This window comes from Embleya sp. NBC_00888 (assembly GCF_045207655.1).
Classification (GTDB): Bacteria; Actinomycetota; Actinomycetes; order Streptomycetales; family Streptomycetaceae; genus Embleya.
Genome location: NZ_CP108784.1, coordinates 6,319,336 through 6,377,006 on the forward strand (window position 1 = coordinate 6,319,336; position 57,671 = coordinate 6,377,006).

At 71.8% G+C, this 57,671-nt stretch carries 50 protein-coding genes and 1 pseudogene (2 of these 51 only partly in view); 19 read left to right on the forward strand and 32 right to left on the reverse strand.

What is annotated here, in order from left to right:
- Positions 1-203, forward strand: the 3' portion of a protein-coding gene (locus OG948_RS26985) for a TIGR02679 family protein (RefSeq protein ID WP_406298917.1). It extends 1,090 nt beyond the left edge of the window; only the last 203 of its 1,293 coding nucleotides appear in the window; its start codon lies off the left edge, out of view; it ends in the stop codon at positions 201-203.
- Between the two features lie 125 nt (positions 204-328).
- On the opposite strand, the gene OG948_RS26990 is transcribed toward OG948_RS26985, so the two are convergent.
- A complete protein-coding gene (locus OG948_RS26990; RefSeq protein WP_406298918.1) occupies positions 329-2,464 on the reverse strand; it encodes a 3-hydroxyacyl-CoA dehydrogenase NAD-binding domain-containing protein in 2,136 nt (711 codons plus the stop codon).
- Entirely contained in the window at positions 2,461-3,687 is a 1,227-nt protein-coding gene (locus OG948_RS26995) for a thiolase family protein (protein WP_406298919.1), read from the reverse strand. The genes OG948_RS26990 and OG948_RS26995 overlap by 4 nt, the downstream gene beginning before the upstream one ends.
- Positions 3,688-4,146: 459 nt before the next feature.
- On the opposite strand from OG948_RS26995, the gene efeO reads away from it, so the two are divergent.
- Positions 4,147-5,283 carry an iron uptake system protein EfeO gene (efeO, locus tag OG948_RS27000; protein WP_406298920.1) on the forward strand — a complete coding sequence of 379 codons (1,137 nt, stop codon included), beginning with the start codon at positions 4,147-4,149 and terminating at the stop codon, positions 5,281-5,283.
- Between the two features lie 113 nt (positions 5,284-5,396).
- Complete coding sequence (gene efeB / locus OG948_RS27005) at positions 5,397-6,674, forward strand: iron uptake transporter deferrochelatase/peroxidase subunit (RefSeq protein WP_406298921.1); 1,278 nt, start codon at positions 5,397-5,399, stop codon at positions 6,672-6,674.
- Positions 6,675-6,783: 109 nt separating this feature from the next.
- Here efeB and OG948_RS27010 read toward each other — a convergent pair whose 3' ends face one another.
- The 5 genes from OG948_RS27010 to OG948_RS27030 form a co-directional block, all read right to left on the reverse strand.
- Complete coding sequence (locus OG948_RS27010; protein ID WP_331773102.1) at positions 6,784-8,454, reverse strand: IS1182 family transposase; 1,671 nt, start codon at positions 8,452-8,454, stop codon at positions 6,784-6,786.
- A gap of 136 nt (positions 8,455-8,590) precedes the next feature.
- Positions 8,591-9,442 carry an iron uptake transporter permease EfeU gene (gene efeU / locus OG948_RS27015; protein ID WP_406300350.1) on the reverse strand — a complete coding sequence of 284 codons (852 nt, stop codon included), beginning with the start codon at positions 9,440-9,442 and terminating at the stop codon, positions 8,591-8,593.
- Between the two features lie 203 nt (positions 9,443-9,645).
- Positions 9,646-10,923: an HRDC domain-containing protein gene (locus tag OG948_RS27020; protein WP_406298922.1), complete on the reverse strand. Its 1,278-nt coding sequence runs from the start codon at positions 10,921-10,923 to the stop codon at positions 9,646-9,648.
- A 269-nt stretch (positions 10,924-11,192) separates the two neighbouring features.
- A complete protein-coding gene (locus OG948_RS27025; RefSeq protein WP_078974877.1) occupies positions 11,193-11,861 on the reverse strand; it encodes a response regulator transcription factor in 669 nt (222 codons plus the stop codon).
- Between the two features lie 179 nt (positions 11,862-12,040).
- Positions 12,041-12,637: a DUF3000 domain-containing protein gene (locus tag OG948_RS27030; RefSeq protein ID WP_395859780.1), complete on the reverse strand. Its 597-nt coding sequence runs from the start codon at positions 12,635-12,637 to the stop codon at positions 12,041-12,043.
- A 93-nt stretch (positions 12,638-12,730) separates the two neighbouring features.
- Between OG948_RS27030 and hemE the strand changes: the two genes are divergently transcribed.
- Positions 12,731-13,795 (forward strand): uroporphyrinogen decarboxylase, encoded by a 1,065-nt coding sequence (gene hemE / locus OG948_RS27035; RefSeq protein ID WP_406298923.1) that lies wholly within the window; start codon positions 12,731-12,733, stop codon positions 13,793-13,795.
- 61 nt (positions 13,796-13,856) lie between these two features.
- On the opposite strand, the gene OG948_RS27040 is transcribed toward hemE, so the two are convergent.
- A complete protein-coding gene (locus OG948_RS27040; protein WP_406298924.1) occupies positions 13,857-14,924 on the reverse strand; it encodes a DUF4349 domain-containing protein in 1,068 nt (355 codons plus the stop codon).
- Positions 14,925-14,990: 66 nt separating this feature from the next.
- Here OG948_RS27040 and hemG point away from each other — a divergent pair, with 66 nt between their 5' ends.
- Together hemG and hemQ are read left to right on the forward strand one after the other, a co-directional pair.
- A complete protein-coding gene (gene hemG, locus OG948_RS27045; RefSeq protein ID WP_406300351.1) occupies positions 14,991-16,463 on the forward strand; it encodes a protoporphyrinogen oxidase in 1,473 nt (490 codons plus the stop codon).
- Between the two features lie 30 nt (positions 16,464-16,493).
- On the forward strand, positions 16,494-17,291 hold the full coding sequence (gene hemQ / locus OG948_RS27050) for a hydrogen peroxide-dependent heme synthase (protein WP_406298925.1): 798 nt from the start codon (positions 16,494-16,496) through the stop codon (positions 17,289-17,291).
- 532 nt (positions 17,292-17,823) lie between these two features.
- Here hemQ and OG948_RS27055 read toward each other — a convergent pair.
- The 6 genes and pseudogenes from OG948_RS27055 to OG948_RS27080 all read right to left on the reverse strand — a co-directional run bounded on the left by OG948_RS27055 (position 17,824) and on the right by OG948_RS27080 (position 23,507).
- Positions 17,824-19,028 (reverse strand): annotated as a pseudogene (locus OG948_RS27055) (DUF692 domain-containing protein).
- Between the two features lie 95 nt (positions 19,029-19,123).
- Positions 19,124-19,999 carry a TIGR04222 domain-containing membrane protein gene (locus tag OG948_RS27060; RefSeq protein ID WP_406298926.1) on the reverse strand — a complete coding sequence of 292 codons (876 nt, stop codon included), beginning with the start codon at positions 19,997-19,999 and terminating at the stop codon, positions 19,124-19,126.
- A 151-nt stretch (positions 20,000-20,150) separates the two neighbouring features.
- On the reverse strand, positions 20,151-20,561 hold the full coding sequence (gene msrB / locus OG948_RS27065; RefSeq protein ID WP_406298927.1) for a peptide-methionine (R)-S-oxide reductase MsrB: 411 nt from the start codon (positions 20,559-20,561) through the stop codon (positions 20,151-20,153).
- 87 nt (positions 20,562-20,648) lie between these two features.
- Complete coding sequence (gene murC / locus OG948_RS27070) at positions 20,649-22,073, reverse strand: UDP-N-acetylmuramate--L-alanine ligase (RefSeq protein WP_406298928.1); 1,425 nt, start codon at positions 22,071-22,073, stop codon at positions 20,649-20,651.
- 61 nt (positions 22,074-22,134) lie between these two features.
- Positions 22,135-22,611 carry an indole-3-glycerol phosphate synthase gene (locus OG948_RS27075; RefSeq protein ID WP_395859771.1) on the reverse strand — a complete coding sequence of 159 codons (477 nt, stop codon included), beginning with the start codon at positions 22,609-22,611 and terminating at the stop codon, positions 22,135-22,137.
- Positions 22,612-22,766: 155 nt separating this feature from the next.
- On the reverse strand, positions 22,767-23,507 hold the full coding sequence (locus tag OG948_RS27080) for a pyrimidine reductase family protein (RefSeq protein WP_406298929.1): 741 nt from the start codon (positions 23,505-23,507) through the stop codon (positions 22,767-22,769).
- A 31-nt stretch (positions 23,508-23,538) separates the two neighbouring features.
- Here OG948_RS27080 and zapE point away from each other — a divergent pair, with 31 nt between their 5' ends.
- Positions 23,539-24,585, forward strand: a complete 1,047-nt coding sequence (gene zapE, locus OG948_RS27085) for a cell division protein ZapE (protein WP_406298930.1) — start codon at positions 23,539-23,541, stop codon at positions 24,583-24,585.
- 739 nt (positions 24,586-25,324) lie between these two features.
- Positions 25,325-26,188, forward strand: a complete 864-nt coding sequence (locus OG948_RS27090; protein WP_406300352.1) for a PPK2 family polyphosphate kinase — start codon at positions 25,325-25,327, stop codon at positions 26,186-26,188.
- A gap of 52 nt (positions 26,189-26,240) precedes the next feature.
- Here OG948_RS27090 and treZ read toward each other — a convergent pair whose 3' ends face one another.
- The 4 genes from treZ to OG948_RS27110 form a co-directional block, all read right to left on the reverse strand.
- Positions 26,241-28,001: a malto-oligosyltrehalose trehalohydrolase gene (gene treZ / locus OG948_RS27095; RefSeq protein WP_406298931.1), complete on the reverse strand. Its 1,761-nt coding sequence runs from the start codon at positions 27,999-28,001 to the stop codon at positions 26,241-26,243.
- Between the two features lie 89 nt (positions 28,002-28,090).
- The gene (gene treY, locus OG948_RS27100) at positions 28,091-30,382 is read right to left on the reverse strand and encodes a malto-oligosyltrehalose synthase (protein ID WP_406298932.1); all 2,292 of its coding nucleotides are present in this window, start codon (positions 30,380-30,382) and stop codon (positions 28,091-28,093) included.
- Positions 30,383-30,545: 163 nt separating this feature from the next.
- Positions 30,546-32,660, reverse strand: coding sequence for a glycogen debranching protein GlgX (gene glgX, locus OG948_RS27105; protein ID WP_406298933.1), 2,115 nt, complete (start codon positions 32,658-32,660; stop codon positions 30,546-30,548).
- Between the two features lie 165 nt (positions 32,661-32,825).
- Entirely contained in the window at positions 32,826-33,029 is a 204-nt protein-coding gene (locus OG948_RS27110) for a hypothetical protein (protein ID WP_406298935.1), read from the reverse strand.
- A gap of 588 nt (positions 33,030-33,617) precedes the next feature.
- On the opposite strand from OG948_RS27110, the gene OG948_RS27115 reads away from it, so the two are divergent.
- Positions 33,618-34,742, forward strand: coding sequence for an SAV2148 family HEPN domain-containing protein (locus tag OG948_RS27115; protein ID WP_406300353.1), 1,125 nt, complete (start codon positions 33,618-33,620; stop codon positions 34,740-34,742).
- A 13-nt stretch (positions 34,743-34,755) separates the two neighbouring features.
- Here the strand turns inward: OG948_RS27115 and OG948_RS27120 are convergent, their stop codons facing one another.
- The 11 genes from OG948_RS27120 to OG948_RS27170 form a co-directional block, all read right to left on the reverse strand.
- Complete coding sequence (locus OG948_RS27120; RefSeq protein ID WP_406298936.1) at positions 34,756-35,643, reverse strand: phosphotransferase enzyme family protein; 888 nt, start codon at positions 35,641-35,643, stop codon at positions 34,756-34,758.
- A gap of 24 nt (positions 35,644-35,667) precedes the next feature.
- Entirely contained in the window at positions 35,668-36,405 is a 738-nt protein-coding gene (locus tag OG948_RS27125; protein WP_406298937.1) for a sirohydrochlorin chelatase, read from the reverse strand.
- 2 nt (positions 36,406-36,407) lie between these two features.
- Complete coding sequence (locus OG948_RS27130; RefSeq protein ID WP_406298938.1) at positions 36,408-37,331, reverse strand: ABC transporter permease; 924 nt, start codon at positions 37,329-37,331, stop codon at positions 36,408-36,410.
- Positions 37,318-38,115, reverse strand: coding sequence for an ABC transporter ATP-binding protein (locus OG948_RS27135; protein ID WP_395859762.1), 798 nt, complete (start codon positions 38,113-38,115; stop codon positions 37,318-37,320). Before OG948_RS27135 ends, OG948_RS27130 begins: the two co-directional genes overlap by 14 nt.
- A gap of 84 nt (positions 38,116-38,199) precedes the next feature.
- The gene (locus OG948_RS27140) at positions 38,200-39,339 is read right to left on the reverse strand and encodes an ABC transporter substrate-binding protein (RefSeq protein WP_406298939.1); all 1,140 of its coding nucleotides are present in this window, start codon (positions 39,337-39,339) and stop codon (positions 38,200-38,202) included.
- Positions 39,340-39,468: 129 nt separating this feature from the next.
- Positions 39,469-40,815 carry a sulfate adenylyltransferase subunit 1 gene (locus OG948_RS27145; RefSeq protein WP_406298940.1) on the reverse strand — a complete coding sequence of 449 codons (1,347 nt, stop codon included), beginning with the start codon at positions 40,813-40,815 and terminating at the stop codon, positions 39,469-39,471.
- A 2-nt stretch (positions 40,816-40,817) separates the two neighbouring features.
- Complete coding sequence (cysD, locus tag OG948_RS27150; protein ID WP_406298941.1) at positions 40,818-41,744, reverse strand: sulfate adenylyltransferase subunit CysD; 927 nt, start codon at positions 41,742-41,744, stop codon at positions 40,818-40,820.
- A 55-nt stretch (positions 41,745-41,799) separates the two neighbouring features.
- Positions 41,800-42,498: a phosphoadenylyl-sulfate reductase gene (locus OG948_RS27155; RefSeq protein ID WP_406298942.1), complete on the reverse strand. Its 699-nt coding sequence runs from the start codon at positions 42,496-42,498 to the stop codon at positions 41,800-41,802.
- A complete protein-coding gene (locus tag OG948_RS27160) occupies positions 42,495-42,716 on the reverse strand; it encodes a hypothetical protein (protein WP_406298943.1) in 222 nt (73 codons plus the stop codon). Before OG948_RS27160 ends, OG948_RS27155 begins: the two co-directional genes overlap by 4 nt.
- Positions 42,713-44,410, reverse strand: coding sequence for a nitrite/sulfite reductase (locus OG948_RS27165; RefSeq protein ID WP_406298944.1), 1,698 nt, complete (start codon positions 44,408-44,410; stop codon positions 42,713-42,715). Before OG948_RS27165 ends, OG948_RS27160 begins: the two co-directional genes overlap by 4 nt.
- A gap of 133 nt (positions 44,411-44,543) precedes the next feature.
- Positions 44,544-44,627 carry a putative leader peptide gene (locus tag OG948_RS27170; protein WP_355541009.1) on the reverse strand — a complete coding sequence of 28 codons (84 nt, stop codon included), beginning with the start codon at positions 44,625-44,627 and terminating at the stop codon, positions 44,544-44,546.
- 225 nt (positions 44,628-44,852) lie between these two features.
- Here OG948_RS27170 and OG948_RS27175 point away from each other — a divergent pair, with 225 nt between their 5' ends.
- The 3 genes from OG948_RS27175 (at position 44,853) to rsgA (ending at position 48,195) form a co-directional block, all read left to right on the forward strand.
- The gene (locus OG948_RS27175; RefSeq protein WP_406298945.1) at positions 44,853-45,389 is read left to right on the forward strand and encodes a hypothetical protein; all 537 of its coding nucleotides are present in this window, start codon (positions 44,853-44,855) and stop codon (positions 45,387-45,389) included.
- A 111-nt stretch (positions 45,390-45,500) separates the two neighbouring features.
- Positions 45,501-46,871, forward strand: a complete 1,371-nt coding sequence (locus OG948_RS27180) for a YihY/virulence factor BrkB family protein (RefSeq protein ID WP_406298946.1) — start codon at positions 45,501-45,503, stop codon at positions 46,869-46,871.
- Positions 46,872-47,106: 235 nt separating this feature from the next.
- Positions 47,107-48,195 carry a ribosome small subunit-dependent GTPase A gene (gene rsgA, locus OG948_RS27185; RefSeq protein ID WP_406298947.1) on the forward strand — a complete coding sequence of 363 codons (1,089 nt, stop codon included), beginning with the start codon at positions 47,107-47,109 and terminating at the stop codon, positions 48,193-48,195.
- Positions 48,196-48,238: 43 nt separating this feature from the next.
- On the opposite strand, the gene yidD is transcribed toward rsgA, so the two are convergent.
- Positions 48,239-48,940, reverse strand: a complete 702-nt coding sequence (yidD, locus tag OG948_RS27190) for a membrane protein insertion efficiency factor YidD (protein WP_406298948.1) — start codon at positions 48,938-48,940, stop codon at positions 48,239-48,241.
- A 101-nt stretch (positions 48,941-49,041) separates the two neighbouring features.
- Here yidD and OG948_RS27195 point away from each other — a divergent pair, with 101 nt between their 5' ends.
- Together OG948_RS27195 and OG948_RS27200 are read left to right on the forward strand one after the other, a co-directional pair.
- The gene (locus tag OG948_RS27195) at positions 49,042-50,223 is read left to right on the forward strand and encodes an acyl-CoA dehydrogenase family protein (protein ID WP_406298949.1); all 1,182 of its coding nucleotides are present in this window, start codon (positions 49,042-49,044) and stop codon (positions 50,221-50,223) included.
- 217 nt (positions 50,224-50,440) lie between these two features.
- A complete protein-coding gene (locus OG948_RS27200; protein ID WP_406298950.1) occupies positions 50,441-51,307 on the forward strand; it encodes a DUF1206 domain-containing protein in 867 nt (288 codons plus the stop codon).
- Between the two features lie 6 nt (positions 51,308-51,313).
- Here OG948_RS27200 and OG948_RS27205 read toward each other — a convergent pair whose 3' ends face one another.
- On the reverse strand, positions 51,314-51,814 hold the full coding sequence (locus OG948_RS27205) for an ATP-binding protein (protein ID WP_406298951.1): 501 nt from the start codon (positions 51,812-51,814) through the stop codon (positions 51,314-51,316).
- 250 nt (positions 51,815-52,064) lie between these two features.
- Positions 52,065-52,487 carry an alternative ribosome rescue aminoacyl-tRNA hydrolase ArfB gene (arfB, locus tag OG948_RS27210; protein ID WP_406298952.1) on the reverse strand — a complete coding sequence of 141 codons (423 nt, stop codon included), beginning with the start codon at positions 52,485-52,487 and terminating at the stop codon, positions 52,065-52,067.
- 95 nt (positions 52,488-52,582) lie between these two features.
- Here arfB and OG948_RS27215 point away from each other — a divergent pair, with 95 nt between their 5' ends.
- The 5 genes from OG948_RS27215 to OG948_RS27235 all read left to right on the forward strand — a co-directional run.
- Complete coding sequence (locus OG948_RS27215) at positions 52,583-54,592, forward strand: prolyl oligopeptidase family serine peptidase (RefSeq protein WP_406298953.1); 2,010 nt, start codon at positions 52,583-52,585, stop codon at positions 54,590-54,592.
- A 259-nt stretch (positions 54,593-54,851) separates the two neighbouring features.
- Complete coding sequence (locus tag OG948_RS27220; protein ID WP_406298954.1) at positions 54,852-56,090, forward strand: acyltransferase family protein; 1,239 nt, start codon at positions 54,852-54,854, stop codon at positions 56,088-56,090.
- 82 nt (positions 56,091-56,172) lie between these two features.
- On the forward strand, positions 56,173-56,475 hold the full coding sequence (locus OG948_RS27225) for an urease subunit gamma (protein WP_395859746.1): 303 nt from the start codon (positions 56,173-56,175) through the stop codon (positions 56,473-56,475).
- A gap of 23 nt (positions 56,476-56,498) precedes the next feature.
- Complete coding sequence (locus tag OG948_RS27230; RefSeq protein WP_406300354.1) at positions 56,499-56,897, forward strand: urease subunit beta; 399 nt, start codon at positions 56,499-56,501, stop codon at positions 56,895-56,897.
- Positions 56,894-57,671 carry the 5' portion of an urease subunit alpha gene (locus OG948_RS27235; protein ID WP_406298955.1) on the forward strand. The gene runs 944 nt beyond the window's last position, so only the first 778 of its 1,722 coding nucleotides appear in the window; the start codon lies at positions 56,894-56,896; its stop codon lies beyond the right edge, outside the window. The genes OG948_RS27230 and OG948_RS27235 overlap by 4 nt, the downstream gene beginning before the upstream one ends.

Sequence of the window (57,671 nt, forward strand, 5' to 3'; positions counted from 1 at the left end):
CGTGGCGGATGGTGACCGCGGACTACGAAGCAGGTGTCGCTCTGGCCCGAAGGCACGCCACCCCGCTGGAGCCCCTCGCCGGCGGCCCCCACGTCGCCACATGGGACCCCGAACTCACCCCGACCATGCTCGCGTCGGGCGTCAAGCTCGAAGAGGAGACGGTTCTCGACTTCCTGGTCGCGGAGCTACTGCGAGCGGCGTGATCGAGCAAGCGCGCATCGCGCGCACCGACACCGCGATGCCGGCGCGTCCGACCGCGTCCGACCGCGTCCGACACGCGTGCGAAGGGCGGCCCGATGGAGCGGGGCCGCCCTTCGCGCGTTGTCGACTAGCGCGGCACCGAGGCCGCGCCCGCCGGGAGGAAGCGCTTGCCGAGGGTCTTCTCGCTGATGCCGGCGCGGTCCAGGTACGGCGTGATGCCGCCCAGGTGGAAGGGCCAGCCGGCGCCGGTGATCATGCACAGGTCGATGTCCTGCGGGGCGGCGACGACGCCCTCTTCGAGCATGCGGTTGATCTCGTCGGCCAGGGCCGCCAACGCGCGGTCGCGGACCTGCTCCTGCGTGGACGGGGAGTCGCCCACCTGCAGCAGCGCGGCGACCTCGGGGTCGACCTCCTGGGCGCCCGAGGCCCAGGTCAGGAAGGAGCGCTTCCCGGCCTTGACCACACGCTCGAGGTTGGGCGAGACGCCGAAGCGGTCCGGGAAGGCCGTGTGCAGGGTCTCGCCGACGTGCGCGGCGATCGCCGGGCCGACGAGTTCGAGCAGGACCATCGGGGACATCGGCAGGCCCAGCGGGGCCAGCGCGTTGTCGGCGACCTCGATCGGGGTGCCCTCGTCCACCGCGGCCAGCACCTCGCCCAGGAAGCGGGTGAGGACGCGGTTGACCACGAACGCCGGGGCGTCCTTGACCAGGACCGAGGTCTTCTTGAGCTGCTTGGAGACCGCGAAGGCGGTGGCGAGCGCACCGTCGTCGGTCTGCTCCGCGCGCACGATCTCCAGAAGCGGCAGGACGGCGACCGGGTTGAAGAAGTGGAAGCCCACGACCCGCTCGGGGTGCGCCAACTTCGCGGCCATCTCGGTGATCGACAAGGACGAGGTGTTGGTGGCCAGGATGCAGGTCGGCGAGACCACGGCCTCGACCTCGGCGAACACCTGCTGCTTGACCGACATCTCCTCGAACACGGCCTCGATCACGAAGTCGGCGTCCGCGAACGCGTCCTTGGTCAGCGAGCCGGTCACCAGCGCCTTGAGCCGGTTCGCGGCGTCCGCCGAGATGCGCTTCCTGAGCAGCAGTTTGTCGACCTCGGCGTGCACGTAGCCGACGCCCTTGTCCACCCGCTCCTGGTCGATGTCGGTCAGCACGACCGGCACCCGCAGGCGACGCGCGAACAGCAGCGCGAGCTGCGAGGCCATCAGCCCGGCGCCGACCACGCCGACCTTGGTGACCGGGCGGGCGAGCTGCCGGTCGGGGGCGCCGGCCGGGCGCTTGGCGCGCTTTTGGATCAGGTTGAACGAATACAGCCCCGCGCGCAGTTCGTCGCCCATGATCAGGTCGGCGAGCGCGTCGTCCTCGGCGTCGAAGCCGGCCTGGAGGGAGGCGACGTCGCCGAACCGGGCCGAGCGCGCGGCGTCGATGATCCCCAGCGCGCGATACGGCGCGGGCGAGGCCCCGTGCACCTTCGAGTCGGCGATCTCGCGACCTCGGGCGATCGCCGCGTCCCAACCGGCGCCGCGGTCGATCTCCGGCCGCTCGACCACGATCTCGCCGGAGACGACCTTGCCCGCCCACACCAGCGACTGGGCCAGGAAGTCGGCCGAGTCCACCAGCGCGTCCGCGATCCCGAGCTTGAAGGCCTTGGGACCGTTGAGCTGCCGGTTCTGGTTCAGCGCGTTCTCGATGATCACGGTGACCGCGTTGTCCGGGCCGATCAGGTTCGGCAGCAGCACGCAGCCGCCCCAGCCGGGGACCAGACCCAGGAAGCACTCGGGCAGCGAGAAGGCCGGCACCGCGGTGGAGATGGTGCGGTACGTGCAGGCCAGACCGATCTCGACGCCGCCGCCCATCGCCGCGCCGTTGTAGAACGCGAACGTGGGCACCGACAGCGTGGTCAGCCGCTTGAACACGTCGTGGCCGGCCTTGCCGATGGCGTGCGCGTGCTCGCGCAGGCCGACCTTCTCGACGCCCTTGAGGTCGGCGCCGACCGCGAAGATGAACGGCTTGCCGGTCACGCCCGCCGCGACGATGTCGCCCGCCGCGGCCAGCGCCTCGACCTTGTCGATCGCAGCGTTCAGCTCGCCCAGACCGGCCGGGCCGAACGTGTTCGGCTTGGTGTGGTCGAAGCCGTTGTCGATCGTGATCAGCGCGAACCTGCCCGCGCCGCCCGGGAGATCGAGCACGCGTACGGGGAAGTGCGAGACCAGCTCGTCCGGGAAGACCTCGGCGGCCAGTCGGGTCAGGTCGCTCACTTGTCGTTCCCCTCGGAGTTCGCGGTGTTCGCGGTCCAGTGCGGGTTCTCCCAGATGACGGTGCCGCCCATGCCGAGCCCGATGCACATCGAGGTCAGGCCGTAGCGGACCTCGGGGTGCTCCTCGAACTGGCGCGCGAGCTGCGTCATCAGGCGCACGCCGGACGAGGCGAGAGGGTGACCGAAGGCGATCGCGCCGCCGTACTTGTTCACGCGCGGGTCGTCGTCGGCGATCTTGTAGTGGTCCAGGAAGGACAACACCTGGACCGCGAACGCCTCGTTCAGCTCGAACAGGCCGATGTCCTCGATGGTGAGGCCGGCCCGCTCCAGCGCCTTCTCGGTGGCCGGGACCGGGCCGATGCCCATCACCTCGGGCTCGACGCCGGCGAAGGCGAACTGCACGAGCCGCATCTTGATCGGCAGGCCCAGCTCGCGCGCGGTCTCCTCGGAGGCGAGCAGACACGCGGTCGCGCCGTCGTTGAGGCCGGCCGCGTTGCCCGCGGTGACCCGGCCGTGCGGACGGAACGGGGTCTTCAGCGCGCCGAGGCCCTCGAGCGTGGTGCCCGGGCGCATCGGCTCGTCCACGCTCGACAGGCCCCAGCCCTGCTCGACCGAGCGGGCCGCGACCGGCACCAGGTCGGGCTGGATCTTGTTGTCGGCGTACGCCTTGGCGGCCTTGTCCTGGCTGCCGACGGCGAACCTGTCCGCGCGCTCCTTGGTGAGCTGCGGGAAGCGGTCGTGGATGTTCTCCGCGGTGTTGCCCATGACCAGCGCGGACGGGTCCACGAGCTGCTCGGAGATGATCCGCGGGTTCGGGTCGGCGCCCTCACCCATGGGGTGGCGGCCCATGTGCTCGACACCGCCCGCGACCACGACGTCGTAGGCGCCGAACGCGATGCCGCCGGCGGCCGTGGTGACCGCGGTCATCGCGCCCGCGCACATGCGGTCGATCGAGTAGCCGGGCACCTCGCGCGGCAGACCCGCGAGCAGCGCCGCGGTGCGGCCGATGGTCAGGCCCTGGTCGCCGATCTGCGTGGTGGCCGCGATGGCGACCTCGTCCACGCGGGCCGGCGGCAGCGACGGGTTGCGGCGCATCAGCTCACGGATACACGCGATGACGAGGTCGTCGGCTCGCGTCTCGTGGTAGATGCCCTTGGGGCCGGCCTTGCCGAAGGGGGTACGGACGCCGTCTACGAAGACGACGTCCCGGACGTTACGAGGCACGAGCGCACACTCCTCCTGCGATGGGTTCGGGCCCCATGCTACTCATGAGTAACCAATGGTCCTAGCCCTCGGCTCCATTCCGGTCACCGACGTGTCACGCCGGCCGTCTCGTCCGGGTCGTCGCGGGCCGTCGCGGGTCGCGCCGCGGCCGGGATCCGGCCCGGCGGCACGCGGGGCCGCGGTCGGGCGGCGGTCGCGGGCGACGTGACGTGATCCACTTTCGCCGGCGCGGGCCTTTACCCCGGCTTGACCGTATGGGGGCATTCGGCTGACAAAATAAGCCAAGCCTAGGCTTGGTTAGCCTTGCCTAATAACTGCCTTTCGTCGCCTTTGAACACCCGTTTTGTATATGCGTGTTCGACCCGGTGTGTCCCGCCGGGTCGGGCGCGATGCGTCCCCCCGCAATCCGTCTGCCGGGCCTCGACCCGTCTTCGCTTTGTCTCGTCCCCGGGAGAGTCCATGTCTGTCGTCCGTCGCCGCCCCGCCGCCCGTGTGCTGGGTACCGGACTGTTGCTCGCGCTCCCGCTCGCCCTCACCGCGTGCGGCGGTGACGACTCCTCCTCCGGCGACGCGGTCAAGGTCACCGCGAAGGACAAGTCGTGCGACGTCGCGAAGAAGGACTGGTCGGCCGGCAAGAACAGCATCAAGGTGACCAACAAGGGCAGCCAGGTCACCGAGCTCTACGTCTACGCGCAGGGCGACCGGATCGTCACCGAGCGGGAGAACATCGGCCCCGGCACGTCGGCGACGCTGACCTTCGAGATCAAGGCCGGCAAGTACGAGGTCGCCTGCAAGCCGGGCATGAAGGGGGACGGCATCCGGCAGACGATCACGGTCGCCGGTACACCCGCCGAGAAGCCGGTCGACCCGCGCCTGGCCACGGCCGTCGCGCACTACCGCGCGTTTACCACCGAGACGGTGGACCGGATGTTGCCGATCGCCACCGAGTTCGTGAACGCGGTCAAGGCCGGCGACGTGGCCAAGGCCAAGGACCTCTACCCGAAGTCGCGCCTGGGCTGGGAGACCATCGAGCCGGTGGCGGAGAGCTTCGGCGACCTCGACCCGCAGATGGACGCCCGCGAGGCGGACCTGGAGCAGGGGCAGGAGTGGTCCGGCTGGCACCGGATCGAGAAGACGCTGTGGACGACCGGGCAGATCACCGACGAGGACAAGCGCTACGCCGACCGGCTGCTGGCCGACCTCAAGACGCTGCAGTCGAAGGTCGGTACGGCCGAGATCACCCCGACCTCGATCGCCAACGGCGCCAAGGAACTGCTCGACGAGGTGGCGACCGGCAAGGTCACCGGTGAGGAAGAGGCGTTCAGCCACACCGACCTGTGGGACTTCGTGGGCAACGTGGACGGCGCGAAGAAGGCGTTCGACCTGCTCAAGCCGTACGTGGCGGAGAAGGACGCGGCGCTGGCCGGCACCCTCGACGGCGAGTTCGCCAAGATCCAGGGCCTGCTGAACAAGTACAGGCAGGGCGAGGGCTACGTCTCCTACGACACCGTCGACGACGCCAAGCGCAAGGAACTGTCGGACGCGGTCAACGCGCTCGGCGAGCCGCTGTCGAAGCTGGCCGGCGTCGTCGCCTAGCCCGAAACAACGGCCGGCCGTACCGAAGCGGCCGGCCGTACCGAAACGTGCGGTCGCCACACGTCCGGTCGCGCCACGACGTCCGTTCGCAACAAACGCCATAGGGAGGGCCCATGACCGAGATCGAGCACGACACCGAGACGGTCGAGCCGTCGGGTGACGGGTTCAGTCGACGGGCCATGCTGGGTTGGACCGGCGGCGCGCTCGTGGTCGGCGCCGCGACGGCCGGCGGGGTGGCCACCGCGGTCACCGGGATCGACGACACGTCGGCCGACAAACCGCTGGGCGCGGTGGACTTCCACGGCGTCAACCAGGCGGGCATCGCCACCCCGGTCCAGGACCGCCTGCACTTCTGCGTGTTCGACGTGATCACCGACGATCGCGCCAAGCTGGTCCGGATGCTCCGGCAGTGGACCGAGGCCGCGGCCGCGATGACCACCGGGAAGGCGATCGGGACCGGTGCGGACAGCGGCGTCCCACAGTCGCCGCCGGACGACACCGGCGAGGCGGTCGGGTTGCCGCCGAACAACCTCACGCTCACCGTCGGGTTCGGGCCCTCGCTGTTCACCAAGGACGGCAAGGACCGGTTCGGGATCGCCGCGAGGAAGCCCGAGGCGCTCGCCGAACTGCCCCTGTTCCCCGGCGACAAGCTCGACCCGCAGCGCTCCGGCGGCGACATCGCCGTGCAGGCCTGCGCGGACGACCCGCAGGTGGCGGTGCACGCGATCCGCAACCTGGCCAGGATCGGCTTCGGCGTGGTGTCGGTGCGCTGGTCCCAGTTGGGCTTCGGCAAGACCTCCTCGACCACGCCCGAGGCGATGACGCCGCGCAATTTGTTCGGCTTCAAGGACGGCACCCGCAACATCGCCGGCACCGAGACCGACCGACTGCGCGAGCACGTGTGGGTGCCGCCCGGCGAGGGTCCGGACTGGATGACCGGCGGGTCCTACCTGGTCGCCCGCCGGATCCGGATGCACATCGAGACCTGGGACCGGACCTCGCTCGCGGAGCAGCAGGACATCATCGGCCGCTCCAAGGGCGTCGGCGCGCCGCACGGCGCGATCGGCGAACACGACGTGGTCCCGCTCAAGGCGCTGCCGGAGAACTCGCACGTGCGGCTGTCGCACCCCGACTCCAACAACGGCGTGACCATCCTGCGCCGCGGCTACTCGTTCGTGGACGGCTCGGACGGGCTCGGCCGGCTGGAGGCGGGTCTGTTCTTCCTGGCCTACCAGCGCGACCCGCGCAAGGGCTTCATCCCGCTCCAGCAGCACCTCGCGGCCAACGACACGATGAACGAGTACATCCAGCACGTGGGTTCGGCCCTGTTCGCGTGTCCCGGCGGGGTGCGCGGCGCGGACGACCACTGGGGGAAGGCGCTGTTCGGCTGACCCGCGGCGGCCGCGCCACGCCACCGCGCGCGGTACGTCTCCCGGCCTGCCCACACCGTCCTGGGGGCGTTGCCGCGAAGGGCCCGATCCGAGGTATGGACGCTGTTGGTTAATTCGCCCCGTCGAGCTTCGGCTCGGCGGGGCGAAGCCGTGCGAAGTGGCTGGTCCGGGTCCGGGCTCGCGGTGTGTGGGTGAGGTGGGCGTCGATGCGGGCGAGGTTGATCGCGGCGCCGGTGAGTTGGTGTTGGAGGCTTGTCTTGGCGAGGCCCCGGTAGCGGGATCTGCGCAGGCCGCAGCGTGCGGCGCCCTGGGAAATGGTGCCCTCGACGCCGGCGCGGATCTTGTAGCGGTCCTTCCACGCGTCGGTCTGCTGTTCGGCGCGGGCGGTGCGCAGAACCTCGTGTTCGTCGCGGTGGCGCAGGGTGAGCTCGCGGCGCTCGGCGCTCGGCGAGTTGACACAGGCGCGCAGATCGGGGCAGTGCCGGCAGACGGCGGTGGGGAACCGGATCCGAACGACCGGCAGTCCGGCCTGCGAACGGCGCTGGTGCCACTCGGTGTTGGTGGCCCCGTTCGGGCAGGTGGCTCGCTGGTCGTCCCAGTCGACGGTGAACGAGTCCTGCCGGAACGGGCCGTCCGCCTGGGCGTTGGTATCGGCTCGGACCGGTCCGAGCAGCGCGACGTCGTGGTCGCGCCGGGCGGCGACGATCTGCGCGGCGGTGGGGTAGCCGGCGTCGACCCAGTGCTCGTCGGGCAGCAGGTCCCGCTCGGCGAGGCCGGCGTGGACCCGGTCGGCCAACACGCTGTCGGGGACGGTGGACTCGGTGGTGGCCACGTTCGTGACCAGGTGCACCGCGTCCGGATCGCAGGTCTCGGTGAGGTGGACCTTGTAGCCGTCCCACATCGTGTCGCGTTTGACGCTGCCACGCGCGTCGGTGTCATAGGGGGTGACCAGGCGCTTCGCGCCCGGCGGCCGGTCTTTTGGGCCGCGGCGCACCACCTGCCCGTCCACCCGGTGGAAGTGCTGCACCCACACCCGCCGCAGCGTCTCCACCTCCTCCAGGGCACGCAGACCGCCCGGCGCGTCCGCGGCGAGCACGAGTGCGAGCAGCCGCGTCCCGTCCCGGCCGATCCGCGCCCCCACCTCGTCCCGCCGGGTGCGGGCCCTGGGGAAGCGGGACTCCTCCGCCCGGGTCGCGTAGTGCCGGAACCAGTCCGGCTCGGCGACCGGGCGCAACCACTCCGGGTCGGCCTCGGCGACCGCGTTCAACGCCGCGCGCAGCGTCTCGGACACCAACTCCAGAAAACCCAACTCGCGTGCGGCGGACAGCACATGCGTGGAATCGGTGCGCGCCTTCCCGCCGCCGGCCAACAGGCCCTTCTCCCGCGCCGCGGCCAGAACACCGTCCAACACCCGCCGTCCCGCGTCCGCCTCCACCAGCCGGTCGCGGAACTCGGACAGCACCGAGAAGTCGAACCCCGGATCGCCCAACTCCAACCCCAGCGCGTACTTGAAGTCGATCCGTGCCCGCACCGCCTCCGCGGCCTGACGATCGGTCAACCCCTCCACGAACTGCAACACCAGCACCAGCGCCAGACGTCCCGGCGACCACGCCGGCCTGCCCCGCCGCCCCGGGAACAGATCGGCGAACCCCTCGTCCCGGAACAACGGCCCCAACTCGTCCCGGACCCGGATCGCCAGACTCCCCTTCGGGAACGCCGCCCGCGCCACCCGTACCGTCTCCGCCGGAATCTCCCCCGGCTCCCGCGGCTGCATCGACATCGACACCCTCCCCCTACGACAACGTCGGCCCCCAAGACCACAACCGGGTCTTGAGGGCCGACGTCACGCGCAGGGCCCAAATTAACCAACAGCGTCCGAGGTATGGATCGGGCCCTTCGCCATGGGTGGCCCTCGCTCAGGCGGTGGCCGGGGTCTCCAGACCGGCCGCCGGTGTCCTGCTCTTGCCGTCGCCCTTGGGCAGGAAGAGGAACAGGGCCATCACGGGGACCAGATACGCGAGCCAGACGGTGACCTGGAGGACGGTGGGGTCGGGCTGGAAGTTGAGGATGCCCTTGAAGAGGGTGCCGTACCAGCTGTCCGGGGGGATGGTGTCGGTGATGTCGAAGGCACGGTTGTTGAGGCCGGGGACGAAGTCGGCCTCCTGGAGGTCGTGGACGCCGTAGGCCAGGACGCCGGCGGCGACGACGACCAGGCCGGCGCCGGTCCACAGGAAGAATTTCGCGAGGTTGATCCGGACGGCGCCGGCGTAGAAGAGGTAGCCCAGGACGACGGCGGTGGCCAGGCCGAGCGCGACGCCGATCATCGGGTCGGTGTTCTCGCCGGTGGAGCGGGCGGTGCCCCACACGATCACCGCGGTCTCCAGGCCCTCGCGGCCCACGGACAGGAACGCGGTGGTCACCAGCGCGCCGGTACCCATCGCGAGCGCGTGGTCGAGCCGACCCTGCAACTGCGCCTTGAGCGCGTGCGAGGTGCGCCGCATCCAGAAGATCATCCAGGTCACCAGCAGCACCGCGAGGATCGACAACGACCCGCCGAACAACTCCTGCTGCTTGAACGTCATCTCGGCCGAGGTCAGTTCGAGGGTCGCCTCGAGCGCGACGCTCAGCGCCACCGCGGCGCCGACCCCGAGCCAGACCGCGGGCAGCGCGTCCCGGCGCTCGCTCTTGACGAGATAGGCGATCAGGATGCTGACCACGAGGGCCGCCTCCAGGCCCTCGCGCAGGCCAATCAGATAGTTGGCGAACACAGGCCACCCCACGACTCGAACAAATGTTGAAATTTAGGCGAGGCTAACCAAACCACCAGGCGGTTCCGGCGTCAATGCGGGCAAAGCAAAGCCCCGGTAAGGGTGTCGAGGCACACACGGCCGGCGGGCCGACGGCGCGTCTGGACACCGGGGGCGTGCACCGGGCGGGGCGCGCCCGGTGCACGGCCGTACAGCCGTGGCCGTCAGGCGCTCGTGCCGTTGGCGGCGTGCGCGGCCAATCGCAGGAACGCGCCGGACAGCGCGTGCGCGGTCAGGCCGATCTGCCAGGACCGGGCACCGAACGCGCGCAGTACGTCACCGACCGCGTCGGCGGTGGGGGCCGCGGGCGGGGCCCAGGCGAGCCGGCGCACGTAGTCCGGCGCGAGCAGGTTCTCGGTGGGCAGCGTGTGCTCGTCCGCGATGGCCGCCACGGCGGTCTTGGCGGCGGTCAGGCGCTCCGCGGCGGCCGGGTCCTTGTCCGTCCATGCCCGGGCCGGCGGCGGGCCCTCGTGCGGCAACGTGGACATCGGCAGTTCGACCTCGGGCAGCGCCCGGGCCTGCTCGATCGCGGCCAGCCACACCCCGGCCTGACGCCGACTGTCGCGACCGGTGAAACCGGGCAGCGCGAGCAGCGCGGCCACCGAGGCGGGTCCGGCGATCGCGGCCTCGACGATCGCGCCGTCCGGGATGACCCGACCCGGCGAGACGTCCTTCTGGCGCGCGATGGCGTCCCGGGCCAGCCACAGCGAGCGCACGATCGCGAGCTGTCGGCGCCGCCGCACGCGGTGCAGCCCGGACGTGCGTCGCCACGGGTCCACCCGAGGCGCCGGCGGCGGCGCGGCGGCGATCGCGGCGAACTCCTGCAGGGCCCAGTCCAGCTTGCCCTGCTCGGTCAGGACGGCCTCGAGCTCGTCGCGCAGCTCGATCAGCACCTCGACGTCCAGTGCCGCGTAGCGCAGCCACGGCTCGGGCAGCGGCCGGGTGGACCAGTCCACCGCCGAGTGCCCCTTCTCCAGCGAGAAGCCGAGCACGGTCTCGACCATCGCGCCCAGTCCCACCCGGGGGAAGGCGGCCAACCGGCCGGCCAGCTCGGTGTCGAAGATCCGTCGCGGCACCATGCCGACCTCGGCCAGGCACGGCAGGTCCTGGGAGGCCGCGTGCAGGACCCATTCGGCGTCGACGATGGCCGCGCCCAATTCGGACAGGTCCGGACACGCGGCGGGGTCGACCAGGGCGCTGCCCGCGCCGGCCCGACGCAGTTGGATCAGATACGCGCGTTGCCCGTAGCGATAGCCCGACGCCCGTTCGGCGTCGACGGCGACCGGTCCCGCTCCGGCGGCGAAGGCGGCGACGGTCTCGGCGAGCGCCCGCGGATCCGCCACGACCGGCGGTACGCCCTCACGAGGTGCCAGTAGAGGGACCGGCGCCGGGGGGACCGGCGCCGGAAGTTCGGATGAGGTTTCGAAGGAGGCGTCGGTCACCCCACCAAAATAACCCGCCCGTCCACCCGATCGGGCAGGTCCCCGCCAAGGTGGGCGCGCCACGGGGGGTGTACGGCGGGTGGAAACCGCACAAAATCAGCCGGCGCGAAACATCCGGGACGTGCCGGGGCGTCGGAATCGGCCCGCCGGCTCGGCGGCGGGACCACCTGCCTCGGGGGCGGCACCACATGCCGAATCCCGGCGGGTGGGTCCACCCGCCGGGATTCGGCTGTACCTGATGAGGTGTCCTGATGCTCGGCCGACCTGCGTCAGCTGATGATGCCCGCCCGCAACGCGAGGGCGACCATGCCGGCACGGTCGCCCGTGCCCATCTTGCGGGCGATGCGGGCGAGATGGCTCTTGACCGTCAGCGCCGACAGGCCCATCGCCTGGCCGATCGCCTTGTTGGACCGGCCCTCCGCGACGAGGCGCAGGACCTCGATCTCGCGCGCCGAAAGCTCCCGGACGCCGGAGCCGGGCTCCGTCCCGCGCTGTTCCGACGGACGCATGCGGTTTGCCTGGGGCATCCCGTGGTGCATTCCCGCTTGCCGTGCGTGTCCAGGGTTCAGTCCCGCTCGCGCGCCGGTCACGACATAGCCCCGAACGCCCGCGGCAAGCGCGGAACGAACGGCACCGATGTCGTCGGCTGCGGAGAGTGCCAAGCCGTTCGGCCAGCCGGACGCGCGCATCTCGGTGAGAAGCGTGAGTCCGGAGCCGTCCGGCAGGTGCACGTCGGCGACACACAGGTCGCGCGGCGTGCCGGCACGGGATCGAGCCTCGGCGATGGTCGACGCCCCGACGACGTCGCGTACACCGAGGGCCCACAGGTGGCGGATGACCGCGTCACGAACCCGAGGGTCCGCGACGACAACCATCGCCGTGGGCTTGGAAGGACGGTAGGCAAGCAGGTTTGCAGGGTGATCGAGAAGTACCGACACCGGGCCTCCTGCGCAGTGATCGCGATTCCCGAAGAAGCGGCCCGACCAGCTACTCCTTCGGGGTGGTCACCCTGTCCTTCGGCACATATGGCGCTCGGCTTTAGAGGAAGATCCAAATCCGTTATGCGACGTTGACCCGGGTGTGTGACCGCGAGGTCTCGTGGTGCGGATCCGGCGTGTCAGGAACCGGGTCGCGAGGGCCGGCGCGGTATGGCCACCACCCCCTCGCCGGAAACCACCGGCGGCAAACCCGCGCACGTGCACATGAGTTCGGTCCATGCCAACAGGTGCGGCAACAACTCGTCGTCGGCCGGCGTCCAGGATGCCCGCACCTCGATCTCGGTGCGGGCGATCTGCCCGGAAAGCCCGCCGAAGCCCTGCGACGTACTGCGACTGACGGTGCCGCTGGGGGCCCGATAGGCGGCGCCGACGGCGTGCAGGGACTCGGTCAGCCAGGTCCAGCCGACCTCGGGCAGCAGCGGGTCCATGGCCAGCTCGGGTTCGAGTTCGGCGCGCGTCATGGTGACCACGCGGAACGTTCCCTCCCAGGCCTCGTGGCCCGCCGGGTCGTGCAGCAGCACGATCCGGCCGCCGGCCAGTTCGTCCTCGTCCTCGCCCAGGGCCACCTCGGCCGCGAACGCCGCGGAGAAGGGGGCCAGGCCGCGCGGCCGGGACATCTCCTCCAGGACGATCTCCGGGCGCAGGATCGCGGTTCGCCATCCGGCCAGCGCCTGCCGGAACTCCTCGGGCTCCTCGGTCTCGCCGACTGCTGCCATGCCTGGCAGCCTAGGCCGCGCCGGGGTCGCCAGGCCCGGGCGACGCGCCGGGCGGGGGTGCTCGGTCTGGGCCGTCCGGGTGCGTCTGGGACGATGGCGGATGTGACCGAAACGAGCCTTCCGCACGCCACCGTCCGAGACTCGGCCTTCCTGCGGGCCTGCCGACGTGAACCCGTCCCGCACACCCCGGTGTGGTTCATGCGCCAGGCGGGTCGTTCGCTGCCCGAGTACCGCAAGCTGCGCGAGGGCACCGCGATGCTCGAATCGTGCATGCTCCCGGACATGGTCACCGAGATCACCCTGCAACCGGTGCGCCGGCACGGCGTGGACGCGGCGATCTTCTTCAGCGACATCGTCGTCCCGCTCAAGGCGATCGGCGTCGACCTCGACATCAAGCCCGGCGTCGGCCCCGTGGTCGCGAACCCGATCCGCTCGCGCGCCGACCTCGCGCAGTTGCGCGACCTGACGCCGGAGGACGTCCCCTACATCACCGAGGCGGTCGGCCAACTCGTCGGCGAGCTCGGCGGCACACCGCTGATCGGCTTCGCCGGTGCGCCGTTCACGCTGGCGAGTTACCTCGTCGAGGGCGGTCCGTCGAAGAACCACGAGCGCACCAAGGCGCTGATGTACGGCGACCCGCAGCTTTGGGCCGACCTGGTGGACCGGCTCGCACGGATCACCTCGGCGTTCCTGAAGGTGCAGATCGAGGCGGGCGCGTCGGCGATCCAACTGTTCGACTCGTGGGCCGGCGCGCTGTCCGCCGCCGACTATCGGGCGTCGGTGCTGCCGGCCAGCACGAAGGTGTTGGCCTCGGTCGAGCACTACGGCGTGCCGCGGATCCACTTCGGCGTCGGTACCGGGGAACTGCTGCGCATGTTCGGCGAGGCCGGGGCCGACGTGGTCGGTGTCGACTGGCGCATTCCGCTGGACGAGGCGGTGACCCGGGTGGGGCCGGGCAAGGCGCTGCAGGGCAACCTGGACTCGGCGGTGGTGTTCGCGCCGTGGGACGCGGTGCGGACCAAGACCGACGAGGTGCTCACCGCCGGCCGCGCGGCCGAGGGGCACATCTTCAACCTCGGGCACGGCGTCCTGCCGAACACCGACCCCGAGGTGCTCACGCGCATCGTGGCGCATGTGCACGAGGTCGGCGCGCGGTAGGGCGCTGTCGGGTCGAGCGCCGGCGGGTCGAGGCGACCTCGGCCGGCGCTCGCGGGCGCGACTACGGTCGCGGCTCGGGCGGCTCCTCCCGGGTGGCGGGGGTCGACGGCTCGGGTCGGGCGGACGCGATCGGCGGAGTCGGCGGAGCCGGTGGCGTCGGCGCGGTCGAGCCGAGCCAGGCCGGTGCCGGGTGTCGGGTGCGGCGCAGGGGGCGCAGCCGGCGCAGTCGTCGGCCCGTGAAGCGGTCGAGCAGCCACACCGCGATCAGGATCAGCGCGAACGGGAAGACCGCCGCCAGCACGATCGCGATCACCCGGCCGGTGCCGGCGAGACCGTGCCAGCCCGCCGACCACGCGTCGCCGACCGCGCCGGTGAAGCCGTCGTCGTCGTCCTTCGGTTCGGCCGCCGCCTGTTTCGGGTCGCTACCGATCGTGACCGTGATCGTCGACAGGTCGGTCTGCGCGGTGAGCGCCTGCTGCCGCTTGAGCAGCGACTCCAGGTCCGCCTCGCGGCGGGTCAACTCGCTCTCCAGGGTGGTGATGTCGGCGATCGTGTCGGCCCGGTCCATCAGTTGTCTGGTGCGCTCCATGCTGCGGCGCTGCGATTCGACCCGGCTGTTCACGTCCACGACCTCGTCGGTGACGTCCTTGGCGGTGCGCTGCCGGTTGACCACCTTGCCGATCCGGCTCAGTTCGTCCAACGCCCGGTCGAACTCGGTCGGCGGGACCTTGAGGGTGAGCGTGGTGGTCGCGGCGTCCGTCCTGCTCGCGTCCGGATCGGTCGAGCGGGTGGTGCGTTCGTCGGTGACCAGGCCGCCGCGTGCCCGGGCGACGGCCTGCGCGTCGGCGGTGGCGCGATCGAGGTCGGGCACCCGTATCCGCAGGTCGCCGGTCAGCACCACCTTGCGCTGCCCGGCGGCCGGGTCGACGGCCGGGTTCGGGGCGGCCTTGCCGCCGGGCGCGCCGGGCACCGCGGGCGCCGCCTCCGCCGCGCCCGCCGCCGGCTTGGATCCGGATCCGGAGCGGTCCTTGTCGCCCGAACCGTCGCCGCTGCACCCGCCCACCAGCAGCACCGCGGCCACGGCGGTCGCGAGCACCGGGGTCGTGCGTCTCGCGTGTCGTGCGCTCATCTCGGTCCCCCCTCGAAGTCGGTGATGGGACGGTGCCGAGCCGTGGCCGGTTCCGTGCCCGGGACGATGCTCGTGAGAAGGTGCGGTGTGGACAGTTCGCCGGTGGAAAACGGTCGTCATATCGTCGTCGTGGGTGGCGGAATCGCCGGTCTCACGGCCGCCTGGGTTCTGCTCCGGGACGGCGATCCGAGGCTGACCGTCACGGTGCTCGAGGGCTCCGCCCGGGTCGGCGGCAAGCTGCACGCCGGCACCATCGCCGGCGTCGCGGTGGACGAGGGCGCCGAGTCGATGTTGGCCCGGCGCACCGAGTCGATCGACCTCGCGCGCGAGGTCGGTCTGGCCGCGGACCTGCGCCCGCCGAGCACCGCGAGCGCGTCGTTGTGGACGCGCGGCGCGTTGCGGCCGATGCCGCGCGGGCACGTGATGGGTGTGCCCGGCGACCTGGAACCACTGGCCGCGAGCGGGGTGTTGTCGCCCGCGGGACTGGCCCGGATCCCGCTGGACCACGCGCTGGCGCCGCACCGCTACGAGGACGACGTCTCGGTGGGCCGCTACGTCGCCGAGCGGGTCGGCCACGAGGTGGTGGACCGGCTGGTCGAGCCGCTGCTGGGCGGGGTGTACGCGGGCAACTCCTACGACATCTCGCTGGCCGCGGCGGTCCCGCAACTGCTTCCGTTCGCGCGCGGCGGCGGGTCGCTGGTCGCGGGTGTGCGCGGGCTGCTGGAGCGGGCCGCCGAGCGACCGGGCGGCCCGGTGTTCATGGGCATCCGAGGCGGCGTCGGGCGGTTGCCGGTCGCGGTCGCGGGCGCGGTGGTGGCGACCGGGCGCGGCGAGATCCGGACCCGGACCACGGTGCGCGAGCTGGAGCGCACGCCGACCGGCTGGCGACTGGTCACCGGACCGACCGACGCGCCGGTGCCGATCGAGGCGGACGCCGTGGTGCTCGCGGTGCCGGCCGCGCCCGCCGCCCGGCTGCTGCGCCCGCACTCGACGGTCGCGGCGGTCGAACTGTCCTCCATCGAGTACGCCGGAATGGCCCTGGTCACCCTCGCGTTCCGGCGCGCCGACCTGGCGACGGTGCCCGAGGGCAGCGGGTTCCTGGTCCCGCCGATCGACGGCCGGCGGATCAAGGCGAGCACCTTCGCGTCCAACAAGTGGGGCTGGATCGCCGACGCGGACCCGGACACGTTCGTGCTGCGCACCTCGCTCGGGCGGGCCGGCGAGGAGGCCGTGCTGCAACGCGAGGACGCGGACCTGGTCGCCGACTCGCTCGCCGACCTGCGCGACGCGATCGGGCCGATGGCCGAGCCGATCGATGCGAAGGTCACCCGCTGGGGCGGGGGGCTGCCGCAGTACGCGGTGGGCCATCTCGGTCGGATCGCGTGCGTGCGCGACGCGGTGGAGCGGCTGCCCCGGCTCGCGGTGTGCGGCGCGGTGTACGAGGGCGTGGGCATTCCGGCGTGTGTGGCGAGCGCGACGTCGGCCGCGGCCGACGTGCTGGCGCAGCTCGCGAAGCCGCTCGCGCGCCCCGTGCGCTGAGCCCGGGCACGGGGGAGAGAGAATCGACCCATGACGCAAAGCACCGCGGAGAACACCCCGGAACCGGTCGACGCCGCCGCAGCCGTGATCCAGGCCGCGCTCACCGACGACGTCCTGGAGGCCGAGGGCGCCCCCACGCCGGCGCGCCGCAAGGCCCGCGACCTCAACCAGGTGATCAGGTACACGATGTGGTCGGTCTTCCGGCTCCGTGAGCCGTTGCCCGGCGGCCGGGCCGGCCTGGCCGGCGAGGTCGAGCAATTGTTCGAGCAGCTGCTGGACAAGGACGTCGTGGTGCGCGGTACCTACGACGTCTCCGGCCTGCGCGCCGACGCGGACATCATGATCTGGTGGCACGCCGAGGATTCGGACTCGCTCCAGGAGGCGTACAACCGCTTCCGCCGCACCGGTCTGGGACGGCTGCTGGAGCCGGTGTGGTCGAACATGGCGCTGCACCGCCCGGCCGAGTTCAACAAGAGCCACATCCCGGCCTTCCTGGCCGACGAGACCCCGCGCGACTACGTCGCGGTGTACCCGTTCGTGCGCTCGTACGAGTGGTACCTGCTGGAGGACGACGAGCGCCGTCGGCTGCTCGCGGAGCACGGGAAGATGGCGCGTGGCTTCCCGGACGTGCGGGCCAACACGGTGCCCTCGTTCGCGCTCGGCGACTACGAGTGGATCCTCGCCTTCGAGGCCGACGAACTGCACCGCATCGTCGACCTGATGCGGCACCTGCGCGGTTCGGAGACCCGTCGGCACGTGCGCGAGGAGGTGCCGTTCTACACCGGTCGCCGGCACCCGGTCGGCGAGCTGCTCGCCGGTCTGGCCTGAGTCACCCCCTGCGGCGGTCGGGGCCACGAGTGGCCCGACCGCCTCGGGGAGCCGGTACCTAGGACGAGCTGCTGGAACACGAGGATCCGCTCGAACACGAGGACCCGCCGGAGCACGAGGATCCGCTCGAACAGGACGAGCCGCTCGAACACGAGGAGCCCCCGCTCCCGCCGCACGAGGAGTTCCCACCGCACGAGGCGTGGTGGCCGTGCGAGTGGTGTCCCTGCCAGTCGGGGCCGGGCGAGTGGTGCCCGTGCGAGTGGTGCGGGCCGTATCCGTCGAACGGGGGCGGGCCCGGCGACCACTGGCCGGGAGGCGGGCCGGAGCCGGGGTGCGGGCCGAACGACGACCCGCCGGGCGGCCACCCGCCGCCGGGCCCGTACGGCCGGCCGAACGTGCGGCGCATCCGCCGTCGCGTCACCGACCGGACGCTCAGGCTCACCGCCAGCGCGCATGTGCCCACGATGACGAACGGAACCACCATGAACCAGGTCATGCCACCCACCCCCTGTACGTGATTGCCTGCTCCTGCCTACCGGTCGCGCGTCCACGGGCGGAGCCCGAGCCGTGCCCGCAACCGGCCCCACCGGGACGGCTCGCGCGGGATGAACACCTCGGCCAACGCGGCCGGCAGCGCGTCGCGCTCCCACAGGTGGGCCGCGAAGGCGTGCACGTCCGCGCGCGTGCCGCCGTCCGCCGGTTTCGGGTGCACCAGGGCCCACGTGACGAACTCGCCCGGCCAGCGCGGGCCCAGGGCCGTCGCCAGCTCGGGCACCGCGCGCAGCGCCGAGTCGCGCCGCTTGGCGGCCAGCGCGCGGGCCTGTGCGCGCACCCGGTCCGGATCGAAGCCGGCCGGCGTGGGCCCGCCCGCGACCAGCGCCGCGAGCAACTCGCTCTGCTGGCGGGCCAGCCGCTCGCGCGCGCTCACGAGCGCACCGCCGTACGGTCGACCACCGCGCGGATCGCGGCCAGTTCGGCGGCCATCTCGCCGGCGGGCGGGAAGTCGGAGTCGCGCTCCAGCAACACGCGCGGCGGCGGGCGCAGCGCGCACAACATCTCCAGCACCTCGAGGATCGGCGCGGTCACCGGGTGCGCGTGCGTGTCGTGCCACAGACCGCCGCGCTCGACGCCACCGGCGACGTGCACGTACTCGACCGCCTCCAGCGGCAGTTCGGCCAGCGCGGCGGCCGGGTCCAGGCCGTGGTTGACCCGCTCGGTGTGCAGGTTGGCCACGTCGATCAGCAGTCGCACGCCGGTGCGCTCGACCAATTCGGTCAGGAAGCGCGCCTCGCTCATCTCGTTGCCGGGCCAGGACAGCAGCGTCGCCGGGTTCTCCAGGGCGAGCGGGACCGGCAGCGACTCCTGGGCGATGCGCACGTTCTCCACGACCACCTCGAGGGCGTCCCGGGTCATCGGCGCGGGCAGCAGGTGGCCGGCCTCCATGCCGCCCGCGCGCACGAACGCCAGGTGCTCGCTGACCAGCGGCGACCCCAGCGCCTCGGCGACCTCCGCCAGCCGGGCCAGTCGCGCCGGGTCGGGCCGGTCCGCGCCCGCGAGCCCGAGGCCGACCCCGTGCGGGATCACCTCCACGCCCCGCGCGCGCAACACCCGCAACGACTCCGGCAGGTGCTCCACACACACGTTCTCGGCGACCACCTCGACGAAGTCGACGCCGGCCAGGCGCTCGACGGTCAGGTCGATCTCCGGCCGCCATCCGATTCCCACCGCTGTCCGCATACGCCCAGCATGACGGGCCCGTCCCGGTCCGAAACAGGCGGAGTTCCCTCGGTTCGCCCGGCGCCGGGAACCCGGACGGGAACCCCGGTCGGGCGCTACCCGCCGCAGCCGTCCGCGGTGCCGCCGCAGGAGCCCGCCCGGGCGCCCTGCGGGGACGCGCAGGACGTGCTGCCGCACCACACCGAGCCCGGGTCCCGGTTGCCGGGGGTGGGCGCGTTGCGGCGGAAGATCTGCTTGACCACCGGGTCGGGGAAGCGGTCCAGGCCCCACAGCGCGACCGCGCCGATCCCGTCGGCGCCCAGCGCCGCCACCGCCGCCTCGTCCCGGCGCACCCGGATCAGCCGGCGCGCGGTCGGCGCGGTGGGCACCACCCGCTCACCGAACACGCCGAGCAGCAGCAGGCCCGCGACGCAGGCCTGGACACCGATCACCGCGAGCAGCAGGCCCACCCACGGCAGTGCGCTCGCCGCCCCGTCGTCGGCGCCCACGAAGCCGGCCACGGCGGTGGCCATACCCAGCGGGATGGTCGCGAACAGCGCCCAGCGGGGCAGCCGGCGCGCCCGCGCGTCCGGCGGCGCGACCAGACCGTCCGCGAACAGCGAGGCGCCGATCGCCTGGATCTCCGCCGACGCGGCCACCCGCGCGCGCAGTTCGCGCAGCGGCAGGCCGCCGTACTCCTCGTCCAGCACCCGCAGCGGCGCGTCCGACGCCGCGCCCGGCTCGGGAGTGCGGGCGGCGACCACCTGCCCGTCCCGGCTCACGTGCAGGCCGTCGGTGCCGAGCAGGATCAGGATCGACACGTCCGCCGCGCGGGCGGCGCCGCCGGACACGAACGCGTACTCGGTCGGACCCAGTTCGGCCAGGCGCCGTTTGTTCGCCCGCCGGCCGCCGCGCCGGGCGGACCCGATGGCGACGCCGAGCACGAGCGCCGTCCAGACCGAGTACGCGAGGGGTGGCAACCACGGATTCATGGTCCACAGGCTTAGTGGACGAACACGGTCCCTGTGGGGCGATGTGACCTTTGCCGCACCGCCCGAAAGCACGTTTGACCGGCGTCTCGCGCGCCCGCCGCCGGCGCGGACGAGTCCGGTGCCGCGGCCGGGAAGGCCGCGGCAGCGCGGGTCACACCGCCGGGTCGGGTTCCAGGGTCAGCGAGATGGAGTTGATGCAGTAGCGCTGGTCGGTCGGCGTCCCGTAGCCCTCGCCCTCGAAGACGTGTCCCAGATGCGAGCCGCAGCTCTTGCAGCGCACCTCGACTCGGGTCATGCCCATCGAGGAGTCCTCGATGTACTCGACCCGGTCCTCGGCCAGCGGCGCGTAGAAGGACGGCCACCCGCAGTGGCTGTCGAACTTGGTGTCGGAACGGAACAGCTCGGTCCGGCAGGCCCGACAGCGGTAGACGCCGGTCGTCTTGGTCTCGGTGTACTCGCCCGTCCAGGCGCGCTCGGTGCCCGCCTGGCGGAGCACCCGGAACTCCTCGGGGGACAGCTCGGCCCGCCACTGGTCGTCGGTCTTCTCGATTTCGTAGGCCATGTTCACATCCAACACGCAACGGTGCCGTGACGTTCCCCTCGGGGACGTCACGGCACCGCGGGATGGTCGACCCGGGCCGACCGGGGCTCAGCGCGGGGCGTTGGCGCGGTCGCGGATCGCGTCCAGGATCTCCGGGCCGAGCAGCGTGACGTCGCCCGCGCCCATGGTCAGGATCAGGTCGCCGGGCCGAGCCAGGCCGGCCACCGAACCCGCGACGTCGGACCAACTGTGCTCGGTGCGCACCAGGCCCCCGTTGTCCAGCGCGGCGTGCGCGATGATGTTGCTGGTCACGCCGGGCTGCGGGTCCTCGCGGGCGGCGTAGATGTCCATCACCACCGCGATGTCGGCGGCGGCCAGCGCGCGGCCCATCTCGACGCCGAGCTGCTGCGTGCGGCTGAACAGGTGTGGCTGGTAGACCGCGATCACCCGGCCGGCGCCCACCGCGCCGCGCGCGGTGGCCAGGTCGGCGGCGATCTCGGTGGGGTGGTGCGCGTACGAGTCGATCACCCGGATGCCGCTCTCCTCGCCCTTGAGCTGGAAGCGGCGGCGCACGCCCTGGTAGTTGCCCAGACCCTCGGCCATCCGCTGCGGCTCGACGCCCAGCGCCAGGCCGACCGCGAGCGCCATCACCGCGTTGGAGGCGTTGTGCCGACCGGGCACCGCGACGGTGAAGTCCAACTCGCCGCCGGCGGCCTTGCCCCGCACGGTGACCCGGCTGCCCAGACCGAGCGACTCGATCTCCACCAGGCGCAGGTCCGCGTTCTCCCGCTCGCCGACGGTGACCACGTTCAGCGCCGGCAGGGACACCGCGAGCCGCTCGCGCAGGGTGAGCGCGCCGGCGTCGTCGGCGGACAACACCAGGGTGCCGCCGGGGACGATCCGGGCGGCGAAGATCTCGAACGCCTCAAGGACGTCCTCCAGCGAGCCGTAGTTGGCGTGGTGGTCCAACTCGACGTTGAGGACGACGGCGACCTCGGGCGCGTACTTGTGGAAGCTGCGATCGCTCTCGTCCGCCTCGGCCACGAAGATGTTGCCGGAGCCGTGATGCGCGTTGCTGCCCGCCTCGTTGAGGTCGGCGCCGATCGCGAAGGACGGGTCCAGACCCAGCGAGGTCAGGCCGACCGCGAGCATGCTGGTCGTGGTGGTCTTGCCGTGCGTGCCGGCGACGGCCACCGAGCGGCGCCCGTCCATCAGCCGCGCGAGCGCGTCCGCGCGGTGCACGATCGGGATGCCGCGCTCGCGCGCGACGACCAGTTCGGGGTTGCTCTCGCGGATCGCGGACGACACGACCACACAGGTCACGTCGTCGGCGACGTTGGCCGCGTCGTGGCCCACGTGCACCGTGCAGCCGAGTTGGCGCAGCGCGAGCACCTGCGTGGAGTCCTTGGCGTCGCTGCCGGACACCCGTGCCCCGCGGATCGCGAGGATCTTGGCGAGCCCGGACATGCCGGCGCCACCGATGCCGACGAAGAAGGGGCTGCCGAGGTCGACGGGCTCGGCGGGGGGTGCCATGAAGCGGGCTCCTTCGAATCGTGGGACCCGGGCGGTTCGGCGCGGGCTCCCCGCGATTGTGTCAGCCCAGATCGTGTGCGAAGAGCTTGAGCACCGGGACACCCACGTTCTGCCGGGCCCGCGAGGCCCAATCGCGATGGAAGACCTCTTCGATGAAGTGCGGGTCGGTGAGCACGATCACCTCGTCGGCGTCGTGCCGCTCGACGATCTGCTTGAGCGTGTCCAGCGGGTCGCGCCCGGGGGTGGTCTCGCCGACCGCGTTCGCGCCGAACGCGCGCAGCGCCGCCACGCTCGCCTCCAGGGTGCGCCGGGCCGCGTCCGCGCCGTCGTCCGGGCCGGGCCGGTCCTCGATGTCCTCGGCGGCCTCGTCCAGCCGGACCAGGGCCACGTCGTCCAGCGCCTGGAGCAGCTTGCGATGGTCGGCCTTGCCGGGCAGGACCACCACGAAGGAGGTCTCGACGCCCTCGTGCAGGCTGGTGACGAACTTGACGTCCGCCTCGTTCAGGACCTTTTCGACGAGCAGCACGATCGTGTACACGCAACACTCCCTTGATCCACGTGAGCCGGTTGCCGGGCCGGTGCCTGAGCCCCGTCTGCCCGGGGGACCACCCTCCCACTCTCCCGATCGGCGACCGCCCGGCGACCATTCTGCGACCGCTCGGGAGTGCTACGGGAGTGCTCGGGGACGATCGCTCAGGGGCGGACGTAGCGGGCGAACAGTGACCCGTCCTCCTCCAGCAGCGAGATCGGGCGCATCGACAACCCGCCGGTCAGGCCGGGGCCCGCCAGGATGCGATCGGCGGGGCCCGCGGTCAGCAGCGGGCTCAGGGTCAGGCACAGCTCGTCCAGCCGACCGCACGCGGCGATCTGGGCCAGTACGTGCGGTCCGCCCTCGGTGAGCTGCCGGGTCAGTCCGCGTGCGGCCAGCGCGTCCAGGGCGCTCGGGAAGTCCACCCGGTCCCGTCCGGCCCGGAGCACCTCGCCGTACTCGGCCGCCGCCGCCAGGCCCTCCGGACGGGCGTTCTCGCAGGTGATCACGATGGTCGGGGTGATCGCCTCGGTGAACAGCGAGGTGGTGAAGTCGATGGCCAGGCTGCGCGAGACGATCGCGATCACCGGTGCCGGGAGCTGCCCCGCGGCGGCGCGCGCGGCGGCGTAGGCGGGCTTGGGCTTCGGCGGCCGGTAGCCCTCGTTGCGCACCGTGGACGCGCCCACCACGATCACGTCGGCCAGGCCGCGCAGCACGCCGAAGACGCGCTTGTCCGCCGGCGAGGACAGCCCCGCCGACAGGCCGTCGGGGGCCTGTGCGGCGCCGTCCAGGCTGGCCACCATGTTCGCCCGCAGCCAGGTTCGGCCGGGGGGATAGGCGTACGCGTCGACGAGGTCGACGTCGGGCTCGGCGGGGGCGCTGGACACAGGAAGGAGACGGCGCATGCGACCGAGTTTTGCACGCGTCGTAGGCTTGATGATCGTGTCCGTGCCCCACGTCGTGTCGCTCACCCGGCGTCAGCCCAGCGTCCCCGCCGACCGTCTCGTCGCCGAGATGGTTCCGCCGCCGCGCTTCGGCGACGTGCGCTTCGATACCTACATCCCCGATCCGAACCAGCCCGGGCAGGCCGCGGCCGTGGTGCGCCTGGAGCGGTTCGCCGCCGAGCTCAACGGCGACGGCGGGAACGGGAAGCGACGCTGGTTCCGCCGCGAGCCCGCGGCCGGACCGAGCGGGATCTACCTCGACGGCGGCTACGGCGTCGGCAAGACGCACCTGCTCGCGTCGCTGTGGCACGCCGCCCCCGGGCCCAAGTCGCTGTGCACGTTCGTCGAACTGACCAACCTGGTCGGCGCGCTGGGCTTCCGCCACACCGTCGAGGCGCTGTCCGGACACCGGCTGTTGTGCATCGACGAGTTCGAGCTGGACGACCCGGGCGACACCGTCCTGGTCTCCACGCTGCTCGGCAAGCTGGCCGACGCGGGCGTCAAGCTGGCCGCGACCTCGAACACGCTGCCGGACAAGCTCGGCGAGGGGCGATTCGCCGCGCAGGACTTCATGCGCGAGATACAGAAGCTGTCCGGGCGCTTCGAGGCGCTGCGCATCGACGGTGAGGACTACCGGCACCGCGGCCTGCCCGCCGCGCCGACGCCGGTCGAGGACGACGTGGTCGGCAAGTCCGCCGAGGCCGCGCCCGACGGCGCCGCGCTCGACGACTTCCCCGACCTGCTCGCCCACCTGGCCGGCGTGCACCCCAGCCGCTACGGCGCGATGCTCGACGGCGTCACCGGGATCTTCTGGCGTGGTGTGCGCCCGGTCGGGGACCAGGCGACCGCGCTGCGCCTGGTGGTGCTCGCGGACCGGATGTACGACCGGGAACTGCCGATCGTCGCCTCGGGCGTACCGTTCGACGAGTTGTTCACCGAGGAGATGCTGGCCGGCGGTTATCGCAAGAAGTACCTGCGCGCGGTGTCGCGCCTGGTGGCGATGGCGCGCGACGGCGCGGGGCGCGTCCCGGCGCACTGACCGGAGCCGCCGGGCGGGGTCCGGGATCGGCCGTGCGTCGCGCGGGTGTTGTCCGTGGGCGACCGGTATGCGGGTGAGGCATCATCGGAGCCGGGTCCCGACGACGCGGAGGCAGCGCATGGCGAAGAAGGCCGAACGCAAGAGTGCAGGCAGGGCCGACCGGGACTCGAAGGGGCAAGCCCCGGTGGGCCTGGGCGAGACGCCGCAGGACAAGGCCGCCGCGAAGGCGGCCAAGGCTGCCGCCAAGGCCGCCAAGGCCGCCGAGGTGTCGAAGCCCGGGAAGGCCGAGAAGGCCGGGAAGGCCGAGAAGGCCGTAAAGGCCCCCAAGGCCGAGAAGGCGCTGAAGGCCGAGCGGGAGCGCCTTGCCGAGCAGGCCAAGGCGGCGCGCAAGGCGGACAAGAAGGCCGCCAAGGCCCGGGAGGCCGCGGCCGAGCGCGAGGCGGCCGAAGCGGCCGAGGCCGCGAAGTCGGCCAGGAAGCGCGCGAAGAAGGCGGCCAAGCAGGCGGCCGAGCGGGCCGAGGCCGAGCGCGCCGCCGCCGAGGCACTCGGCTTCCCCACGGGTGGGCACGAAACCGGTGGGCTCGAAGCGGATGGCCTGGAGGTGGTCGGGCTCGAATCGGTCGAACTCGAGACGCTCGAACTCGAGACGCTCGTCGAGGAGCGGGCCGAGGCCGCGGACGCCGTCGAGCCCGCGGCCGAGCCGCCCCGGCTCCGGGTCGTCGCCGAGCGGCCCGTCGACATCCCCGACCGCCCCCGGAGCGACGTACCGTCCGTCCGGGCCGCGCTGCGCCCGACCGGCGGCCCCGTCGACCTGGGCACGATCGACCCGCGCGCGACCCCGGCCTTCACCGGCGACAAGGCGGACGCGGTCGCAGACATCGCCGCGATGGGCCCGCGACTGGCCGAACTCCAGGAGAAGTTGTACGCGCAGGCGGTGGCCGGCGGTGCGCGGCGCCGGGTGCTCCTGGTGGTCCAGGGCATGGACACCTCCGGCAAGGGCGGCACGGTCAAGCACGTGATCGGCCAGTTCAACCCGTCGGGCTGCCACATCCACGCGTTCAAGGCGCCCACGGAGGAGGAACTCGGGCACCCGTTCCTGTGGCGGATCCGCAACCACCTGCCGGGTCCCGGCCTGATCGGCGTGTTCGACCGCTCGCACTACGAGGACGTGCTGATCGCGCGTGTGCGCAACCTGGTCCCGCGCCAGGTGTGGGCGCGCCGCTACGGCGCGATCAACCGGTTCGAGCAGGGACTGGCCAAGGACGAGGTGACCGTGGTCAAGGTCTTCCTGCACATCTCGCCCGAGGAGCAGAAGGAGCGCCTGCTCGCGCGGCTGGACAACCCGGACAAGCACTGGAAGTTCAACCCGGCGGACATCGACGAGCGCGCGGTGTGGCCGCAATACCAGGCGGCCTACGAAGCGGCGCTGGAGAGGTGCGACCTCGACGCGGCTCCCTGGTACGTGGTGCCCTCGGATCGCAAGTGGTACCGCAACTGGGCGATCAGCCGGCTGCTGCTGGAGCACCTCACCGAGGTGGACCCGCAGTACCCGCCGGGCACCTTCGACGTCGAGGCGGAGCGTAAGCGGCTGCTCGACACGTGAGCACGATCGCGCGCGGGTCGGATCGGATCCGGGACGACCCGCGCGCACGGTTCTAGCGTGAGCCCACGCGTACCACCGCGACCGAGGTCGCGGGCAGGCGCAGTGTGGTGCCGACCAGGCCCCGGCGGATTTCCGCGCGGTCGTCCCAGGCCGCGACGATCTCGGCCGCGCCGGTGCCCATCGGCAGCGTCGCGGGCTGCTCGGCGAGGTTGACCGCCGTACGGAACGCGCCCCGGTGCACCATCAGCCAGCCGGCGGTCTCCTCGAAGGTGACCTGCACCCGGGTCAGGTCCGGATCGGTCAGGTTCTCCCACTCCCGGCGCAGCGCGATCAGCCGCTTGTACCAGGCCAGCAGCGCCGCGTGCGGGGCGCGCTCCCGCTCGTCCCAGTCCAGACACGAGTCGCGCACGGTCTGCGGCGACTGCGGGTCCGGGATCTGCGCGGCGTCCCAGCCGTGCGAGGCGAACTCGGCGCGGCGTCCGCCCCGCACCGCCTCCGCCAGCGCGGGATCGGTGTGGTCGGTGAAGTACTGCCACGGCGTGGACGCGCCCCACTCCTCGCCCATGAACAACATCGGGGTGAACGGCGAGGTCAGCACCAGGGCAGCGCCCGCGGCCAGCAGCGCCGGCGGCAGCGTGGCCGAGATCCGGTCGCCGGTGGCCCGGTTGCCGACCTGGTCGTGGGTTTGCAGGTAGCCCAGGAAGCGGTACGCGGGCATCCGCGAGGTCGGCACCGGGCGGCCGTGCGTGCGCTCGCGGAACGAGGACCACGTGCCGTCGTGCAGCCAGACCCGGGTGAGCGTCTTGGCGAGCGTGCCCATCGATCCGAAGTCGCCGTAGTAGCCCTGCCGTTCGCCGGTGAGCAGGGAGTGCAGCGCGTGGTGGAAGTCGTCGCTCCACTGGGCCTGGACACCCATCCCGCCGCTCTCGCGCGGGGTGACCACGCGCGGGTCGTTGAGGTCCGACTCGGCGATCAGGAACAGCGGCCGGCCGGTCGAGGCGGCGAGTTTGTCCACGGCCTCGGACAACTCCTCGAGGAAGGGCACCGCGCGGTTGTCGGCCAGCGCGTGCACCGCGTCCAGCCGCAGCCCGTCCACGTGGTAGTCGCGCAGCCACATCAGCGCGCTGGCGACCAGGTAGGCGCGCACCTCGTCGGAGCCGGGGCCGTCCAGGTTGACCGCCCAGCCCCACGGCGTCTTGTAGCGGTCGGTGAAGTAGGGCCCGAAGCGCGGCAGGTGGTTCCCGGACGGCCCCAGGTGGTTGTGCACCACGTCCAGGATCACGCCCAGGCCGTGCCCGTGGCAGGCGTCCACGAAGCGCTTGAGGCCCTCCGGACCGCCGTAGGGCTCGTGCACCGCCCAGGGGCACACGCCGTCGTAGCCCCACCCGGCTTTGCCCGGGAAGGCGGACACCGGCATCACCTCGACGTGCGTGACGCCCAGGTCGACCAGGTGCTCCAGCCGCTCGATCGCCGCCGCGAAGGTGCCCTCGACGGTGAAGGTGCCGATGTGCAGCTCGTAGACCACCGCGCCGGGCAGCGGCCGGCCGGTCCAGGACTGATCGGCCCACGCGTACGCGGTATGGTCCACCACCCGGCTCGGGCCGTCCGGACCCTGTGGTTGCCACGGCGAGCGCGGGTCGGGCAGTGGTTCGCTGCCGTCGATCACGAACGCGTAGTCGCTCCCGTGGACCGCGGCCGGCACGTCCGCCTGCCACCACCCGGGCCGGTTCGCGTCCCGCATCGGCTTGCGCCGGCCGTCGACGACGACGTCGAGGGACGACGCTTTCGGAGCCCAGACCTCGAACCTGACCACGATGGTTGTGTCCTTTCCGGGAACGTGCGGGCGAACGTGGCGACGGGTGGCGGCGGATGCGAACGTGCGCGAGCGCGGGTACGGCCGGGTCAGCCGCGGGTGAGCAGGGCCACCGGCAGGTTCTCCAGGATGTGCCGCAGCCGGGCCTGGCCGGTGTACGTGTCGCCGGTGAGCGCGTCGACCCAGCGGCCCGGCGGCAGCGGGAGCAGCGCGCCGCCCCAGCCGCCCTTGGCCGCGAGACCGGCCGGCAGTCGGGTCGCCACGGTGATCGCCTCGCCGCCGCGCACGAACGCGATCGCGTAGTCGGCCTCCTTGCCGCGCGCGAGCAGCGGCTCGTAGGCGCCGGCGAACCAGGTCGGATGCTCGCGCCGCAGCCGCAGCGCGGCCGAGGTGACCTTGAACTTGAGCGCGTCCAGCGGGCCGTGCTCGCGGCCGAAGTCGACCGGGGCCCGGTTGTCCGGGTCGACCAGGGTGTACAGCGCCAGTTCGCCGCCCTGGTAGACGTCCGGCACGCCCGGCATGGTGAGCTGGACCAGCTTGGCACCGAGCGAGACGGCGCGTGCGGGACGGTCCAGGTCGGTGACGAACTCGGCGATGTCGGCGGTGAGTTCCTCGTCCGCCAGGACGGCGCGCACGAACGCCTCGCTCGCATCCTCGTAGTCGGGGTTCGGGTCGGTCCAGGTGGTGGCCCGGGCCGCCTCGCGCATCGCCTTGCGCAGGTAGGCGACGGCCCGGTCGGGGCTCGGCGGCCACGCGCCGACCAGGGTCTGCCACAGCAGGTAGGTGTCGTAGCCGTCCGGCCCGAAGCGGAACTCGGAGCGGTGCGGCCGGGACCAGTCGTTCCACGTGCGCACCCGCTCGGCCCAGTCCTCGGGGACCTCGGCCAGCACCGTGAGCCGGGCCCGCACGTCCTCGCTGCGCTTGGTGTCGTGGGTGCTCAGCGTGGTCATCGTGGTCGGCGACATCCGCGCGCACGCGGCGTGGAAGCCGGCGATGTCCAGGCCGATCGAGTCCGGTGCGCCGCCGACCTCGTTCAGCGAAGTCAGGCCGTACCAGCGGTAGAACGCGCGGTCCTCGACGCCCTTGGCCGCGAGCGCCGCGGCCACCTGGCCGAAGCGGGTGCCGAACTCGCCCTCGGCGAGCGCGAGTTCGGCGATCTCCCGGGCCGCTTCGGAGACCTGGCCGGGGACGCCGGTGAGGGCGCGTGCCATCGCCGCGATCGATTCGGGGCCGCCGCCGGGGTAGGGGCGGTAGGTGGGGAAAGCGGCCAGCAGCGGCGGCAGCGCGCGGCCGATGTCGCCGGCGCCGGCGATCGGTTCGAGTCGGTCCAGGGCCCGTCGCAGTCGGGCGAACTCGGTGGCCAGTCCACCGTCGAGCACCTCGGCCTTGGCCTCCTGGGCGAGATAGTCGAAGCCCTCGCGGACGCCGGTCTGCTCGCGGTGCAGCGCGCGCAGCGGCTCGGCGCCCCCGGGGTCGGTGAACAGGGAGTCCACCCGGCGCAGCGCGTCGTAGCCGGTGGTGCCGTCGCAGGCCCAGTCGGCGGCGATCCGCTCCTCGTCGGCGAGGATCTTCTCCACCACGATCCACGCGTTCGGCGCGGCGGCGCGCAGCCGGTCCAGGTACGCGCGCGGATCGGCGAGCCCGTCCGGGTGGTCGATCCGCAGCCCGTGCACCAAGCCCTCGTTGAGCAGCCGCAGGATGGTCTCGTGGGTGGCCGAGAAGACCTCGTCGTCCTCCTGGCGCAGCCCGATCAGGCTCGCGATGGTGAAGAACCGGCGGTAGTTGAGCTCGGTGTCCGCGCGCCGCCAGTGCGCGAGTTCGAAGTGTTGCGCGGCGAGCAACTCCTCGAGCGCGAGCTTGTCGGTGCCGGCCCGGAGCGGGAACGCGTGGTCGTGGTAGCGCAGCAGGTCGCCGTCCACGATCAGCTCGTCGGCGACCTCCTCGACGGGTCCGCCGAGCACGGGCAGCAGGACCCGGCCGTCGTGCCGCGTCCAGTCGATGTCGAACCAGCGGGCGTAGGGCGAGTCCGGCCCGTTCCGCAGCGTCTCCCACAGCGGCCTGTTGAGCGACTCGGGCGTGGGCACCGCCATGTGGTTGGGCACGATGTCCACCACGATGCCCAGGCCGTGCGCGGCGGCCGAGGCGGCGAGCTCGCGCAGGCCGTCCTCGCCGCCCAGGTCGGCGGACACGCGCGAGTGGTCGACCACGTCGTAGCCGTGGGTGGACCCGGGCACCGCCTGCAGGATGGGCGACAGGTGCAGGTGGCTCACCCCGAGCGAGGCGATGTAGGGCACCGCGGCGGCGGCGTCGGCGAACCCGAAGGCGGGTTGCAGTTGCAGCCGGTAGGTGCCGGTGGGGACACGCGAAGGCGACGAGGTCATGCGGACAAGCTTCCCCGGAGGACCACGGGCTACCACCCGCCGGGGTGGTGAAACCTGATCGGACGCGCGTCGGCGGGCTCGGGCGGCGGGGGCGACGCGCCGGCTCGACGGGCCGTGCCCCCGGTCGAGCGCCGGGGGCACGGGTGCGTGGGCGCGCGCCGGGTCACGGCCGTTGCAGCACCACCAGCGAGCGGGCCTCGACCGGTTGGCAGGAGCCGCCGTCGACGGTCGCGCGGGTCTTGGGCTCGTGCATCGTGGTCTTGTCGTCGGCGGTGTCGACCACGACCGTCCAGGTCTTGCCCAGACCGTCGGGGATGGTGAACTCCTCGGCCTCGTGCGAGGCGTTGAACAGGAGCAGGAACGAGTCGTCGGTGATCTTCTGGCCGCGCGGGTCGGGCTCGGAGATGGCGTTGCCGTTGAGGAAGACCGCGACCGACTTGGCCGCCGCCGCCCACCAGTCGCCGTCGGACATCTCCTCGCCCGTGGGCGTGAACCAGGCGATGTCGGTGAGTTCGTCGTGGGTGCCCTGGACCGACCTGCCGTGGAAGAAGCGCCGGCGCCGGAACACCGGGTGCTCGGCCCGCAGCCGGGTCATCATCCGCATGAACTCCAGTTGGTCGGGCTCCTCGCCCTCCGGCCACTTCACCCACGCGAGTTCGTTGTCCTGGCAGTAGACGTTGTTGTTGCCCCGCTGGGTGCGGCCGAACTCGTCGCCGTGCGCGATCATCGGCACGCCCTGGGACAGCAGCACGGTGGCGATGAAGTTGCGCTGCTGGCGGGCCCGCAGCGCGAGCACGTCCGGATCGTCCGTCTCGCCCTCGACGCCGTGGTTCCAGGACCGGTTGTGGCTCTCGCCGTCCCGGTTGTCCTCGCGGTTGGCCGCGTTGTGCTTGTCGTTGTAGGAGACCAGGTCGTGCAGCGTGAAGCCGTCGTGGCAGGTGACGAAGTTGATCGAGGCGATCGGCCGCCGGCCGTCGTCCTGGTACAGGTCGGAGGAGCCGGTCAGCCGCGAGCCGAACTCGGCCAGCGTGCGCTCCTCGCCGCGCCAGAAGTCGCGCACGGTGTCGCGGTACTTGCCGTTCCACTCGGTCCACAGCGGCGGAAAGTTGCCGACCTGGTAGCCGCCCTCGCCCAGGTCCCACGGCTCGGCGATCAGCTTGACCTGGGACACCACCGGGTCCTGCTGGACCAGGTCGAAGAACGAGGACAGCCGGTCCACCTCGTGGAACTGCCGGGCCAGGGTGGCCGCGAGGTCGAAGCGGAAGCCGTCGACGTGCATGTCGGTGACCCAGTAGCGCAGCGAGTCCATGATCAACTGGAGCACGTGCGGACTGCGCATCAACAGGCTGTTGCCGGTGCCGGTGGTGTCCAGGTAGTAGCGCTTGTCGTCGGCGAGCCGGTAGTAGGAGGCGTTGTCCAGGCCGCGGAAGGACAGCGTGGGACCGAGGTGGTTGCCCTCGGCGGTGTGGTTGTAGACCACGTCGAGGATCACCTCGATGCCCGCCGCGTGCAGCGCCTTGACCATCGAGCGGAACTCCTGCACCTGCTGGCCGCGTTCGCCCGTGGACGAGTAGGCCGCGTGCGGCGCGAAGAAGCCGATCGTGTTGTAGCCCCAGTAGTTGCGCATGCCCAGGTCGGACAGCCGATGGTCCTGGACGAACTGGTGCACCGGCATCAGCTCGATCGCGGTCACGCCCAGGCTCACCAGGTGCTCGATCACCGCCGGGTGCGCCATGCCCGCGTAGGTGCCGCGGATCTCCTCGGGCAGCCCCGGATGGGTGCGGGTCAGCCCGCGCACGTGCGCCTCGTAGATCACCGTGTCGTGGTACTCGGTGCGCGGCGGCCGGTCGTCGCCCCAGTCGAAGTACGGGTTGATCACCACCGAGGCCATCGTGTGCGGTCCGGAGTCGGTGGTGCTCATCAGGTCCGGGTGCTCGAACGAGTAGCCGTACATCGACTCGTGCCAGTGCACCTCGCCGCACATCGCCTTCGCGTACGGGTCGAGCAGCAGTTTGTTCGGGTTGCACCGGGCCCCCGAGGCCGGGGCGAACGGGCCCTGGACGCGGTAGCCGTACCGCTGTCCGGGCTGGATCCCGGGCAGGTAGGCGTGCCGGACGAACGCGTCGGCCTCGCGCAGCTCGACACGCCGCTCGGTGCCGTCCTCGTCGAGAAGGCACAACCAGACGCGTTCGGCGGCCTCGGAGAAGACCGCGAAGTTGGTGCCGGCGCCGTCGTACGTGGCGCCGAGCGGATACGGATGACCGGGCCAGACCTGCATGAGCAACCTGCTTTGTCGCGGATCGTGCTTCGGCAGCTTGCAGTCTCCCGTACCGAACCGGATCCATGTGCGAGATCCGCTCCGGCGTCCCCCGGTCGGGTGGAATTCCGGCCCGGGGCGGTGGTCGTGCGCGCCGTCGACTGCGATCGGTTTCGATCGGAACGATCAGATCCAGTCGAGCAGTTCGGCCGCGAGCATCTCGTCCCGGCACGGCCACGGGCCGCCGCACGAGCATCCGGCCTCGTTGGTGCCCGCGACGGTGGTCCGCCGGTGGTGGGCGAAGATGTCCGCGACCACGTCGCGGTACTTGGCGAAATCGTCCTCGGCGCCGATTCGTCCCGCCGGGATCCTGCTGTTCGTGGCCAACATGACGACCTCCTGGGTGCCACGGTTCCTGCCGCATGAGACGGACCGTCGATCCGTCCCGGTTGCGTCTCGGAACAGGTGGAGGGAAGACCCTCTCCCGTCCGGCAATTGTTCCGGGACGCGGTCGTACCGCCGGGCAGAAGTTGCCAGAGCGCGTCGAGTCCCCCCAATCGCCTTACGCCATCCGGGTAATTCGGGCGGCCCGATCACTCGAACGGGGTATCCGACCCGGCCCGCGCGGGCTCCCCGAGGCCCCCGGGTTTCGCTATACGCTCGTTCGGTTCCGGCTCGACGACGAACGGATGGGACGCGATGGCCGATCGGGAGTCCGACTCGCCACCCTCGACGACCGAGGATCCTGCGGAGGGGACGGGTACGACCGGCTTCGGTGACCTGGGCGGCCCGCTGCCGGGCGGCGGCGGTGACACCTTCCCGGATCCGTACGCCCCCTACCCCGAAGGCGAGTCCTCGGCCGGGACGGCCGGGCTCACCGACACCGGCTCGTTCGCGATCGACCCGGGAGCGCTGCCCGGCCCCCGGCACGCGATCGCCGACACCGCCGTCCTGGACGGCTCCGGCCCGCCCGACCCGATGCCCGGGATAGACCCCGCGACGCTCACCTGGACCGAGGAGGACTGGGCCGGCGCGCTGCTGCGGGCCCGCCGGGCGGGTCGGGCGTACGTGTACCTGAACCTGATCGAACAGCGGCTGCGCGCGGTGATCGGCGCGGTGCTCATCCCGGTCTACGGCCCCGGCGAACACCCGCACGACGACGGCGCCTGGGTGCTGGCCGCGGCCGGCAACGTGCAGAACGAATGGGTCGAACGCGCCGAGGCGGTACGGGAGATGAGCCGCCGACGCGGATACATCGTGGACCCGGCCGACGACGAACTGATCGCGTTCCTGACCCTGCCGCAACTGCGCGAGCTGATGGTGCGCAACTGGTGGTGCTTCGAACCCTTCCTGCCGGACCGGCGCAAGCTGGAACGCGCCCTGGAAGAGGTCGAGATCGGCCGGCACATCGTGGCCCGCAACCGGGTGTTGTCGCCGGACGTGCTGGCCCAGGTCGAACGCGCGTGCCTGCGGGTGCTGGCGATGCTGGACGGCCCGCTCGCCGACCGGGGCGACCGCAGGCTGGCGCTGGACGCGGTGGAGGAGCTGTTCGCCGGGCGTTACGCGGACGTGGTCGGGGTCTTCCAGGACCGCTCGGCGCTGCAACGCCGGTTGCCGTTCGCCGACCTGGTGGACGGCGCGCGCGGGATCGACGCGATGGGCGTGTCGCTGAACCTGCTGTGCCAGAACTACTCCGGGCGCGATCTCGCCCGGCTGGGCGCGAGCGGTTGCGAGATGCGGCTGTTGTTCCTGAACCCGGCCGGCGACGCGATGAAGCAGCGGGAGCGGGACGAGGGCATCAAGAAGGGGCTGTTGTCCCGGATGACCACGCTCAACATCCTGCACATGCGCCGGATCCGCTCGAAGCTGCGCGAGCCCAGGCGGATCGAGATCCGGCTGTACGACGAGGCGCCCCGATTCGGCGCCTACCTGGTGGACGGCGACGTCGGGCTGGTCCAGCCGTATCTGCGGCACGCGCGCGGGATCGAGTCGCCCGCCTTCGTGCTGCGCGCCGACGCGGCGGGCGACACGGTGCGCGGGCTCTACCCGTTGTTCCAGGAGGAGTTCGAGCAGCAGTGGGCGGACAGCAAGCGCACCTCGTGAGCGCCGGCGGCGCTCAGAACGCGTGCCAGCGGGCGTCCAGGTCGCCGGTGCGCAGCGTGCGGACCCGGTGGTGGAACTCCTCCTCCGCCGCCGGGTTGCCGGGCACGTGCTGGGCGACCCAGGCGGTGGCGGCCAGTTCGCGGGTGTCGCGCAGCACCGGGTAGCCGGGCCAGTCGGTGATGTCGAAGCCGTACTTCTTCGCGAACCGTCGCTCGGCGCCGTCGGGCAGGCCGTAGCGCACCGCGGCCAACGGGGTGGGCACCAGGTCGAACTCGCGCAGGTCGTGGGCGACCGTCTCCCAGTCCAGCAGCAGCGCCCGACCGCCGTGCACGCCGACGTTGCGCAGCAGCGCGTCGCCGTGGATCAGGCCGCGCGGCAGCGTCGGGGTCAGCTCGCCGCAGGCCGCCTCCAGCGCGTCGCGGCGGGCCAGCAGAAAGCGGCGATCCTCCAACCCCACCGCGGCGTCCGCGGAGTCCAGCCAGGTCTCCACGAGCGCGAGCGGCTCCCGGGCGGGCAGCGCGAACGGCGGCGCGGGCAGCGCGTGCAGCTTCTTGAGCAGTTTGGCCAGGTCGACGATGTCCGGCTCGCGCTCGGCCGGCGAGAGCAACTCCCAGAAGGTGACCGGACGGCCGTCGATCGACACCGGCTGCGGGTCGACGCCCGCCGCCGGTCGCACCGCGGGGAAGTCCTGTTCGGCGAGCCAGCACGCGACCGCGATCTCGCGGCGGGCCCGCTCGGCCATGTGCGCCCCGCGCGCGACCCGGACCACCAGGCCCGGACCGGGCAGCGCGAACACCGCGTTCTCGCCGAAGGCGAGCAATGTGGCGCCGGCGGACGGCACTCCGACCTTCGCGCACGCGCGTACGAGTACCGAACGTTCGCCGGCCACCGAGTCGATCACGCCGGTGATGGTACCGGTCTCGGGTCAGGCGGAGAGCCGGGATCGCGACGGCAGCGCCGCGTCGTAGCGGTCGAGTACCAGACGGGCGATCTCGTCGGTGTCCGCGACCGGCTCGGTGATCGGGTCGGCGCCCGCCGCCGAGGCCTGCTCGCGGATCCGGTCCGGCAGAATGCCCGGCGCCAGCATGCAGGACGCGACGACGATCCGCTCGGCGCCCAGAGCGCGCAGATCGGCGACCGCGGCGCCGATCGTGGAGCCCTGGTGGACGGAGGCGAACGCGGGGACCACGGCGCACCAACCGGTGCGCCGCCACTCCCGCGCGACGATGGTGATCACCGCGTTCGCCTCCGGGTCGGTGGAACCGGCGGTGGCCAGGACGACGCCGTAGCGGCCGTCGCCCGGCCGTACCCCGGCCTCGCGCATGCGCAGGTCCAGGGCGGCCAGCAGGAGCGGAGAGGGGGCCAGTGTGGCCGCCTGGCGCACGGTCAGGCGGGTGTGTCGCAGTACGTCGGGCACGTCCTGCTTGGCGTGGAACGCCGGGGTGAACAGCAGCGGCACCGCGACCACCGCGTCCGCGCCGGCGTCGGCCAGTTCGTCCAGGCGCTCGGGTACGCGCGGGCCGCAGTGGTCCAGGTAGCCGATCTCCACCCGCAACCCCGGCCGCAGCGCGCGAACGCGTCCGGCCAGGGCGGCCATCGCCTCGGCGTGCCGAGGGTCGCGGCTGCCGTGCGCGACGGCCAGGAGCGGGGGAGTGGGGTGCATGGCTACTTCCCCGCGACCAGGCCGCGCTGGCGCAGCACGAGGCGTTCGACCGGGGTGAAGACCAGCATCTCGATGCCGATGCCCACGATCAGGATCATGAACACCGCCGTCAACATCATCGGCATGTCGCCCAGGTCTCGTCCCTGGTCCATCAATTGACCCAGTCCCGAACCCAGTTCGGGCCCCGCGGCGATCAGCTCCGCGGCCATCAGCGAACGCCAGGAGAAGGCCCAGCCCTGCTTGAGGCCGGCCACGTAGCCCGGCAGCGACGCGGGCAGCATGACGTGCCACACGCTGTTCAGGCCGCGCGCGCCGAGCACCCGGCCCGCGCGCAGGTACAGCGGCGGGATCTGATCGATCCCGGCCACCAGGCCGTTCGCGATCGAGGGCACCGCGCCGAGCAGCACGACCGCGTAGATGGCGCTGTTGTTCAGTCCGAACCAGATCACCGCCGGCGGCACCCACGCCACCGAGGGCAGCGACTGGAGACCGGAGAGGATCGGGCCGATCGCGGCCCGGATCCAGCTCACCCGGGCCACGATCAGGCCCAGCGGGGTGCCGATCGCGACCGCGATCAAGAAGCCCAGGATGCCCCGGGACAGGCTCGTCCACAGGATGTCGAAGACGGTGCCCTTCTTCCACTGCACCATGAACGCGTCCCACACGTCCTGCGGGCTGGGCAACGCGTAGCGGGGCTTGATCTCCATCGAGTAGGCGATCTGCCAGGCGGCCAGCACCAGCAGAATCGCCAGGATCGGTGGGAGCACCTTCTCCAGCAGGACACGGGAGAACGGCTTGCGCTCCTTCTCATAGCTCTCCAGCGCGTCCAGGCCTGCCTCGAGCCCGGCCAGGTCCTCCTCGACGTGGGCCTTGTCGGCGTCGGCCTCGATCCCGGGGGCGGACTTCGTCAGATCAGGCGCGGCCATGGCGGCGGATCTCCCCTCGCAACTCGTCGGTGATCTCCACGGACAGCTCGGACACGCCGGTGGACTCGATCCGGCGCGGCTGTGGGATGTCGATCTTCCACTCCCGGGCGATCCGACCCGGGCGCGAGGACATCAGCACGACCCGCTGGGCGAGTCGTACCGCCTCGCGGACGTTGTGCGTCACGAACACCACCGAGCGGCCGGTCTCCGCCCAGATCCGGGTCAGCTCGTCGTGCAGCACGTCGCGGGTGATCGCGTCCAGCGCGGCGAACGGCTCGTCCATCAGCAGCAGATCACCGGCCTGCGCGAGCGCGCGGGCCAGTGCCACCCGCTGGCGCATGCCGCCGGACAACTCGTGCACGCGCTTCTTGTGCGCGCCGCCGAGCCGGACCAGCTCCAGCAGCGCGTCGGTCTCGGCGCGCCGCTGGTCGCGGGGCACCCCGCGCAGTTTCAGGGCCAGTTCGATGTTCTTGCCCGCGGTCAGCCACGGGAACAGCGCGTGGTCCTGGAACATCAGCGCGGGGCGGTCGCCGGAGACCTCGATGGTGCCCGAGGTGGGCCGGTCCAGGTCGGCGATCAGGTTGAGCAGGGTGGACTTCCCGCAGCCCGACGCGCCCAGGAGGCAGACGAACTCGCCCGGGGCGACGGTCAGGTCGATGCCGTCCAGGACGGGCGTGCCGCCGCCTCGGCCGAAGATCTTGGTGACCTGGTCAAGGCGGACCGCGAAGCCGGTCTCGACAGGGGTCGTGGCCTTGGTCGTGGCCTCGCTGATGGTCTGGGTCATGTCCGGATCACCTCTCTCGATGGGCGCGTCGGGCGGGGAAGGGCTCGGTCGGGCACGGTCGCCCGGGGCGAAGCGGCGCGAACGCTACTTCTTCGGGCCCAGGCCTCCGTCGGAGACCGCGGGCTTGCCGCCCGCGGCCAGGACCTTGTTCAACAGAGTGAGGTCGTAGATGCCGTGGATGTCGAGCTTCTTGGTCACACCGACCGCGACGCCGTCGTCGGAGAGCTTTTGCAGCGAGGCCGCGAGCGGGTCGTTGGTGATCGAGATGTTGGGCCAGGCCGTGTCGAGCACATTCTGCGCGAGCGGCTTGCCGGCGTACTCGGTGATCTTCGCGTTGACCGCGGCCTTGGCCTTGTCCTGGTTGCTGGCGGCCCAGTCGTTCGCCGCGACCTGGCCCTTGAGCAGCGCCTCGATGGTGTCCGGGTGCTCCTTGAGGAACTTGGTGGACACGATCAGGTCGGTGGTGACGAACTTGCCGTCGGGCCACAGCGTGCGCTCGTCCACCAGGACCTTGGCGTTGGCCTCCAGTACCAGTCGGGTGGCCCACGGCTCGGGCAGCCAGGCGCCGTCCAGGTCGCCCTTCTGGAACGCGGCCAGGGTCTGCGCGTTGTCGGTCGGCACGACGCTGACGTCGCCCTTGCCTGAGGTGTCCACGCTGTAGCCGGCCTTGGTCAGCCACGCCCGCAGCGCGACGTCCTGGGTACCGCCGAGCTGCGGCGAGGCGATCTTCTTGCCCTTGAGGTCGGCCGGCCCGTTGATGCCGGGCTTGACCACCAGCGACGCGCCGCCGGAGGTGGCGCCCGCCACGATCCGCAACAACTCGCCGTTGGTGCTGGTGAAGCCGGAGATGGACGGGTTCGGGCCGATGTACGTCGCGTCGATCGAGCCGCCCTTGAGCGCCTCGATCGCGGCCGGTCCGGCGTTGAACACCTGCGGCTTGATCTCGGTGGTCCCCAGCTCCTTCGCGAAGAAGCCCTCGTTCAGACCGATCAGCGGCGTCGCGTGGGTGACGTTGGCGAAGAAGCCGAGTCGGATCTGCGAGGCCGAGGTGCCCGCCTTGGCGCCACCGGATGCCGGCGCCGCGCCCGCGGCCGGCGTGTTCTTCTTGTCGTCCTTCTTGTCCTCGCCGTAGCCGCACGCGGACATCGCGAGCAGCGGCAGGAGGAGGGCGGCGGTGAAGCCGGTACGTATCGATCTACGACGGTTTGTCCTGAAAACGGACATGCGGGGACCTTCCCTCGGGCCCGCGCCGTTGTGCGCGGGCCGGGACGACGTGTGTGGTGGACGGCGGCGGACGATGTCTCGGTACAGCTGACGGAGCGTCAAAAGCGGGTGGTCACACCCGCGATCGAGTCAGCCGTGACATCGACCCGGCGCGGAGAACGCGGCGCCGGCCATGCCGGCGGTGAGCGTCGAGCCGTCGGCCTCGTCGATCAACAGGAAGGATCCGGTACGGCGACCGACGGCGTAGTCGTCGAGCGCGAGCGGCTGCGCGGTGCGCAGGACGACCCGCGCGATGTCGTTGGCGCGCAGTTCGGTCAGGTGGCGCTCGTGGCCCAGCACGCCGTCGATGGGGGCGTTCAGGTCCAGGCGGTAGGCGATGTCCTTGACGATCGCCTTGACCGTGCGCGTGGTGTGCTTGAGCAGGACCCGGTCACCGGCCCGCAGCGGGCGGTCGGCGACGTGGCACACGGTGGCCTCGACGTCCTGGGTGGGCCGCGGTGCCGAGTCCACCGGCGCGATCAGGTCGCCGCGCGAGATGTCCACGTCGTCGGCCAGCCGCAGGGTGATCGACTCGCCCTGCCGGGCCTGGCGCACCGAGACGCCGAGCCGGTCGATGCCCGCGACCGAGGTGCGCTGCCCGGACGGCAGCACCACGACCTCGTCGCCCTCGCGGAACACCCCGGAGGCGACCTGGCCGGCGTAGCCCCGGTAGTCGCGGTACTCGTCGTCCGACTGCGGCCGCAGCACGTACTGCACCGGAAAGCGCGCCGGTTCCAGCGTCGGGTCGCTCTCCACCGGCACCGTCTCCAGGTACTCCAGCAGGGTCGGCCCGGAGAACCAGTCCATGTGCGAGCTGGGGTCCACCACGTTGTCGCCGCGCAGCGCGGAGACCGGGATCGAGCGCACGTCGGGCACACCGAGCGCCTCGGCGTACTCGGTGAACGTGTTCGCGACCTCGGCGAAGCGCTCCTCGCTGTAGTCGACCAGGTCCATCTTGTTCACCGCGAGCACCACGTGCGGCACCCGCAGCAGCGCGGCGACGGCCGCGTGCCGGCGGGTCTGCTCGACCACGCCGTTGCGCGCGTCCACCAGCACCACGGCGAGCTCGGCGGTGGAGGCGCCGGTGACCATGTTGCGCGTGTACTGCACGTGACCCGGCGTGTCGGCGAGGATGAATCGGCGCCTGGCGGTGGCGAAGTAGCGGTAGGCGACGTCGATGGTGATGCCCTGCTCGCGCTCGGCCCGCAGCCCGTCGGTGAGCAGCGCGAGGTCGGCCTCCTCCTGGCCGCGTTCGTTGCTGACCCGGGTGACCGCCTCCAACTGGTCGGTGAGCACCGACTTGGAGTCGTGCAGGAGCCGGCCCACCAGGGTGGACTTGCCGTCGTCGACGGAGCCGGCGGTGGCCAGCCGGAGCAGACCCACGCGCTCGTCCGCGGACGACAGGGCGTCCGGCGAAATCTCGGATGTCCCACTCATGGCTAGAAGTACCCCTCGCGCTTGCGGTCTTCCATCGCGGCCTCGGACATCTTGTCGTCCGCGCGCGTGGCCCCCCGTTCGGTCAGCCTGCTCACTGCGATCTCGGCGATCACGTCCGCCACCGTCGTGGCGGGGGAGTCGACGGCGCCGGTGCAGCTCATGTCGCCGACCGTGCGGTAGCGCACCACGCGCCGCACCGTCTCCTCGTCGGCCTTCGGACCGCCCCACTCGCCGGGCGAGAGCCACATCCCGTTGCGCTCGAAGACGTCCCGCTCGTGCGAGAAGTAGATCCGCGGCAGCGCGATCCTCTCCCGCTCGATGTACTGCCACACGTCCAGCTCGGTCCAGTTCGAGATCGGGAACACCCGCACGTGCTCGCCCACGCGGTGCCGGCCGTTGTAGAGCTGCCACAGCTCGGGCCGCTGCCGGCGCGGGTCCCACGCGCCGAACTCGTCGCGCAGCGAGAACACCCGCTCCTTGGCCCGGGCCTTCTCCTCGTCGCGCCGACCGCCGCCGAACACCGCGTCGAAGCGGTTGGACTCGATCGCCTCCAAAAGCGGCACGGTCTGCAACGGGTTGCGGGTGCCGTCCGGGCGCTCGCGCAACCGGCCGTTGTCGATGAACTCCTGCACGCTCGCCACGTGCAGCCGCAGGTTGTGCTCGGCCACCACGCGGTCGCGATACTCGATGACCTCGGGGAAGTTGTGCCCGGTATCGACATGAAGGAGCGCGAAGGGGACCGGCGCGGGCCAAAAGGCCTTGCGCGCCAGGTGCAGCATCACGATCGAGTCCTTGCCGCCGGAGAACAGGATCACCGGCTTCTCGAACTCGCCCGCGACCTCGCGGAAGATGTGCACGGACTCGGCTTCCAACGCGTCCAGGTGGGTCAGGGCTCCGGGTGCGGTGCCCTTGTCGATCGTCGTGGTCACGCCAACCCCTCCTTCGTCTTCGTCGAGCACGGTGCCGTGGTGCGTATCGGGCCGGTCATGTGTGGATCCCACACTCGGTCTTGCCGTTGCCGGCCCATCGTCCGGCGCGGGCGTCCTCGCCGGGCGCCACCCGGCGGGTGCACGGCGCGCAGCCGATCGAGGCGTACCCGTCCATCAGGAGCGGGTTGGTCAGTACGCCGTGCTCGGCCACGTAGGCGTCCACGTCGTCCTGCGTCCAGCGGGCGATCGGGGCGACCTTGACCTTCTGCCTGCGCGCGTCCCAGGACACGACCGGGGTGTTCGCCCGGCTCGGCGAGTCGTCCCGGCGCAGTCCGGTGGCCCACGCGCGGTAGTTCGTCAGCGACCGCTCCAGCGGCGCCACCTTGCGCATCGCGCAACACGCGTCGGGATCACGATCGTGCAGCGCGGCGCCGTACCTCTCGTCCTGCTGTACGACGGTCAACTCCGGGTGCACGGTGATCACGTTGACGTCGTAGATCGCGGCGACCGCGTCGCGGGTGCCGATGGTCTCGGGGAAGTGGTAGCCGGTGTCCAGGAAGACCACGTCCACGCCCGGCGCCACCTTCGAGGCGAGGTGCGCGACCACGGCGTCCTCCATCGAGGACGTCACGCACCAGGTCGGGCCGAACAGCTCGTGCGTCCAGGCCAGGATCTCCGACGCGTCGGCGTCCTCGAGTTCGAGGCCGGCGCGAGTGGCGAGTGCCTCGAGATCGGTGGTCTCGGTGACGGTCATCGGGCCTCCTCCTGTGTGATCGACCGGTCGTGCTCTGCGGGGACGTGCCTCTCCGGGAAGACCAGACCCAGGAACTTCAGCGAGAACGCCCGCCGGCAGGCCGAGCACAGCCAGGTGCCGTGTCCCTCCTCGTGCGGACGAAGGTCCTCGTCGCCGCAGAAGGGGCAGTAGAACGGGACGGCCCGCTGGCCCGGCTCGGCGCCGCCGGCGCCGCTCACGACAGGTCCGCGTCGGCCGCGCGCACGGCCCACTGGGCGAAGCGCTCGCCCTCGGTGCGCTGCTCCTGGAAGCGGCGCAGCACGCGTTCGATGTAGTCGGCCAGGCCCGCCGAGGTCACCTTGAGGCCGCGGATCTTGCGCCCGAAACCGGGGTCCAGGCCCAGCCCGCCGCCCAGGTGCACCTGGTAGCCCTCGACCTGCTCGCCGTCGTCGTCGAGCACCAACTGGCCCTTGAGGCCGATGTCGGCGACCTGGATCCGGGCGCACGCGTTCGGGCAACCGTTGATGTTGATCGTGATCGGCTGGTCGAACTCCGGCAGCCGCTGCTCGAGTTCGTCGATCAGCCGGATCCCGCGACCCTTGGTCTCCACGATCGCCAGCTTGCAGAACTCGATGCCGGTGCAGGCCATCGTGCCGCGCCGGAACGGGCTCGGGTCCACCCGCAGACCGAGCGCCTCCAGGCCCTCCTTGAGCGAGGCGACCTTGTCCTCGGCGACGTCCAGGATGAGCATCTTCTGCTCGACCGTGGTGCGCACCCGGTCCGAGCCGTGCCGCTCGGCGAGGTCGGCGATCTTGCCGAGCGTCGCGCCGTCGACCCGGCCCACGCGCGGGGCGAAGCCCACGTAGAAGCCGCCGCCCTTTTGCGGACGCACGCCCACGTGGTCGCGCCACACCTGCGCGGGCGCCTCGGGCGCGGGGCCGTCGACCAGCTTGCGGTTCAGGTACTCGTTCTCCAGCACCTCGCGGAAGCGCTCCGGCCCCCAGTCGGCGACCAGGAACTTCAGCCGCGCGCGGTTGCGCAGCCGGCGGTAACCGTAGTCGCGGAAGATCGAGATGACGCCTTCCCAGACCTGCGGCACCTCCGCCAGCGGCACCCACGTGCCCAGGCGGACCGCGAGCTTGGGGTTGGTGGACAGCCCGCCGCCGACCCACACGTCGAAGCCGGGGCCGAACTCGGGGTGCACGACGCCGACGAAGGAGATGTCGTTGATCTCGTGCGCGACGTCCAGCAGCGGCGATCCGGAGATCGCGGTCTTGAACTTGCGCGGCAGGTTCGAGTACTCGGGCTTGCCGATGTACAGCCGGTTGATCTCGTCGATGGCCCAGGTGCCGTCGATGATCTCTTCCTCGGCGACGCCGGCCACCGGCGAGCCGAGCACCACGCGCGGGGTGTCACCGCAGGCCTCGGTCGTGGACAGGCCGACGCCCTCCAGGATCCGCCAGATCTCCGGGACGTCCTCGATCCGGATCCAGTGGAACTGCACGTTCTGCCGGTCGGTGACGTCCGCGGTGCCACGCGCGAACCGCTCGGAGACCTCGGCGATGGCCCGCAACTGGGCCAGGTTCAGCCGGCCGCCGTCCACCCGCACGCGCAGCATGAAGTACTCGTCGTCGAGCTCGTGCGGCTCGAGCACGCCGGTTTTGCCGCCGTCGATCCCGGGCTTGCGCTGGGTGTACAGGCCCCACCAACGCATCCGGCCGCGCAGGTCGTTGGGGTCGATCGAGGAGAAGCCGCGATGGGCGTAGACATTCTCGATGCGCGCGCGCACATTGAGACCGTCGTCGTCCTTCTTGAACTGCTCGTTCCCGTTGAGTGGCTCGTGATGGCCGAGGGCCCACTGACCCTCGCCGCGATGGCGAGCGGTCTTGCGGGCGCGGGGACCGCTGCCGGCGGTGTCGGTAGTGGCGGCCATGGGGAGCGTCCTCCGGGCGGATCGGTGGGGGACGCGCAGGGGAGCATCCGGCCGCACCCTCGCCGGACCGGCCGTGAGAGTCGTGGTGCCGGTGCGACCGCGCGCCCGGCAGACAGGTGCTACGGGCGGGTCGTCAGACCGGCGAACAGACGGCGCTGGACATGCGTCCGAGGTCGACGTGGAGTCGACCTACGAGAGCAATACCGGCGCGTGACATGTCGCAAAGATTGACATGGAGCCAGAAAGCCGTCCATCACTGTCCGGGATACGAACGCCCATCTCACATATCGAACGGGCATGCCCACATTATGAGATGAGATGATCTTCCCCGCCGGTCGCGGCATGGATCGTCGCCGCGGTTGGTTACGGTACGGGTGGTCGGATGCCGTTCCCCCGAACGGTACGCGGCCCACGCACCACAGTGGACGAGGAGCTGATGGGTATGCCAGGCGAGGTTCTGGGCGCGCCCCGGCGCAGAACGCGCTCCGTATGCGTTCCCGTATCTACCGCGGGATCCGCCTCCGAGCGACCGGAGCCGCGTCGCGAGGAAGCGGTCGAGACACTGCGGTACGCCCTCAACGGATTCCTCTCCGCGATCCGTGCCGATCGTGCCGGGCAGGTCGGTCCGGTCGACGCCGATGCCGACGGTACCCGGTATCGGCTGCTCGCCGCGCTCGCCGACGAACTCGACCTGGACAACGAGCGGCTGGCCCGGGTGCTCGGCCTGTCGGTGCCCGCCGTGCGCGACCTGTTGGACGTGCACGGACGCGAGGGCCTGGTCGAGGCGGTGCGCGCCGGGCGCGGCCGAGGCGGCTCGGTGGCCCGGCTCACCCCGGCCGGACGGCGCGAGTTGTACCGGCTCGACACGTTGTTCCGGGAGAGTTGGGAGAGCGCCTTCGCGGACCTGCCGGCCGAGGAACTGCGCACCGCGGCGCGGGTGCTCAGCAGGCTTTCCGGGGTGCTGGTGCCCACTCGCTGACCAGCGCGGACCACCCGGTGAACGGGGTGCGGAGGGCGGCCGAACGGGGGGTGGATCCACCCGGTCGGCGACTTGGCGAATGGCAGGCCCCCGGCCGGATACCTTAAAGGGGTGGCAGCGGACTACCAACAACGACCTCGCCTGCGAGGGGCCGGTCGCATCCGGTTGCGGAGCGCATTGTGGCGGATACTCCGCGAGACGGTGATCTCCTGCTTCAACCACCGGGTCACCGGCCTGGCCGCCGAGGCCGGGTTCTTCATGCTGCTCTCGCTGCCCCCGCTGCTGCTCGGGCTCGCCGGCACCGTCGGCTACCTGCACGGCATGATCGGCGGCAGCACGGTCAACGACCTCAAGGCGGACATCGTCAAGGCCGCCGGGTCGGTGCTCTCCAGCAAGAGCACCGAGCAGGTGGTGGTCCCGCTGGTCAACGACGTCTTCGACTCCGGGCGCGCCGACATCATCTCGGCCGGCTTCCTGATCGCCCTGTGGTCCGGCTCGCGCGCGCTCAACGTCTACGTCGACACCATCACGATCATGTACGGCCTGTCCGGCAAGCGCGGCATCGTGCGCACCCGACTGCTGTCCTTCACGCTGTACGTGGTCGGCCTGCTGCTCGGGATGTTCCTGATCCCGCTCCTGGTGGCCGGCCCCGAGTTGGTGGTCAAGGCATTCCCGCACTTCGCCGGGACCGTGCACATCCTGTACTGGCCGGTCCTGGTGGTGCTCTCGGTCTGCTTCCTGACCTCGCTCTACCACGTGTCGGTGCCGGTACGGACGCCGTGGCGCGAGGACATACCCGGTGCGCTGGTCGCCCTGCTCCTGTGCATCCTCGGCAGCTTCCTGCTGCGCGTGTACCTCGCCACCACCATCGACGGCCCCACCGTCTACGGCTCGCTCGCCGCCCCGGTCGCGGTCATGGTGTGGATGTACTTCGCGGCCATGGCCGTGCTGATCGGCGCGGCCGTCAACGCCGCGATCGACCAGGTCTGGCCCAGTCAGGAGACCGCGCAGGCGCGCGCCGAGCGGGACAAGGAGAAGGCCGCCGAGGAGATCGCCGCGGCCATGGAGCACCTGCGCTCGGGCCGGCACCGGGGCAACCCCGGCGACTGGACACCCGGCTCGGACGAGCACGACGAGATGGAGGACACCGTCATCCACGGCGAACTCCCCGATATCGCCGAGCCGCCGTCCGAGTTCCCCGAGCGCTGGGCCATCCACGCGCGCGACGCCAAGCGTGGCGACGCGGGCACGGTCAACGGTCGGGCCAACGGCAGCCGCCGGGCCGGCGAGGTGCCCACCCGGATGCCGTCCCGACCGCCGCGACCGCCCGGTCCGCCGCCCACCAACGGCCAGCCGCCGAGCCTGCACATGCCCGCCGGGCAGGAGTTGCCGGGCCTGCCGCTGGACGACACCGCGTGGCCGCCGCGGCCGACCCGACCCGTGGCCGGCGAGCAGGAACACGCTCGACGCGACCGGCCGTGATGGCCTAGGCTTTCCCGAGTGGTCCGCTGGGGCCACGTGCTGTTCGAGAGCGCGACCCGAGGTCGCACACAACAGGTGGGAGGTGGATGTCGTGACCACGACCTTGATGACGGTCGCCCGGATGGGCTGGACCTCATTCCCCCTCTCCATCTCTCGGGTTCGCACCGCGTAGCCGCACCGGGTCGTTCCGGGTGGCGCGCAGGTCGGCGGATCCGCCCCTCGAAGGGCCACCGGCTTGTCTTCCCAGCAGCACCGAATTTCCCGCAACACCTCTTCCGTCGCGACCTCCGACGTGCTCGCCGCCTACGGCTGGGACGCGGACCGCGACACCGAATTCGCCCCCTACCTGACCCACGGCCTCGTCCCCGGGCGGATCGCCCGTGTGGACCGCTCGCTGTGCGAGGTGGTCACCGCCGACGGCACCGTGCGGGCCGCGCACGGTGGTGGTGAACTGCCGTGCACCGGCGACTGGGCCGCGCTGGAGTTTCCCGACGACGGCCGCGAGGCGTTCGTCGCCGCGCTGCTGGAGCGCCGCACCGCACTGGTGCGCTCACAGGCCTCCGGGCGTTCGGCGGGTCAGGTCCTGGCGGTCAACGTCGACCTGATCGGCGCCGTCGTCCCACTGGACGTGCCGCCGGACCTCGGCCGGCTGGAGCGGCTGCTCACGCTCGCGTGGGAGAGCGGCGCCCGGCCGCTGGTCATCCTCACCAAGGCCGACCTCGCGGCCGACGCCGACGACCTGCGCACCGACGTCGAGGCGGTGGCGATGGGCGTGGACGTCGTGGTCGCCAGCGCGCTCACCGGCGAGGGCCTGGACGTGCTCGAGGCGTACACCGCCGGCCAGAGCGTCGCGCTGATCGGCACCTCCGGCGCGGGCAAGTCCACGCTCACCAACGCGCTCGCGGGCGCCGAGGTGACCTCGGTCCAGGAGGTGCGCGGCGACGGCAAGGGCCGGCACACCACCACCTGGCGCGAGTTGGTCCCGCTGCCGAACGGTGGCGTGTTGGTGGACACCCCGGGCATGCGCGGCGTCGGCATGTACGACGTCGGCGAGGGGCTGGACCGCACCTTCGCGGACATCGACGCCCTGGTCCGGGACTGTCGCTTCGCCGACTGCACACACGACAGCGAACCCGGCTGCGCGGTGCTCGCCGCGATCGAGGCGGGCGAACTGCCGCAGCGTCGCCTGGACAGCTACCGCAAGCTGCTCCGGGAGGCACGCTGGATCGCCTCGCGCGAGGACCATCGCATCCGCGCCGAGCGGGCCCGTGAGTGGAAGCTGATCCACAAGGAGATGCGCCGCTCGCCGTCGCCGAAGAAGTGACGGCAGGTCGGGGGGCGGGCTCGGCCCGCCCTCCGACCGCCGGTCAGTGTCCCTTCGCCCGCCGTGCGCCCGGCACCGGGTCGAAGCCGCCGTTGCCGGGGCGGCAGCGGATCAGCCGACGCGCCGTCAGATACGTGCCCCGGACCGCGCCGTGCCGGTGCAGGGCCTGCTTGCCGTAGGTCGAACAGGTCGGCGTGAAGGTGCAGCACGGCGGGGTGCGCGGGCTGATCTCGGTGCGGTAGCGCTCCACGGCGGCACCCAATCGGCGGGCGGGCGAGCCGCCGCGCGGGCGGAGCAGGCTGGTCAGCGCGATCCACATCAGGCGCAGCGAGAACAGGCTGATCAGGCACGCGTCGCAACCACAGTCGCCGTTTCCGCCGCCGCCTCCGCGACCGCCGCCGCTCCCGCCGCCTCCACCGCTGTCCCGATCGCCGCCGTCCCGGTTGCCGCCGCGGCCGCAGCAGCCCCGGCCGTCGCCGCCTCCGCCGCCTCCGCGACCGCCGCCCGATCCACCGCCGGACCCCCCGGATCCGCCGCCGGACCAGCCGTCGCCACCACCACCTCCGCCGCCCGAGGGCTGGTTGCCGAATTCCCCGGCGGCGTCCGCGAGATCCTCACGGCGCTCCTGGCGGCGGCGACGTTCCTCTTCCTCCTCGAGCCGGCGGCGCCGCTGCTCGGGCGTCTCGCCGGGCGGGCCCGCGCCGTCCCCGAACAGGGGGTGCGGTTCGTGCGGCGGTTGGGTCATGGTGGTGCTCCCCGTGTTCCGGATCTATGTTCGGGGCAATCTACCGGGACCCGTTCGGCGCCGTTCGGGTCTCCCGGTCCGCACACAGGAGGCACCCGCAGATGGCCAAGGCACCCGCGTTCGACCCGATGGACCCGCTCGGCATCGACGATCTGCTCGACCCCGAGGACAAGGCGATCCGGGACACCGTGCGCCGGTTCTGCGCCGACCGGGTCACGCCGTACGTGGCCGAGTGGTTCGAGCGCGGCGAGCTGCCCGACGTACGTGAGCTCGCGCGCGGGCTGGGCGGGATCGGCGTACTCGGGATGACCCTGGACGGCTACGGCTGCGCCGGGACCAGTGCGGTGCAGTACGGCCTGGCGTGTCTGGAACTGGAGGCGTGCGACTCGGGGTTGCGCTCGCTCGTGTCGGTGCAGGGCTCGCTGGCGATGTTCGCGATCCACCGCTTCGGCACCGAGGAGCACCGGCGCACGTGGCTGCCTCGGCTGGCCGCGGGCGAGGCGCTCGGGTGCTACGGGTTGACCGAGCCCGATCACGGTTCGGATCCGGCGTCGATGCGCACGCACGCCAAGCGGGACGGCGACGACTGGGTGCTCAACGGCCGCAAGATGTGGATCACCAACGGCTCGGTGGCCGACGTCGCGGTGATCTGGGCGCAGACCGAGGAAGGTGTGCGCGGCTTCGTGGTGCCCACCGACACCGCCGGCTTCGCGGCCGTCGACATCAAGCACAAGATGTCCCTGCGCGCGTCGATCACCAGCGAGCTGACGCTGGACGACGTACGGTTGCCGGCCGACGCGGTGCTGCCCGACGTGGTGGGCATGCGCGGCCCGCTGACGTGTCTGGGCGAGGCCCGGTACGGGATCGTGTGGGGCGCGGTGGGCGCGGCGCGCTCGTGCTTCGAGTCCGCGCTGGACTACGCCCGCACGCGGGAGCAGTTCGGCCGGCCGATCGGCGGGTTCCAGCTCACCCAGGCCAAGCTGGCGGACATGGCGGTGGAGATCGGCAAGGCGCACCTGCTCGCACTGCACCTGGGCCGGCGCAAGGACGCGGGCGCGGTGCGCCCGGAGCAGATCAGCTTCGGCAAGCTCAACAACGTCCGCGAGGCGATCGCGATCGCCCGTCAGGCGCGTACGATCCTGGGCGCCAACGGGATCTCGCTGGAGTACCCGGTGATCCGGCACATGAACAACCTGGAGTCGGTGCTCACCTACGAGGGCACCTCGGAGATGCACACCCTGGTCATCGGCAAGGCGCTCACCGGCCTGGACGCCTTCCACTGATCGGACCGGCGCGGCGGGGGGTGCCTCCGCCCGACCACCGGACGAACCGGCCACCGAACGATCCGACGACTCGACGACCCCTCGATTCCCTGATCCCCGACGCCGCGGCGACTTTGCGTGCCGTTTGCCCGGGACCGGTCCGGGCAGACGTCTGCCCAGCCGGATGCCGTACGGCACGGCCGCGAAGGCGCTCCGGGACAACCTTTGGGGATACGACATGTCAGCGTCAGCCTCCATGGCCGAATCCGGTCGTGAAGCCAAGGCCGCCGGGCGGCAGGCCGCCGACAGCAAGGTGATGGTGGGCCTTGCCCGAGCCGGCCTGGCCGCACGCGGCCTCCTCTATATCCTCGTCGGCGCGATCGCGGTGCAGATCGCCTTCGGCGACAAGAACCAGGAGGCCGACCGGGGCGGTGCGGTCGAGGAGATCGGCAAGAAGCCGTTCGGCGAGGCCATGTTGTGGGTGCTGGTCGTCGCGCTGATCGGGATGTGCCTGTGGCGGCTGGCGGAGGCCGCGTTCGGGCAGGCCGTGCCGGACGGGAACAAGGTGGGCAAGCGGCTGATGTCGTTGGGCCGGGCGATCTTCTACGGCTTCGTGGTCGTCTCGTTGATCCGCACCCTCACCGCGGACGGTGGCGAGCAGGGCAAGGAGCAGGGCGGCAGCAGCAACGAGACCTCGAAGGACCTCACGGCCAAGGCGCTGGACTGGCCCGGCGGTCGGTATCTGGTGGGGCTGGCCGGACTGGTGCTGCTCGGCGTCGGGATCGGGATGGCCGTACGGTACGCGCTGCGCAAGTTCCGGGAGAAGCTGAACACCGGCGAGATGGGCCCCACGCAGCGCAAGGCGGTGGACCTGCTCGGGATGATCGGCGGGATCAGTCGAGGTGTGGTGTTCGGCGCGGCCGGTGTGTTCATCGTGGTGGCGGCGGTGAAGTTCGACCCGAACCGGGCCAAGGGAGTGGACGAGACGCTGCGCTCGTTCGCGGGCACGCCGGCGGGTCCCGCCCTGCTCGTGGTGGTGGCACTGGGCCTGGTGGTGTTCGGGCTGTACTCGTTCTGTGAGGCGCGGTGGCGCCGGGTGCGCTGAGGCCGGCTACCCCGGAGCGTCCCCGCGCACCGTGACCCGGATGCTCTTCCCGGTGCCGACGGACAGGACGTCGATCCGGCCGCCGATTTCGGCCACCATCAGCTTCACGATCATCAACCCCCGGCCGTCCTCGGCATCCGGGCCGGTGTCCAGGAGTGCGTGCGGGCGGAACGGGTGGTCGTCGGCGACCTCGACGCGGATCTCGGCGCCGGTGTGCGACGCGGTGATCCGGATCCGCTCGGTGCGGATCGCGGCGTGTCGGACCGCGTTGGAGGTCAGCTCGGTGGCGACCAGGAGCAGGATCTCCTCGATCTCCTCGGCCACCCCCCAGGCGCGTAACAGGTCGCGCAGGCGATGCCGTACCTCGGGTACGCCCGCGACCGTGGGTGCGATGGTCCAACGCACGAACACGGGCCCGGGCCGATGCTCGGGATCGGGTTCGTGCCGGCCGTCCCTCGAGGTGCGCTCGTGTCGAGCGCGGGCGCGGGCCCGCCCGACGGCGGTCACGGATGACTCGACGAGCGGGACGCGACCGGGACGATCGTCGGATGGGACGGATGGGGCACACATGCGGGGGATGGCATCCCGGAGTCCTTCGCTTCGTTCACTGCGGAGCGCGGGTCTTGCGCCGGCGTTGGCAGTGTGCGATGGCCCGTCGTGTTCGTGGCGTGGTTTTCCGGGTGTGATCCGTAATGCTTCGGTGAGCGACACTTCATCTCGACTTTGCGCCCGGTTCGGATCCTGTTCGGATCCGGGATCAATCGCCCGTCGAGCGCCGCAGTCGTTTGATCTCACCGCGATGGTGCTTGTTGCGCAGCCTGCGTTCGCGCATCCCGCGCGAGGGTTTGGTCGGCCGCCGGGGTGGCGGGGGCGGGGCGGTGGCCTCGACCAGGATCTCGACCAATCGGCGGACCGCGGCCTGTCGATTCATGAGCTGGGAACGCTGCTCGGACGAGGCGACCGTGAGTACGCCGTCCACCAGGCGCCCGGCCAATCGGTGCAGCGCCCGCTCCTTGAGCACGTCGGGCAACATCGTGCTGGCGCCCAGGTCGAAGGACACCTCGGCGCGGCTGTCCGTGGTGTTCACCGACTGTCCGCCCGGTCCGGAGGAGCGCGAGAATCGCCACGACAGCTCGGCGGCGGGTATCACCACGCCGCGAATGTCGAGATCTGTCGTCATACGGACATGATCCCGTGTCGCACCGGCCCGGGTCGACCGGGTTTTCGAGCGCGTTGGCGGATGCTTTCCGGGCTCGGGACGGAGAGGATCGGGGGATGAGTGCCGACATGAACGCGGACGAGACGAAGACATACGGGTCCTGGCCCTCGCCGATCACGGCCGAGCGGCTCGTGGAGGGGGCCGCGACTCCCGGCGACATCCGGGCCGACGGCGAGGACGTGTGGTGGTCGGAGGGTAGGCCGTCCGAGGGTGGCCGGATCCAGTTGGTGCGGCTGCGACCGGGCGGGTCGCCCGAGGACGTGCTGCCCGAGGGGTTCTCGGCGCGAACCCGCGTGCACGAGTACGGCGGCGCGGCCTGGACGATTTACGCGGGTGTGCTGGTCTTCGCGAACTGGACCGATCAGCGGTTGTACCGCCTCGCGCCCGGCGACGCGGCGCCGGTGCCGGTCTCCGCCGAGCCGGAGGTCGAGGCGGGTCTGCGCTACGCCGACTTCACGATCGTGCCCGCGGGGCAGTGGGGCCCGGGCGAGTGGCTGGTCGCGGTGCGCGAGAGCCACGAGCCGGCGGCGGTGAGCACGCACGGCGAGGCGGTCAACGAGATCGTCGCGCTGCCGCTGGACGGCCTCGGCGGCGAGCGGGTCCTGGTCACCGGACCGGACTTCGTGTCCTCGCCGCGCCCGGCCGCGGACGGCTCGGCGCTGGCCTGGACCCAGTGGTCGCACCCGGACATGCCGTGGGACGCGGCCGAGCTGATGGTCGCGGCGATCGAGGCGGGGCCGCGGCCGACCGGCGCGCAGGCGCTTGCGGGCGGCGGGCGCGAATCGGTGGTCCAGCCCGAGTGGGGGCCGGACGGCGCGCTGTGGTTCGCGTCGGACCGCACCGGGTGGTGGAACCTGTACCGGGTCGGCGCGGGTGGTCAGGTCGAGGCGGTGGCGCCGGTCGAGGCGGAGATCGGCGGCCCGCAGTGGGTCTTCGGCGAGCGCTTCTACACCTTCCTCGACGACGGCCGGATCGCCTGTGCGGTCGGCTCCGGCGGCTTCGCCTACCTGGGTCTGGTCGACCCGACCCGCCCGGAGCAGCCGCCCGCCCGGGTGGAGACCGGGCTGAACCGGCTGTCCGACCTGGTCGCGGTGCCCGGCGGGGTGTTGTTGATCGGCGGTGGTCCGGACGACGAGGACGCGCCGCGCCGGGTCCGGCTCGCGCCCGGCGCCCCCACCGCGTTGCAGATCGAACGGCTGCGCCCGGCCCGGGACTTCGGGTTGGACGCGCAGTGGTTCAGCGCGCCGCGGGCGATCGAGTTCGGCTCCGCGGCCGGCCGTACCGCGCACGCGCTGCTGTACCTGCCGAAGAACCCGGACGTGCGGGCGCCGGAGGGCGAACTGCCACCGCTGATCGTGTCCATCCACGGCGGGCCGACCGCGCAGGCGTCGGCGGTGCTCAACCTGCGGATCCAGTACTGGACCAGCCGGGGCTTCGCGGTGGCGGACGTCAACTACGGCGGCAGCACCGGCTACGGCCGGGAGTACCGCAACCTGCTGTACGACTCGTGGGGCATCGTCGACGTCGAGGACTGCACCGCGGTGGCCCGGCACCTCGCCGACACCGGCGTCGTGGACGGCACCAAGCTGGCCATCCGGGGCGGCTCGGCGGGCGGCTACACCACGTTGGCCGCGCTGGTGGCGGGCGACGACTTCACCGCCGGCGCGAGCCACTTCGGCGTCGCCGACATCGCGGCGCTGGCCCGGCACACGCACAAGTTCGAATCGCGCTACCTGGACCGACTGGTCGGCCCGTACCCGGAGGCCGAGGCGGTCTATCGGGCGCGCTCGCCGATCAACCACACCGAGCACCTGTCCACTCCGCTCGCGGTGTTCCAGGGGCTGGAGGACCAGGTGGTCCCGCCGGCCCAGGCGGAGATGATCGTCGCGGCCCTGAAGGAGAAGGGGCTGCCCTACGTCTACCTGGCCTTCGAGGGCGAACAGCACGGCTTCCGGCGGGCGGAGAACATCATCCGCGCGTTGGAGGCCGAACTGTGGTTCTACGGAAAGGTCTTCGGCTTCCGGCCGGCCGACCCGATCGACCCCCCGCCGGGCGGGGGATTCTGACCGGACGCGGCTCGAACCGAGCGCGGCGTCCCCTCCGCCGGGGCGCCGCGCGGGTGACCGACGCGGCTCGGCGGCCCGCCCGCCCGGATCGGGCGCGCGGGCCGTTACCCTCGGGTCCTGTGATTCCCGAGGCAGTGCGGGTATGCCGACGCACTCGGTCATCGGTTCGTATGTTTTCGCCCGACTCGGGTGGGATGGTGTCGACCGCACTCCGGTCGTCCGTCCGAGCCGAGGCGGCCCACCGTCGAGGAAGCCGACCATGCCCGAAGCGCCCGTCGAAGAGCGACCCTCCGCCGCACCGGATCGCGGGCCTTTGCCCGATCCGCCGGTCCGGGCCCCCGCCGCCCGCCGTACGGGTCCCACCCGCCTGTACGCGCTCGACGTGCTTCGACTGTTCGCCGCACTGGCCGTGCTGTCCTTCCACTGGACGGCGGACGCCGGCGTGCCGGAGATCTGGGGCGGTCGTACCCCGCAGGACTTCATGCCGACCGTCGCCGGGATCACCCAATACGGCTGGCTCGGCGTCGAGTTGTTCTTCATCATCAGCGGCTTCGTGATCTGCATGAGTTCCTGGGGGCGGCAGGCCGGCGACTTCGTGGTGTCCCGGGTCGTGCGCCTGTATCCGGCCTTCTGGGCGGCCATCCTGCTCACCGCCACGGTCCTGCACTTCGCGCCGGATCTGGGCCGGCCGGGCGCCCGGGCCGGCATCGACGCCCGGACCGTGGTGGTGAACTTCACCATGTTCGAGGGCCGGCTCGGGTACAAGGACGTCGACGGCGTCTATTGGACGCTGTGGCTGGAACTGCAGTTCTATCTGCTGTTCGCGATCGTCGTGGCGATGGGATTGACCTATCGCCGCGTGGTCGCCTTCTGCGGCATCTGGCTGGTCGTGGCGATGATCGCGAACGGCAGCGAGGTGCCGATCCTGGAAGAGCTCGCGATGTTGCGTCAGGCGCCGTACTTCGTCGCGGGCGTGACCATCTACCTGATGTATCGCTTCGGACCGAATCTGCTGCTCTGGGCCATGGTCGGCTTCACCTGGCTGCTGGCGATGGCGGACGTGCCGGGCCTGAAGAAGGTCTACGACGACGCGGTCGGCGATCCGATGTCGACGGTGGGCGTGTCGGTGGCGATCACCCTGGCCTACGCGGTGATCATCGCGGTGGCGCTGGGCTGGTTCGACTGGGTGCGGTGGAAGGGGTTGGCCGTGTTCGGCGCGCTGACCTATCCCCTGTATCTGATCCACCAGGAGGCCGGCTGGACGCTGATCCACTGGCTGCGCGAGCGCGGGCTCGGCGACCGGGCGGCGATCGGGGTGGCGCTGGTCGCGGCGCTGACCGTGGCGTGGCTGCTGCATCGCCTGGTCGAGCGTCCGCTGAGTCGGCTCATGAAGCGCGGCTTCGACAAGTCCCTGAAGACGATGCGCGAAGCGTCCGACCCCGCTCCGAGGCGCGGGTTGCGGCGTTCGAGTGGTGAGGGTTTGGATACGCCGCGTTAACATGCCCCGTTTCGACGGGTAACACGCGGCGGCGATTCTTCGAGGGCAACGAGCCGGTACGACTCTCGAGGAGGGGCACGACGTGTTGCTGACCCCGCATGAGCAGGAGCGGTTGATGGTCTCCTACGCCGCCGATCTGGCGCAGCGCAGGAGAGCCAGAGGACTGCGGCTCAACCACCCGGAGTCGGTGGCGGTCCTGTCGTCGTTCCTGCTGGAGGGCGCGCGGGACGGGCGCTCGGTGGCCGACCTCCAGGAGGCGGGTCGACACGTGCTCGCCCGGGACGACGTGATGGAGGGCGTTCCGGAGTTGTTGGCGGACGTGCAGGTGGAGGCCACCTTCCCGGACGGGACCAAGCTGGTGACCGTGCATCGGCCGATTCCGTGAGGCCGCGCCGGTCGCTGGCGGCCGTGGTGCCGGGCGAGATCCTGTTGGGCGAGGAGCCCATCCCGCTGAACCCGGGGCGGGCGGTGCTGGTGTTGCCGGTGGTCAACGCCGGGGACCGGCCCGTGCAGGTGGGATCGCATCTGCACTTCCCGGCGGCCAACGACGCGTTGGAGTTCGATCGCCGGGCGGCCTGGGGGCATCGGCTGCACGTGCCCGCCGGGACCGCGGTGCGGTTCGAGCCGGGTGTGGCCCGCGAGGTGGAACTGGTGCCGCTGGCCGGTGCCCGGATCGTGCCCGGGCTCCGGGCCGGCCGCGGCGGGGTGTTGGACGCGGGCGACACCGGGGACGCCGGGGACGTGGGGGACGCGGTGAACCCGGGGGACGCGGCACCGGGTGCGTCGGACGGGGAGGACGCGCGATGACGTCGATCGATCGGCACCGATACGCGCTGCTCTACGGCCCCACCACCGGCGACCGGATCCGGCTCGCCGACACCGAACTGCTGGTCGAGGTGACCGAGGACCTGACCCGCCCGCGCGGCGCCGCCGGGGACGAGGCGATCTTCGGCGGCGGCAAGGTGATCCGCGAGTCGATGGGGCAGTCCGTGGTCACCCGCGCCGAGGGCACGCCGGACACGGTGATCACCGGCGCGGTGATCCTGGACCACTGGGGGGTCGTCAAGGCCGACGTCGGCATCCGGAACGGCCGGATCCGGGCGATCGGCAAGGCGGGCAACCCCGACACGATGGACGGCGTGCACCCGGACCTGGTGATCGGCCCGTCGACCGAGATCATCGCGGGCAACGGCCGGATCCTGACCGCCGGCGCGGTCGACTGCCACGTGCACCTGATCTCGCCGACCCAGTTCCCCGAGGCGCTGTCGGCCGGGGTGACCACGATGGTCGCCGGCGGCACGGGGCCCGCCGAGGGCAGCAAGGCGACCACCGTCACGCCGGGCGCGTGGCACCTGGCCCGGATGCTGGAGTCGCTGGACGGGGTACCGATCAACTTCGTCCTCCTGGGCAAGGGCAACACCGTGTCCGAGGAGGCCATGTGGGAGCAGATCCGGGCCGGCGCGGGCGGCCTCAAGCTGCACGAGGACTGGGGCTCGACGCCCGCGGTGATCGACGCCGCGCTGCGCGTGGCGGACGCGGCGGGCATCCAGGTCGCGCTGCACAGCGACACGCTCAACGAGA

Bases quoted from the DNA above. Each gene is read 5' to 3' on its own strand.
- OG948_RS27200 (WP_406298950.1), top strand. From the start codon at position 50,441: ATGTCAGCGTCAGCCTCCATGGCCGAATCCGGTCGTGAAGCCAAGGCC.
- OG948_RS27115 (WP_406300353.1), top strand. From the start codon at position 33,618: ATGCCCGGGATAGACCCCGCGACGCTCACCTGGACCGAGGAGGACTGG.
- OG948_RS27220 (WP_406298954.1), top strand. From the start codon at position 54,852: ATGCCCGAAGCGCCCGTCGAAGAGCGACCCTCCGCCGCACCGGATCGC.
- OG948_RS27175 (WP_406298945.1), top strand. From the start codon at position 44,853: ATGCCAGGCGAGGTTCTGGGCGCGCCCCGGCGCAGAACGCGCTCCGTA.
- OG948_RS27010 (WP_331773102.1), bottom strand. From the start codon at position 8,454: ATGTCGATGCAGCCGCGGGAGCCGGGGGAGATTCCGGCGGAGACGGTA.
- yidD (WP_406298948.1), bottom strand. From the start codon at position 48,940: ATGACCCAACCGCCGCACGAACCGCACCCCCTGTTCGGGGACGGCGCG.
- OG948_RS27060 (WP_406298926.1), bottom strand. From the start codon at position 19,999: ATGAATCCGTGGTTGCCACCCCTCGCGTACTCGGTCTGGACGGCGCTC.
- OG948_RS27125 (WP_406298937.1), bottom strand. From the start codon at position 36,405: ATGCACCCCACTCCCCCGCTCCTGGCCGTCGCGCACGGCAGCCGCGAC.
- hemG (WP_406300351.1), top strand. From the start codon at position 14,991: ATGCTCGTGAGAAGGTGCGGTGTGGACAGTTCGCCGGTGGAAAACGGT.
- OG948_RS27080 (WP_406298929.1), bottom strand. From the start codon at position 23,507: ATGCGCCGTCTCCTTCCTGTGTCCAGCGCCCCCGCCGAGCCCGACGTC.
- OG948_RS27165 (WP_406298944.1), bottom strand. From the start codon at position 44,410: ATGGCCGCCACTACCGACACCGCCGGCAGCGGTCCCCGCGCCCGCAAG.
- zapE (WP_406298930.1), top strand. From the start codon at position 23,539: ATGATCGTGTCCGTGCCCCACGTCGTGTCGCTCACCCGGCGTCAGCCC.
- treY (WP_406298932.1), bottom strand. From the start codon at position 30,382: ATGACCTCGTCGCCTTCGCGTGTCCCCACCGGCACCTACCGGCTGCAA.
- arfB (WP_406298952.1), bottom strand. From the start codon at position 52,487: ATGACGACAGATCTCGACATTCGCGGCGTGGTGATACCCGCCGCCGAG.
- efeB (WP_406298921.1), top strand. From the start codon at position 5,397: ATGACCGAGATCGAGCACGACACCGAGACGGTCGAGCCGTCGGGTGAC.
- OG948_RS27215 (WP_406298953.1), top strand. From the start codon at position 52,583: ATGAGTGCCGACATGAACGCGGACGAGACGAAGACATACGGGTCCTGG.
- OG948_RS27170 (WP_355541009.1), bottom strand. From the start codon at position 44,627: ATGTCACGCGCCGGTATTGCTCTCGTAGGTCGACTCCACGTCGACCTC.
- OG948_RS27130 (WP_406298938.1), bottom strand. From the start codon at position 37,331: ATGGCCGCGCCTGATCTGACGAAGTCCGCCCCCGGGATCGAGGCCGAC.
- hemE (WP_406298923.1), top strand. From the start codon at position 12,731: ATGGCGGATGTGACCGAAACGAGCCTTCCGCACGCCACCGTCCGAGAC.
- OG948_RS27140 (WP_406298939.1), bottom strand. From the start codon at position 39,339: ATGTCCGTTTTCAGGACAAACCGTCGTAGATCGATACGTACCGGCTTC.
- glgX (WP_406298933.1), bottom strand. From the start codon at position 32,660: ATGCAGGTCTGGCCCGGTCATCCGTATCCGCTCGGCGCCACGTACGAC.
- hemQ (WP_406298925.1), top strand. From the start codon at position 16,494: ATGACGCAAAGCACCGCGGAGAACACCCCGGAACCGGTCGACGCCGCC.
- OG948_RS27195 (WP_406298949.1), top strand. From the start codon at position 49,042: ATGGCCAAGGCACCCGCGTTCGACCCGATGGACCCGCTCGGCATCGAC.
- OG948_RS27145 (WP_406298940.1), bottom strand. From the start codon at position 40,815: ATGAGTGGGACATCCGAGATTTCGCCGGACGCCCTGTCGTCCGCGGAC.
- OG948_RS27135 (WP_395859762.1), bottom strand. From the start codon at position 38,115: ATGACCCAGACCATCAGCGAGGCCACGACCAAGGCCACGACCCCTGTC.
- murC (WP_406298928.1), bottom strand. From the start codon at position 22,073: ATGGCACCCCCCGCCGAGCCCGTCGACCTCGGCAGCCCCTTCTTCGTC.
- OG948_RS27110 (WP_406298935.1), bottom strand. From the start codon at position 33,029: ATGTTGGCCACGAACAGCAGGATCCCGGCGGGACGAATCGGCGCCGAG.
- OG948_RS27030 (WP_395859780.1), bottom strand. From the start codon at position 12,637: ATGGCAGCAGTCGGCGAGACCGAGGAGCCCGAGGAGTTCCGGCAGGCG.
- msrB (WP_406298927.1), bottom strand. From the start codon at position 20,561: ATGGCCTACGAAATCGAGAAGACCGACGACCAGTGGCGGGCCGAGCTG.
- OG948_RS27155 (WP_406298942.1), bottom strand. From the start codon at position 42,498: ATGACCGTCACCGAGACCACCGATCTCGAGGCACTCGCCACTCGCGCC.
- OG948_RS27040 (WP_406298924.1), bottom strand. From the start codon at position 14,924: ATGAGCGCACGACACGCGAGACGCACGACCCCGGTGCTCGCGACCGCC.
- efeO (WP_406298920.1), top strand. From the start codon at position 4,147: ATGTCTGTCGTCCGTCGCCGCCCCGCCGCCCGTGTGCTGGGTACCGGA.